The organism is Flavobacterium fluviatile, assembly GCF_010645065.1.
Lineage (GTDB): Bacteria > Bacteroidota > Bacteroidia > Flavobacteriales > Flavobacteriaceae > Flavobacterium > Flavobacterium fluviatile.
Map to the genome: position 1 here is coordinate 1 of NZ_JAADZW010000028.1, position 41,063 is coordinate 41,063.

General features: G+C 34.2%; 39 protein-coding genes, 3 tRNA genes, 1 rRNA gene and 1 pseudogene. 25 read left to right on the top strand and 19 right to left on the bottom strand.

What is annotated here, in order from left to right:
- Positions 1-223 precede the first annotated feature (223 nt).
- The 4 genes from rrf (at position 224) to pafA (ending at position 2,478) form a co-directional block, all read left to right on the top strand.
- Positions 224-333, top strand: a 5S ribosomal RNA gene (gene rrf, locus GXM17_RS18985).
- Positions 334-378: 45 nt separating this feature from the next.
- Positions 379-451, top strand: a tRNA-Phe gene (locus tag GXM17_RS18990).
- 6 nt (positions 452-457) lie between these two features.
- Positions 458-543: transfer RNA gene (locus GXM17_RS18995), tRNA-Leu, on the top strand.
- 318 nt (positions 544-861) lie between these two features.
- Entirely contained in the window at positions 862-2,478 is a 1,617-nt protein-coding gene (gene pafA, locus GXM17_RS19000; RefSeq protein WP_163401124.1) for an alkaline phosphatase PafA, read from the top strand.
- Between the two features lie 115 nt (positions 2,479-2,593).
- Here pafA and ald read toward each other — a convergent pair whose 3' ends face one another.
- Positions 2,594-3,709 carry an alanine dehydrogenase gene (ald, locus tag GXM17_RS19005; protein WP_163401125.1) on the bottom strand — a complete coding sequence of 372 codons (1,116 nt, stop codon included), beginning with the start codon at positions 3,707-3,709 and terminating at the stop codon, positions 2,594-2,596.
- Between the two features lie 198 nt (positions 3,710-3,907).
- On the opposite strand from ald, the gene GXM17_RS19010 reads away from it, so the two are divergent.
- Positions 3,908-4,366, top strand: a complete 459-nt coding sequence (locus GXM17_RS19010; protein WP_163401126.1) for an Lrp/AsnC family transcriptional regulator — start codon at positions 3,908-3,910, stop codon at positions 4,364-4,366.
- Between the two features lie 98 nt (positions 4,367-4,464).
- Here GXM17_RS19010 and GXM17_RS19015 read toward each other — a convergent pair whose 3' ends face one another.
- Positions 4,465-5,865, bottom strand: a complete 1,401-nt coding sequence (locus tag GXM17_RS19015; RefSeq protein ID WP_163401127.1) for a Do family serine endopeptidase — start codon at positions 5,863-5,865, stop codon at positions 4,465-4,467.
- Between the two features lie 137 nt (positions 5,866-6,002).
- Between GXM17_RS19015 and dapF the strand changes: the two genes are divergently transcribed.
- The 5 genes from dapF (at position 6,003) to GXM17_RS19040 (ending at position 10,060) form a co-directional block, all read left to right on the top strand.
- Complete coding sequence (gene dapF, locus GXM17_RS19020; protein ID WP_163401128.1) at positions 6,003-6,785, top strand: diaminopimelate epimerase; 783 nt, start codon at positions 6,003-6,005, stop codon at positions 6,783-6,785.
- A gap of 24 nt (positions 6,786-6,809) precedes the next feature.
- Positions 6,810-7,343, top strand: a complete 534-nt coding sequence (locus GXM17_RS19025; protein WP_163401129.1) for a GNAT family N-acetyltransferase — start codon at positions 6,810-6,812, stop codon at positions 7,341-7,343.
- 10 nt (positions 7,344-7,353) lie between these two features.
- Entirely contained in the window at positions 7,354-8,394 is a 1,041-nt protein-coding gene (mltG, locus tag GXM17_RS19030; RefSeq protein WP_163401130.1) for an endolytic transglycosylase MltG, read from the top strand.
- Between the two features lie 2 nt (positions 8,395-8,396).
- Positions 8,397-9,314 carry a DUF2279 domain-containing protein gene (locus tag GXM17_RS19035; protein ID WP_163401131.1) on the top strand — a complete coding sequence of 306 codons (918 nt, stop codon included), beginning with the start codon at positions 8,397-8,399 and terminating at the stop codon, positions 9,312-9,314.
- A gap of 98 nt (positions 9,315-9,412) precedes the next feature.
- A complete protein-coding gene (locus tag GXM17_RS19040; protein WP_163401132.1) occupies positions 9,413-10,060 on the top strand; it encodes a peptidoglycan-binding protein LysM in 648 nt (215 codons plus the stop codon).
- 48 nt (positions 10,061-10,108) lie between these two features.
- Here the strand turns inward: GXM17_RS19040 and scpA are convergent, their stop codons facing one another.
- From scpA to dnaA, 9 genes are all read right to left on the bottom strand, one after another.
- A complete protein-coding gene (gene scpA, locus GXM17_RS19045) occupies positions 10,109-12,247 on the bottom strand; it encodes a methylmalonyl-CoA mutase (protein ID WP_163401133.1) in 2,139 nt (712 codons plus the stop codon).
- 234 nt (positions 12,248-12,481) lie between these two features.
- On the bottom strand, positions 12,482-13,852 hold the full coding sequence (locus tag GXM17_RS19050; RefSeq protein WP_163401134.1) for a methylmalonyl-CoA mutase subunit beta: 1,371 nt from the start codon (positions 13,850-13,852) through the stop codon (positions 12,482-12,484).
- Between the two features lie 15 nt (positions 13,853-13,867).
- A complete protein-coding gene (locus GXM17_RS19055; RefSeq protein WP_163401135.1) occupies positions 13,868-14,194 on the bottom strand; it encodes an FtsB family cell division protein in 327 nt (108 codons plus the stop codon).
- Positions 14,195-14,315: 121 nt separating this feature from the next.
- A complete protein-coding gene (udk, locus tag GXM17_RS19060) occupies positions 14,316-14,924 on the bottom strand; it encodes a uridine kinase (RefSeq protein ID WP_163401136.1) in 609 nt (202 codons plus the stop codon).
- A gap of 254 nt (positions 14,925-15,178) precedes the next feature.
- Entirely contained in the window at positions 15,179-16,060 is an 882-nt protein-coding gene (locus GXM17_RS19065; RefSeq protein WP_163401137.1) for an SDR family oxidoreductase, read from the bottom strand.
- Positions 16,061-16,135: 75 nt separating this feature from the next.
- Entirely contained in the window at positions 16,136-17,263 is a 1,128-nt protein-coding gene (locus GXM17_RS19070; RefSeq protein ID WP_163401138.1) for a methionine aminotransferase, read from the bottom strand.
- Positions 17,264-17,318: 55 nt separating this feature from the next.
- Complete coding sequence (locus GXM17_RS19075; RefSeq protein ID WP_163401139.1) at positions 17,319-18,032, bottom strand: SAM-dependent methyltransferase; 714 nt, start codon at positions 18,030-18,032, stop codon at positions 17,319-17,321.
- A 70-nt stretch (positions 18,033-18,102) separates the two neighbouring features.
- Positions 18,103-18,570 (bottom strand): low molecular weight protein-tyrosine-phosphatase, encoded by a 468-nt coding sequence (locus GXM17_RS19080; protein ID WP_163401140.1) that lies wholly within the window; start codon positions 18,568-18,570, stop codon positions 18,103-18,105.
- 9 nt (positions 18,571-18,579) lie between these two features.
- Positions 18,580-20,007, bottom strand: coding sequence for a chromosomal replication initiator protein DnaA (dnaA, locus tag GXM17_RS19085; RefSeq protein ID WP_007809948.1), 1,428 nt, complete (start codon positions 20,005-20,007; stop codon positions 18,580-18,582).
- Between the two features lie 186 nt (positions 20,008-20,193).
- Between dnaA and GXM17_RS19090 the strand changes: the two genes are divergently transcribed.
- On the top strand, positions 20,194-20,598 hold the full coding sequence (locus GXM17_RS19090) for an acyl-CoA thioesterase (RefSeq protein WP_163401141.1): 405 nt from the start codon (positions 20,194-20,196) through the stop codon (positions 20,596-20,598).
- A 31-nt stretch (positions 20,599-20,629) separates the two neighbouring features.
- On the opposite strand, the gene GXM17_RS19095 is transcribed toward GXM17_RS19090, so the two are convergent.
- From GXM17_RS19095 to ribD, 3 genes are read right to left on the bottom strand one after another with little or no spacing between them, the layout of a single operon-like run.
- A complete protein-coding gene (locus GXM17_RS19095) occupies positions 20,630-21,262 on the bottom strand; it encodes an IMPACT family protein (RefSeq protein ID WP_163401142.1) in 633 nt (210 codons plus the stop codon).
- Between the two features lie 9 nt (positions 21,263-21,271).
- Complete coding sequence (locus tag GXM17_RS19100; RefSeq protein WP_163401143.1) at positions 21,272-21,874, bottom strand: HAD family hydrolase; 603 nt, start codon at positions 21,872-21,874, stop codon at positions 21,272-21,274.
- Positions 21,867-22,916: a bifunctional diaminohydroxyphosphoribosylaminopyrimidine deaminase/5-amino-6-(5-phosphoribosylamino)uracil reductase RibD gene (gene ribD, locus GXM17_RS19105; RefSeq protein ID WP_163401161.1), complete on the bottom strand. Its 1,050-nt coding sequence runs from the start codon at positions 22,914-22,916 to the stop codon at positions 21,867-21,869. Before ribD ends, GXM17_RS19100 begins: the two co-directional genes overlap by 8 nt.
- A 107-nt stretch (positions 22,917-23,023) precedes the next feature.
- On the opposite strand from ribD, the gene GXM17_RS19110 reads away from it, so the two are divergent.
- Both GXM17_RS19110 and prmC read left to right on the top strand, forming a co-directional pair.
- On the top strand, positions 23,024-23,509 hold the full coding sequence (locus GXM17_RS19110) for a GNAT family N-acetyltransferase (protein WP_163401144.1): 486 nt from the start codon (positions 23,024-23,026) through the stop codon (positions 23,507-23,509).
- Between the two features lie 84 nt (positions 23,510-23,593).
- A complete protein-coding gene (gene prmC / locus GXM17_RS19115; protein WP_163401145.1) occupies positions 23,594-24,448 on the top strand; it encodes a peptide chain release factor N(5)-glutamine methyltransferase in 855 nt (284 codons plus the stop codon).
- Between the two features lie 56 nt (positions 24,449-24,504).
- Here the strand turns inward: prmC and GXM17_RS19120 are convergent.
- A pseudogene (locus GXM17_RS19120) lies at positions 24,505-24,817 on the bottom strand (GIY-YIG nuclease family protein).
- An 88-nt stretch (positions 24,818-24,905) separates the two neighbouring features.
- A complete protein-coding gene (locus tag GXM17_RS19125; protein ID WP_163401146.1) occupies positions 24,906-26,150 on the bottom strand; it encodes an ABC transporter permease in 1,245 nt (414 codons plus the stop codon).
- Between the two features lie 774 nt (positions 26,151-26,924).
- Here GXM17_RS19125 and hisS point away from each other — a divergent pair.
- The 11 genes from hisS to GXM17_RS19180 all read left to right on the top strand — a co-directional run bounded on the left by hisS (position 26,925) and on the right by GXM17_RS19180 (position 36,932).
- Entirely contained in the window at positions 26,925-28,211 is a 1,287-nt protein-coding gene (hisS, locus tag GXM17_RS19130) for a histidine--tRNA ligase (protein ID WP_341872915.1), read from the top strand.
- A 119-nt stretch (positions 28,212-28,330) separates the two neighbouring features.
- Positions 28,331-28,401, top strand: a tRNA-Trp gene (locus GXM17_RS19135).
- 353 nt (positions 28,402-28,754) lie between these two features.
- Entirely contained in the window at positions 28,755-29,333 is a 579-nt protein-coding gene (locus tag GXM17_RS19140) for a nucleotide exchange factor GrpE (RefSeq protein ID WP_163401148.1), read from the top strand.
- A gap of 69 nt (positions 29,334-29,402) precedes the next feature.
- Positions 29,403-30,512, top strand: a complete 1,110-nt coding sequence (gene dnaJ / locus GXM17_RS19145; protein ID WP_163401149.1) for a molecular chaperone DnaJ — start codon at positions 29,403-29,405, stop codon at positions 30,510-30,512.
- 152 nt (positions 30,513-30,664) lie between these two features.
- The gene (locus tag GXM17_RS19150) at positions 30,665-31,585 is read left to right on the top strand and encodes an ABC transporter ATP-binding protein (RefSeq protein WP_163401150.1); all 921 of its coding nucleotides are present in this window, start codon (positions 30,665-30,667) and stop codon (positions 31,583-31,585) included.
- Between the two features lie 111 nt (positions 31,586-31,696).
- Positions 31,697-33,001: an ABC transporter permease gene (locus GXM17_RS19155; RefSeq protein WP_163401151.1), complete on the top strand. Its 1,305-nt coding sequence runs from the start codon at positions 31,697-31,699 to the stop codon at positions 32,999-33,001.
- Positions 33,002-33,109: 108 nt separating this feature from the next.
- The gene (locus GXM17_RS19160; RefSeq protein ID WP_163401152.1) at positions 33,110-34,273 is read left to right on the top strand and encodes a sigma-54-dependent transcriptional regulator; all 1,164 of its coding nucleotides are present in this window, start codon (positions 33,110-33,112) and stop codon (positions 34,271-34,273) included.
- Between the two features lie 26 nt (positions 34,274-34,299).
- On the top strand, positions 34,300-34,962 hold the full coding sequence (locus tag GXM17_RS19165) for a DEAD/DEAH box helicase (RefSeq protein ID WP_163401153.1): 663 nt from the start codon (positions 34,300-34,302) through the stop codon (positions 34,960-34,962).
- Positions 34,963-35,082: 120 nt separating this feature from the next.
- Positions 35,083-35,793 carry an alpha/beta hydrolase gene (locus GXM17_RS19170; protein WP_244307442.1) on the top strand — a complete coding sequence of 237 codons (711 nt, stop codon included), beginning with the start codon at positions 35,083-35,085 and terminating at the stop codon, positions 35,791-35,793.
- 32 nt (positions 35,794-35,825) lie between these two features.
- Positions 35,826-36,044 carry a putative signal transducing protein gene (locus GXM17_RS19175; protein WP_163401155.1) on the top strand — a complete coding sequence of 73 codons (219 nt, stop codon included), beginning with the start codon at positions 35,826-35,828 and terminating at the stop codon, positions 36,042-36,044.
- A 96-nt stretch (positions 36,045-36,140) separates the two neighbouring features.
- Complete coding sequence (locus GXM17_RS19180) at positions 36,141-36,932, top strand: Cof-type HAD-IIB family hydrolase (protein ID WP_244307443.1); 792 nt, start codon at positions 36,141-36,143, stop codon at positions 36,930-36,932.
- Positions 36,933-37,010: 78 nt separating this feature from the next.
- On the opposite strand, the gene GXM17_RS19185 is transcribed toward GXM17_RS19180, so the two are convergent.
- Entirely contained in the window at positions 37,011-37,535 is a 525-nt protein-coding gene (locus GXM17_RS19185) for a hypothetical protein (protein WP_163401157.1), read from the bottom strand.
- A gap of 488 nt (positions 37,536-38,023) precedes the next feature.
- Here GXM17_RS19185 and mtaB point away from each other — a divergent pair, with 488 nt between their 5' ends.
- Entirely contained in the window at positions 38,024-39,358 is a 1,335-nt protein-coding gene (gene mtaB / locus GXM17_RS19190) for a tRNA (N(6)-L-threonylcarbamoyladenosine(37)-C(2))-methylthiotransferase MtaB (protein WP_163401158.1), read from the top strand.
- Between the two features lie 79 nt (positions 39,359-39,437).
- Here mtaB and GXM17_RS19195 read toward each other — a convergent pair whose 3' ends face one another.
- Positions 39,438-39,947: a hypothetical protein gene (locus tag GXM17_RS19195; protein WP_163401159.1), complete on the bottom strand. Its 510-nt coding sequence runs from the start codon at positions 39,945-39,947 to the stop codon at positions 39,438-39,440.
- Between the two features lie 89 nt (positions 39,948-40,036).
- Entirely contained in the window at positions 40,037-40,753 is a 717-nt protein-coding gene (locus GXM17_RS19200; RefSeq protein ID WP_163401160.1) for a 3-ketoacyl-ACP reductase, read from the bottom strand.
- Positions 40,754-41,063: the final 310 nt, after the last annotated feature.

The following is a 41,063-nucleotide window of genomic DNA, read 5'->3' on the forward strand; positions in this document are numbered from 1 at the left end:
CGAGTAGTACTAATAATCCGTAAGCTTATGTACACCCTTTTCCTCCCGTCCACAAGACGGGAGGAGAGAACTTTCTAGATCCTTACAGGATGACAGATACAATTTATATTCTTTATCTCAGTATGTTAAAATATTGGCTCGTCGAGCAGTAACTAGTAAAAAGTAACTAGTAAATGGTCTAAGGACTAATTGCTAAGCACTAAGTACTAATTACTAACAACCTTAAGGTGGTTATTGCGGCGGGGCTCACCTCTTCCCATTCCGAACAGAGAAGTTAAGCCCGCCTGCGCAGATGGTACTGCAGTCTTGTGGGAGAGTATGTCGTCGCCTTTCTTTGAAACCCTATTCCAAGTGAATAGGGTTTTTTGTTTTAAGTGAGGTACCTTAGCTCAGATGGTAGAGCAATGGACTGAAAATCCATGTGTCCCTGGTTCGATCCCTGGAGGTACCACAGCATGCTCGGATGGTGAAATTGGTAGACACGCTGGACTTAAAATCCAGTGGACAGCAATGTCCGTGCGGGTTCAAGTCCCGCTCTGAGTACTAAAGGCGCAATTGCTTAAATAAGTAATTGCGCTTTTTTTATTGACAGCATGAGCTGTTTAATCCCAATTCTATGGTCTATCCCAAAGCCGCGTTAGGGATGGAAGCGGCATCCTTTTGCGGCTGGCGTCTTCTCTTTTTACCCAAAACTTTCTGCCGCAAAAGATACAGCGGACAGCCCGCCCCCTAAGGGAAACGCCATAATTCTTTTTATGCTTCTTGTTAAATTATAGTAAACTTTGATTTTAAATATGAATTTAGAGCACCCTTTTTGATCTCTAATCTGTATTTTTGTTTTTTTTAATTTATAAGTTTACTATGAAAAAAAGTATTGTATTGTTAATGCAGTTTGTTATTTTAAACATAACAGCTCAACAACGTCCGAAGCTAATTGTAGGAATTGTAATTGATCAGATGAAAATGGAATATTTATATCGATTTTCAGATGATTTTTCTACAAATGGATTCAAAAGATTAATGAATAATGGATATACATTTCAAAATATGCATTATAATTATGTGCCTACCTATACAGCTCCGGGGCATGCATCAATTTATACAGGTACTACACCTTCAACTCATGGGATTGTGGGTAATGAGTGGTTTAGCAGGAATCTTGGGAAGCAAATATATTGTACAGATGACAATTCGGTAAAAACACTTGGTGACGGAACTGCAGAAGAAGGAGAAATGTCTCCAAAAAACTTACAAAGTACTACTATAACTGACGAAGTTAGAATGGCTACAAATTTTGAGGGGAAAGTGATTGGAATGAGCCTTAAGGACCGGGGCGCAATTTTGCCAGCAGGACATTTTGCTAATTGGGCATTTTGGTACAGCAAAACGGGATCTTTTATTTCAAGTACTTTTTATGGAGAAAAATTGCCCGAATGGGTCTCAGAATTTAATAATGAGAAAAATTATTTGAAATATATTAATAAGGGTTGGGATTTATACAAACCTGCCTCAATTTACAATGAAAGTCTTCCGGATGATAATCCTTATGAAGGGAAATTGTATGGCAGTTCTGCACCTGTTTTTCCATACGATTTGAAGACGATGTATGAAAAAAATGATGCAGGAATATTGAGATCTACCCCTTTCGGAAATGATTTATTAGCTGATTTTGCAAAAAAAGCCATTGAAAAAGAAGAGTTGGGAAAAGACAATATTACTGATTTTTTAACTGTTAGTTTTTCTTCTACAGATTACGTTGGTCATTTATTAGGTCCACGTTCGATGGAACTTCAGGATACTTATTTGAGATTAGACCAGACAATAGCCGACTTTTTAAGTTATCTGGATAAAACAGTGGGTAAAGACAATTATTTACTTTTTTTAACAGCCGATCATGCCGGTGCTGAAAATGTTACTTTTTTGAAAGACCGCAAATATGATGTTGATAACTATCCGTCAAAAGATTTTAGGAAGAGTTTACAGGATTTCTCAGTGAAAAAGTTTGGAGTTGATTTACTTTTGAATTATTCAAATTTTAATATTTTTTTTAATAAAGAAGTTATTAAGGATAAAGGTTTGGATTTAGTTAAAGTAAAACAAGCATTTAAAGAGTTTTTGATTTCACTTCCTCAGGTTAAAAAAGTATATACGGAAGAAGAGATTTTGGCTAATTGTGGAAATGATTATTATCTGGATTTTGTTGCCAAAGGATATGATGTTACTCAGGATGGTGATATGGTTTTAATAGGCAAACCAGGCGTTATTGAATATTTGCCAACTGGTACTTCACACGGAACGGCTTATATATATGATACTCACGTACCAGCAATCTTTTATGGATGGCATATTAAAAAAGGTGAATCTTATGATAAAAAAGCGATTACTGAAATTGCACCAACCATTTCTCAAAAAATAAAAGTTACTTTTCCTAATGGAACAGAAGCAAAAGTACTGCAGGAAGTGTTGGATGAAAAGTAATATCTTAGTGTTATTAACCTGTCTTTGAGGCAGGTTTTTTTATGTAAAAAAAATGCTTTTCTGTTGTTGAAAAGCATTTTAAGAGTGAGTCAGTAAGCACGTTTTATAGTAATAACTATTCTGTTAATACTATTTCTTCATTGAAAGGAAGATTCCATGCCTCGGCAACTCCTTTATAAAGTATTTTTCCATTGGAAATGTTTAGTCCTTTTTTTAACTCTTCATTTTCGTTACAAGCTTTTTCCCAGCCTTTGTTTGCTAATTGCAAAGCATATGGCAAAGTAGCATTCGTTAAAGCTAAAGTAGATGTATAAGGAACTGCTCCAGGCATATTAGCCACACAATAATGAACAATATCATCAATAATAAAAGTTGGATTTTCGTGTGTTGTTGGAGTACAGGTTTCTATACAACCACCCTGATCTACAGCAACATCAACTACTACAGTTCCGGGACGCATTAATTTAAGCATGTCTCTTGTTATCAAGTGTGGTGCTTTTGCTCCGGGAATTAAAACTGCTCCCACAATTAAGTCAGCATCTTTAATAGCTCTTGTGATATTATAATGGTTTGACATTTCAGTATTTACATTTGCAGGCATAATATCGTCTAATTGACGCAAACGAGGCAAACTTAAATCCATTATAGTAACCTGAGCACCTAAACCAGCAGCCATTTTTGCAGCCTGAGTTCCCACAATTCCGCCTCCTAATACTAATACTTTAGCAGGCGGCACACCTGGAACACCTCCTAAAAGAATTCCTCTTCCTTTTAATGGTTTTTCAAGATATTTTGCTCCTTGCTGAATCGCCATACGACCTGCCACTTCTGACATTGGAACTAATAAAGGCAAGCTTCGGTCTGTTTTTTCTACAGTTTCATAAGCTAAACACACAGCGCCTTTTTCGAGCATTGCGTGAGTTAATTCTTCTGAAGAGGCAAAGTGAAAATATGTAAAAAGCAATTGATCTTTTTTAATTAAAGGATATTCAGAGGCGATTGGCTCTTTTACTTTGATAATCATTTCTGCAATCGCATAAACCTCTTCAATAGAAGACAACATAGCTGCACCTGCATGTGCATATTCATCATCGCTGAAACCGCTTCCTAAACCGGCAGTAGACTGAACGTAAATTGTATGCCCGTGTTTTTTCATTTCAGAAACACCAGCGGGGGTCAAAGCTACCCGGTTTTCATTATTCTTAATTTCTTTTGGAACACCTATTATCATAATGTTATGTATTTTGTTTTTTTATGAAGTTATGTTACAAATGTATTAATAGAGAATATATTAATGATTATTCAGTCTTAAATAAGAAAATATTATTTTATTTTATACTTTTACAGAAAAATATTCTAAATTAATTCCCTTTTTTCCTTAAAAGAGAAAAAATGACTGATTTGATTTAATTACAGAAAATGTTATTGTATGGCTTTAGATGAAATTGATAAAAAAATCCTACGTCTTTTACAGGTGAATGCTCATTATACGCTAAAAGACATTGCAAACAAAATAAATTTGTCTTTAACACCGGTTCATGATCGAGTTAAACGCCTTGAAAAAGAAGGTGTTATAGAGAAGTATGTTTCAATTTTAAATAAGAAAAAACTAGGAAATAATCTAACTGTTTATTGTCAGGTAACTTTAACAAAACAGACATATGATACTTCTGAAGGTTTTAACCAGTCGATTTTAAATATGCCTGAAGTTGTAGAATGCAATTATGTTTCTGGAAATTTTGATTATATGCTTAAAATTATAATTCCGGACATGGAAAGCTATCATTATTTTCACCAGAAGAAATTATCAGTTTTGCCGGAAGTATCCTTAATTAATACTGTTTTTGTGATTTCTGAAGTAAAGAGTACAACGGTACTTCCTATTTAAAAATTAGTTTCTTTTTTTTTGTAAAAGAAAAAGCCATCTAGATCATGATGGCTTTTAGCATTTGTTGTTGTAAGTTGAAAAAAAAGTAGTTATTTCAGTTAGATTATAATTCTAAAGATTTCTCCATTTCGATTGATCATTTCAATTCGGACACTTTGACCTTCGTCTTTTTTATTTAAAAGCTTAGAAACTGTTTCTACATTCGTTGCTTTGATATTATCAATGCTTAAAATTATATTGCCCTGGAGCTCATTTTGATATTGCAACAGGTTTTCATTTGTAATGTTTTTGATTTTAACACCATAATCAATTTTGAATTTCTTTTTGTCTAAGGCATCAATATTTTCCAGTTCAATTCCTTTGAATTCTGTACTAAAAAACTCATTTTTACTTAGCGTTACTGAGGCTGTTTTAGATTTTCCTTCTCTGATATAAGTTACCTGTACAACATCATTAGGTCTTTTGGTATTGATATATCCGGAAAGATCTGCAAATGTCGAAATGTTTTGATTGTCTAATTTTACAATAATATCTCCTTTTGTAAGTCCGGCCTTTTGTGCTCCGGATTTAGGAGTAACTTTATTGATATAAAATCCCTGCGTTTCAGAAATACCTAATTCTTTAGAAGCATTACTGTTTAATTCGCCTCCTTCTACACCCAATATTCCTCTTTGTACATTCCCAAATTCCATTATATCTTCGACAATTTTGCGGGCATTGTTTGATGGAACTGCAAAAGAATATCCAACATAAGATCCGGTCATGGAAGAAATCATAGTATTAATCCCTATTAATTCTCCTCGGGTATTAACTAATGCCCCACCACTATTTCCAGGATTTACTGCGGCATCCGTCTGAATGAAGGATTGTATTCCGCTGGTGTCTAAATTTCTTGCTTTCGCCGAAACAATCCCTGCTGTAACAGTTGAAGTCAAGTTATAGGGATTTCCAACGGCCAAAACCCATTCTCCAACTTTTACACTGTCAGAATTTGCAAAAGCAGTGTAGGGCAACTTTTCGCTAGCATCAATTTTCAATAAAGCAATATCCATTTTGGAGTCTGTACCAATTAATTTTGCTTTGTATGACTTTTTATTGTTTAATGTAATTTCTATTTCGGTTGCATCCTTAATAACATGATTGTTGGTTACAATATAGCCGTCTTCAGAAATAATGACTCCCGATCCGGTTCCAACCTGTTCTTGTTGCTGTTGTCCTCCATAGCCATAGAAAAACTCCAGCATAGGATTGCTTACTGTTCTTCTTGAAACATTTTTGACGTGAACAACAGTATGAATTGTTTTATCAGCAGCTTCAGTAAAATCTACTGCCTCAGCAGCAAGACCGACATTTCTGCCAAATGAATGAGGGGCAAGAGTAACAACAGGATTTTCTCTTCCCAATAAAGAATTGCTGCCGTCAAATAATAATTTGTAAGCACCAAGAGTAGTAGCACCACTCAACAATGCCACTAAAAATAAGCTTGAAAATCTTTTCATAATTAGGATTTATGTTTAAGTTACTAACGTAAAATTAAATCAAAAATTTATTTTGAAAAACGGTTTAACGCTCTTTAACATTGATTAACATTTCATTAATTAATAGTTCGTACTTTTGTAGTTCTAACAACTAAAAAATGCAAATAGAATTTTATAAATATCAGGGTACCGGAAACGATTTTGTAATGATTGATAACCGTTCAGAATTTTTTCCCAAAAAGGATGTAAGACTTATTGAGCGATTATGCGACAGACGTTTCGGAATTGGTGCTGACGGCCTTATTTTATTGGAAAATGATGCTGAAACAGATTTCAGAATGGTATATTATAACTCTGATGGAAACGAAAGTTCGATGTGTGGCAACGGTGGGCGTTGTCTAGTGGCCTTTGCTAATCAATTAGGTGTGATCGAAAATAAAACCACATTTATAGCTACAGACGGTTTGCATCATGCAACTGTAAATAATGATTCAATTGTTTCATTGCAGATGATTGATGTGGATGAAGTTCAAAAGAAAGATTCCTATACTTTTTTGAATACCGGCTCGCCTCATCATGTACAAATTGTTGATGATCTGGAACATTATAATGTAAAAGAAAACGGAGCAGCCATTCGCTATGGAGAATTGTACGGACAAAAAGGAAGCAACATCAATTTTGTCAAAAAAATAAACGATTCTGAATTTTCACTTCGTACTTATGAAAGAGGTGTTGAAGATGAAACCTTAGCCTGTGGCACTGGTGCTACAGCTGTAGCAATCGCCATGAATGCAACAGGACAAACAGATAAAACTTCGATTGATATAAATGTTGAAGGAGGAAAATTAGCCGTTTCTTTTGATAAGTTAGGAGAACATTTTACGAATGTTTTTTTAATTGGTCCTGCACAATTTGTGTTTAAGGGAACAATAGAGATTTAATATTCAGTAAATCTACAGTCAATAATGATAACTCTTAAAGGCGAAAATATTTACCTGCGTGCATTAGAACCTAATGATTTGGAGTTTGTGTATGTAATGGAAAACGACCAGAATATTTGGGAAGTCAGCAATACAAACACACCTTATAGCCGTTATTTAATCCGGCAATATCTTGAAAACGCCCATCAGGACATTTATGAGGCGAAACAATTGCGCCTGGCTATTTGTCTGGATCAAGATTTTCCGGCGATTGGACTGATTGATTTATTTGATTTTGATCCTAAAAACAACAGGGCAGGAGTAGGTATTGTAATTCAAAATAAGGAAAACAGAAATCAAAATATTGGTTCTGAGGCTGTAGAGTTGTTAATTAAATATGCTTTTTACAATTTAAATCTGCATCAATTATATGCAAATATTGGTGTAGGAAATGTAGCAAGTATAGCTCTTTTTACTAAATTTGGCTTTGAACAAACAGGAATAAAAAAAGATTGGATTTTGCTAAATGGACACTATGAGGACGAGGCAATTTTTCAGTTAATTAACAAACAAATTTAAATTTTAGACTTTGAAATTAAAAAAGATTATCACAATAGTTGCCGTAGTTGTTATTTCAGTTTTAATGATTTACGGATTTATTCTAATTAGCAAAATTTTTAGTGCCAATACAAAATTTGAAGAAAAAGAGCTTTACGTATATGTTCCCACTGATGCTACTTATGCAGATGTTAAAAAAATACTAGAGCCCTATATTAAGAATTTCGACAACTTTGAGATGGTTGCCAACAAACGCAGCTATACTGAAAATGTAAAATCTGGTCGTTTTTTACTAAAAAAAGATATGAACAATATTGATTTGGTTCGTGCAATGCGATCTAATGTTCCGGTTAAGCTGGCTTTTAACAATCAGGAGCGATTAGAGAATTTTGCCGGAAGAATTGGTTCTCAAATAGAAGCTGATAGTTTATCACTTTTGAAAGCTATTAAAGATTCTGTTTTCCTGAGGCAAAATGGTTTTAATGAGCAGAATGTTTTCGCTATGTTTATTCCGAATACTTATGAAGTATATTGGAATACTTCGGCAGTGAAATTCCGTGATAAAATGATTAAGGAATACCATAACTTTTGGACTTCAGAAAGAATTGAAAAAGCAAAAAAACAAGGTTTAACGCCTGTTCAGGCTACAATTTTAGCTTCTATTGTACATAAAGAATCAGTTAAAAAGGATGAAAGACCTCGTATCGCCGGAGTTTATCTAAACAGATTACGTTTAGAAATGCCTTTACAAGCAGATCCAACAGTGATATATGCCTTAAAATTGCGTGACAATAATTTTGATCAGGTTATAAAAAGGGTTTTTTATAATGACTTGATTATGAGATCTCCTTACAACACTTATGTGAATATCGGACTTCCTCCGGGACCAATTGCAATGCCTGATATTACGGCTGTTGAAGCGGTTTTAAATCCTGAAAAACACGATTATATTTATTTTTGTGCCAGTACAGATCGTTTTGGTTATCATGAATTTGCTTCAAGTTATGAACAGCACACCATTAATGCAAAAAAATATTCAGACTGGATTGCCGGTCAGGGCGTAACAAGATAACTTTGAGTTTTAAAATTTCCTTCTTATTATCGATTTTGTTTTTGGGTTTTCAATCTGCGGAAGCCCAGAATAAAATCGATAATTTTTTTAAGCCTTCAGATACTTTAAATAAAAAGAGACAAAATACAGTTATTATAACCGAAGTCGCTTTGGCTTCGGCAACTTTAATTGGATTAAATCAGATTTGGTATGCCGATTATCCAAGATCTAATTTTCATTTTATAAATGATAATGATGAATGGCTTCAAATGGATAAAGTTGGGCATTTTTATTCAGCATATCAATTAGGAAGATTTGGTGCTGAAGCACTGAACTGGAGTGGTGCGAGTAAAAAGCATCAGTTAATTTACGGGGCTGGTATAGGGTTTGCATTTCTCACTGCTGTTGAAGTTTTAGACGGATATTCTGCAGAATGGGGTGCATCACCAGCTGATATATTTGCTAATGCTACCGGAACTGCTTTATATGTTTCACAGGAATTGCTTTGGAAAGAACAGCGAATCAAGCCTAAATTTTCCTTTCATACTACTCGATATGCAAATCAAAATCCGGATAAGCTCGGAAAATCGCTGAATGAGCAGATTTTAAAAGATTATAACGGACAAACTTATTGGCTTTCTGTAAACCTGCATTCTTTTGCTAAAGAAACAAAAATTCCGAAATGGCTAAATGTAGCTTTTGGATATGGAGGAGAATCGATGTTATCCGGAAATCATAATACTGAATTTCCTGATTTTGGCCAAAACCCAGATAATTTTCGTCAGATTTATCTTAGTTTTGATTTAGATTTAGCTAAAATTAATATAAAATCACACTTTTTTAAAACACTTTTTTCTGTTTTAAACACAATAAAAATTCCGGCTCCAACTCTCGAATATACCGCCAATAAAGGGTTTAAAGGATATTTGATCTATTTTTAAAATTGCTAATTTGTTGATTATCAGTATTTTTTTTAATTCATTACCTTTGCGCCGTAGAAATTTCAAAAAGGTGACAGCGTTTTGAAGAAAAACAATTTATGATAAAGAAATGGTATTATTACAGTAGTTTAATCATTATTATTACATTTTTAACTTTGGGTTTTAAACCCTTTAATCTGGAAACCAAACCCTGGTTTTATGCAGAAAAAACAGATGGATCAGCATACATATTTCCATCTCAGGACAAGGATGACTATCCTTCCTCAACCAATTTAAAAACTCCCTTTACCGGAAAACGTCTTATTGGCTTTAAAGAAGCAGTAGCTTTTAAAGAATCCCAGGGAAAATACCGAAAAGTAAATTCCATTGGTTACATGGGAAAATACCAATTTGGTTCTAAGACTTTGAGAGCTGTAGGTGTTCACAACGACAAAGCTTTTTTGAAAGATCCTGCTTTACAGGAAAAAGCATTTATTGCATTATTGTCAAAAAACAAATGGATTCTGCGCAGAGAAATCGAAAAGTATGAAGGAAAGATTATTAATGGGATTGAGATCACCGAATCCGGAATTTTAGCAGCAGCCCATTTAGGAGGCGCAGGTTCAGTAAAAAACTTTTTTAAAAACAAAGGAAACAGGCGTTTTAGGGATGCTTACGGCACTTCATTAAGAAGTTATATGAAAGCCTTTGGAGGTTATGACCTGTCTTATATTGAAGCAGATAGTAACGCAACAATTAACGATTAAAAGTTACGTCAAAAATGAAATCCCGAATAATCGGGATTTTTTATGTTTTTAATCAATTAGAATTTCAAGAATTTTGATAGCGGCTTCACTTATTTTAGTTCCAGGACCAAAAATTGCAACTACACCCGCATCAAACAAGTATTGATAATCCTGTGCCGGAATTACACCTCCGACAATTACCATAATGTCATCCCTGCCAAGTGTCTTAAGTTCGTCAATCACTTGTGGAACCAATGTTTTATGACCTGCAGCCAGTGATGAAATGCCTAAAACATGAACGTCATTTTCAACAGCCTGTTTTGCCGCTTCTGAAGGAGTTTGAAATAAAGGGCCAATATCAACATCAAAGCCTGCATCAGCATAGCCAGTTGCTACTACTTTTGCACCACGGTCATGCCCATCCTGTCCCATTTTAGCAATCATGATTCTAGGACGCCTTCCTTCCTGCTTCGCAAAAGCATTAGCAAGCTGCTTTGCTTTTTCAAAATTTTCGTCGTTTTTAATTGCTGCACTATACACGCCACTAACAGATTTAATTTGTGCTTTGAACCTGCCAAAAACACTTTCGAGAGCATTACTGATTTCACCTAAAGTAGCTCTGTTTCTCGCAGCTTCAATAGAAATTTCCAGTAAATTTCCCTGACCGGTTTTAGCACAATGAATTAATTTTTCGAGTGATTGGTTTACTTTTTCCGTATTTCGGGTTGTTTTTATTTTTTCAAGCCTTTCAATTTGCTGCCTTCGGACAGTTTGATTGTCAATGTCTAAAATATTTAAAGGATCTTCTTTTTCTAATTTAAATTTATTTACACCTACAATAATATCCTGTCCGCTGTCTATTCTCGCTTGTTTTCTTGCAGCTGCCTCTTCAATTCTAAGTTTTGGGACTCCGGTTTCAATGGCTTTCGTCATGCCTCCTAATGCTTCTACTTCTTCAATAAGTTTCCAGGTTTTCTCTACCATTTCATTGGTAAGGCTTTCCACATAATAACTTCCTGCCCACGGATCTACCGTTTTGGTAATTTTGGTTTCTTCCTGTAAAAAAATCTGCGTGTTGCGTGCAATCCTTGCAGAAAAGTCCGTTGGCAAAGCAATTGCTTCATCCAGCGCATTAGTATGTAATGATTGGGTTCCTCCAAAAGCAGCTGCTGCGGCTTCTATGCAAGTTCGGGTTACATTGTTAAAAGGATCCTGTTGCGTCAAACTCCAGCCGCTTGTCTGGCAGTGTGTTCTTAAAATTAATGATTTATCACTTTTTGGATTAAACTGTTTTACCAGTTTTGCCCAAATCATTCTTCCGGCTCTCATTTTGGCAATTTCCATAAAATGGTTCATGCCAATAGCCCAGAAAAATGATAGTCTTGGGGCAAATTCATCAATGGTCATGCCCGTTGATAATCCGGTTCTGATATATTCCAGCCCATCTGCCAGTGTATAAGCCAGCTCGATATGAGCCGTTGCGCCCCCTTCCTGCATGTGATATCCGGAAATGGAAATAGAATTGAATTTTGGCATTTTTTTGCTAGTGAATTCAAAAATATCGGCAATAATTTTCATCGAAGGTCTGGGCGGATAGATGTAGGTATTCCGAACCATAAACTCTTTTAAAATGTCGTTTTGTATGGTGCCAGAAAGTTTTTCAGTTGCAACTCCCTGTTCTTCTGCAGCAACGATATAAAAAGCCATGATAGGTAAAACAGCGCCATTCATGGTCATGGATACCGACATTTCATCTAATGGAATCTGGTCAAAAAGTACTTTCATGTCTTCAACAGAGTCAATAGCAACACCAGCTTTTCCAACATCTCCCATAACTCTTTCATGATCCGAGTCGTAGCCGCGATGTGTTGGCAAATCAAATGCGACAGATAGGCCTTTTTGGCCGGATGCTAAATTTCGTCTGTAAAAAGCATTGCTTTCTTCTGCAGTCGAAAATCCTGCATATTGTCTGATAGTCCATGGTTTTTGTACATACATAGTTGTATACGGACCTCGCAGATATGGTGTAAAACCTGCCCCAAAATCTAAAAAGTCTAATTCCTCAATATCTTTTTCAGAATAACTTTTTTTGATTTGGATTCCTTCTGCTGTGGTAAATGTATCAGTTAAAGATTCTGACTCATGCAATGGTTCGCCTGATTCTTCACTGTTAACTTTTAATTTAATATGTTTAAAGTCTTTTCTCAAGGTGTAAAGTAAAGTTTAAAATAGGTTTAATTCACTATTCCATGATGTATGAAAAATAGATTTTATTACAATGCAATTTTCATAAATCGAATAATGTATAGCATATGGAAAAGTTTTAAAGAATATGATTCTTACATTGTCATATTTTTATTTGAAATAAAAATGGATCTTTTTTAATTACGGCTCTTATTGCTTCCATAATTATTTAATTTTATCAATATGAGTTGTTAGGAATTAGTCTTTTTCAAGTTCTAAACGTTCTTGTTCCAATTTCTCTGCTAATCTTTTTTCAATTATCGGTGTAATTAATGTTTTTCTCGGTTTTATTTTTACAAAAGGAAACAGTTCCAAATCATGTTTCATTTTATCTTCAGGGTTTGGATATTTATTGGTGCCTAATAAAACTTCTTTTTGAGCATCGAATAATTCCTGTTCTTTATTGGCGCTTTCCTGAATTTTCTTTTTGATGGTCCCGTCATTCAAAAGTTTCAAAAAACCTCCGTTGGCTTCAATATCTTTAAATAGAGCAAGACTTTTTTCGGCAAGCTGAATGGTTAAGCTCTCAATATAATAACTGCCATCAGCAGGGTTGTCCACTTTGTCGAAGTAACTTTCGTGTTTTAAAATCAGTAATTGATTTCTGGCAAGACGGTCGCCAAATTCATTGTCTTTATGATACAAGGAATCATAAGGCAAATTGGCAACTGCATCAGCGCCTCCTAATATTGCCGACATGCATTCTGTGGTGGTCCGAAGCATGTTGACGTTATAATCGTAAATCGTTTTATTGCGTTTCGTTGGTGTAACCAGTAAATGACATTCTAAATCAGGATTGTATTCGGCAGCAATCAAATTGAAAAGCATTTTCAGGGCACGGAGTTTTGCAATTTCAAAGAAATAATTCGTTCCTGTAGAAATATGAAAAACAATGGGTTTTGTTGTGTTTGGAAAACGATTCAAATATTCATTTGCGTGTGCCAGGCTATAAGCGATTTGCTGAGTGATATTGGCTCCGGCATTTTGGTACAATCCTAAATCGACGCTCAATAAAGAAAGATTTGTCGTTGCTTTCGAAATATTTTCAAGAGTTTCAAAGTTGTTTTTGTCAGATGTCACAAACCAGTTTCCTTCTCTGGCTAAATGACCAATTGGATCAAAATTGCAATAAAAAATCGCTTTTTTTTGAATAGAAATAGTATCCAGTTTTTTTACGAAATCGATTGAAATGAAATTTAAATTAAAGTAAACGATTCGGTTTTCTAAAGGAAGATTTTCTAATAATTCTTGAACATCGATTGTTTCGTTTTGAATTGTAAAGCGTAAACTTTCAGCTCCTCTTTCAAGAGTGTTTAAAGCTCTTTGTATCGATTTTTCAATATCGTAAACGAAAATGTTCTGGCAGATTTTAAAATTTGAAGCCTGTGTTTTTACCGAAGCAGTTTTGAAATCTTCTTCGTAATGATAAAATGGCTTTACCTGTATGTCTTCAGGAGAATTCCAGATTACGTTTTTGTTGTAATCGGCCCCATCCAGTTCAAACTGAATTTTTTGTTTCCACTGTTTGGATGAAATCGGACTAAAATCGTCGAATAGGGTAGTAGCCATTGGGTGTTTTTCTAGTTATTCTTTTTCCTGAATCGTGTCGCCTTCAAATTTGATAATGTATATGTCTTCGCTGTCTTTTTTCATGAAGTACTTCTCGCGGGCATATTTTTCTATCTGTTCAGGATTTTTGAGTTGTTTGATTTGTTCCTGATCTTTTTTTATTTCTTCCTGATAATAGGTTTTATTGTCTTCAAGCTCATGAATCTGATTGTTTAAAAACCGGTGGTCGAAATAGGAATAATTGTCTAAAAACAGCATCCATACTATAAAAAAAAGCAAAACCCAAACATATTTATTGCTTAAGAATTTGAACCAGGATTTATCTTTGTACGGATTTTTCATTTGAGTTTTATCTTTTAGCCCCGATAGAGCCGATATCCTTTTTATGTTTTTCTGCCATAAAAAGATAAAGGCGAAAGCGGGAACAGCTCCTTATTTTTATGGAATAAATTTACAATAAAAATTATGAAATTCGCTGATTAATTACGGCACGAACTACATCAATTGCTACGGTATTGTATTTGTCATTCGGAATTATAATATCAGCAAATGCTTTTGAGGGCTCGATAAATTGCTCATGCATAGGTTTTAAGGTGTTTTGATAGCGTGTCAAAACCTCGTCGATATCGCGTCCTCGTTCAGAAATATCTCTTTTTAAACGACGGACTAATCTTTCATCTGAATCGGCATGAACATAAATTTTAATATCAAAAAGCTCTCGTAATTCGGGATTTGTTAAAATCAGGATACCTTCAACAATCATTACTTTTCTTGGATGTGTTGTAACGGTGTCGTCAGTTCTGTTGTGCTGAATAAAAGAATAAACCGGCTGATCAATCGTTTCACCAGCCTTTAAAGCTTTGAGATGTTTTTCTAATAACTCAAAATCAATAGATCTTGGATGATCAAAATTGATTAAGGCCCTTTCATCATAAGACAAATTATGGGTTTCTTTATAGTACGAATCCTGAGAAATTACACCTACTTCTGTGTGCGGTAATTCGTTCATAATTTGGTGTACTACAGTTGTTTTTCCACTTCCTGTTCCCCCTGCAATTCCGATAATGAGCATAAAATTTGATGTTATAATTTGTTTGGCAAAAATAATAATTAAACTGAATGGCTAAACATTTAAACTATAAAACAGAACGATTTTAAACCATATAAGTTATATAAGTTCATTTAAAAACGCCGCACAAAACTTATAATCTCTTATATGACTTATATGGTTTAAAAACAAAAAAAATCCCGAAAGTAAAACCTTCGGGATTTGGTGCAATCAGTATAGTTTTAATAAAATATTCTGAATTTAGTAAGCACTTGTAATTATTTATTCTTTTTTGCTTTTATCATCATTTCAAGCTGATCCCAGAGCTCTTCGGGAATTGCTTCTAATAAGTTAAATTGTCCTGAGCCTTTCAGCCATTCACCACCGTCAATTGTAATAACTTCTCCGTTTACATAAGCTGAAAAATCTGAGACCAAATAGGCAGCCAGATTTGCCAGCTCCTGATGATCGCCAACACGTTTTAAAGGTACTTTTTTGGCCATATCAAATTTCTCTGCCAAATCTCCCGGTAACAATCTGTCCCATGCGCCCTTAGTCGGGAAAGGTCCAGGTGCAATCGCATTAGAACGGATTCCGTATTTTGCCCATTCTACAGCCAGACTTCTGGTCATAGCCAAAACTCCTGCTTTTGCTGTAGCACTTGGCACAACATAAGCAGATCCTGTCCAGGCATAAGTGGTTACAATATTCAAAATCGTTGCAGCTGTTTGTTTGCTGTCAATCCAGTGTTTTCCAAAAGCCAAAGTACAGTTTTTGGAGCCTTTTAGTACGATATCTATAACGGTATCAAATGCATTGGCAGATAAGCGTTCGGTTGGAGAAATAAAATTTCCGGCTGCGTTATTTAAAAGAACATCTACTTTTCCAAAAGTTTTTAGAACTTCCTGAAGCATATTCTCAACTTCTTCATAATGGCGAACATCACACTGAAGCGGTAAACATTTTCCACCGGTTTCATTTTCTAATTCGGTAGCAGTGGTTTTTAGCTTTTCTAAATCCCTGGAAGTAATCGCTACCTGAGCTCCTAATTCTAAAAAATATTTGGTCATTGCTTTTCCTAAGCCGCTTCCGCCGCCTGTAACTACAATGACTTTTCCTTTTAAAGCATCGTCTCGTAACATTTTATCTTTATAGCTCATACTTTTTTTATTTTGCAAAATTAATTAATTTAAATAGGATGCATGCATAATATTGTTATAAATTTTTGAAAAACTTTATATTAGGCATATTTTTTTTGCTGCTGATTCGAGTGTGAAGTTGTCTTTCGCGAAACAAAAACGTATTAATTTTTGATCTTTATGATCCGAATAGAAGGTTGATATTGGAATTGCGGCTACACCATGATCTGTGATGAGTTTTTTACAGAAAGTAACATCATCGTCATTTGAAATTGAAGCATAGGAGACAACCTGAAAATAAGTCCCTTCGCATGGATTTAGCTCAAATCGGCTGTTTTGAAGCAGTTTTTGAAAATAATCCCGTTTTTCCTGATAGAATTTTCCAAGTAAATTAACATCGGCAACATCTAAATATTCACTTATTGCAACTTGAGAAATGCTGTTAACGCTAAAAACCAAAAACTGATGTACTTTTTTGATTTCCTTCATCAAATGCTCGGGAGCAATAGTGTATCCAATTTTCCATCCGGTAATATGAAATGATTTTCCGAAAGAAGAAACCATGACACATCGGTCTAAAATAAAGCTTTTGGTATGTGCTGAGATATGTTTTTCCTCGAAAGTGATGTATTCATAAACTTCATCGGATAAAATAATTATGTCAGGATATTTTTCAAGAAGATTTTTTAGTTGAACAAAGTCTGCTTCAGTTAGAATTTTACCTGTTGGATTATGCGGATTATTTATAATCATCATTCTGCTTTTTGCAGAACAGGCTTTTGCTATCGTTTCCCAATTTGGAGTATAATCATCATTTAGCGCTACCCGCACAGGTTTGGCTTTGCAAAGTAAAACTGGCGATTCATAAGAATCGTAGCTTGGATCCAGAATAATGACTTCATCGTTTTCTTTTACTAAAGCCAGAATGGTTGTAAAAATTCCCTGAGTTGCTCCAGTGGTAACCAGAAGTTCTGTATCAGGATTTATAATCCTGTTATACGAACTCAGAACTAATTTTGCAATCTTATTCATTAATGGCGGATAGCCAGCCATTGGTGTGTATTGGTGTACATTTTCCTTTGCCAGTCTCGCTATGATGTCTGTCAGTCTTTCATCTACAGGGAAATTTGGGAATCCCTGAGAAAGATTTATTGCATTATATTCGGCAGCCATTTTTGACATTACCGTAAAGATGCTTGTGGTGACGTTTGGGAGTTTACTCATGGTAAAGTTTGATTGAAAAAAAACTTATGAGTTACAAGATAAGATAATTTTATCATTACATTTTATGAATAATAAAAATCGCAGGCCGTTTATCAAGATCAATTTTTAATTTTTTCCACTCAGAAATTTTCATGGTTTTAATAAATTCTGTTGGTAAAGTAATATCAGCTGCTATACAAAGATGAGTTGCAGGACTTAAAATCTGCAAAAGATCTTCAATTAATTTGTTGTTTCTGTAAGGAGTTTCTATAAATAACTGTGATTGATTTTTGTCATAAGATAATTTCTCAAAATGACGAATTGCCGATTTTTTTTCGTCTTTATCAATGGGTAAATAACCATTAAATGTAAAACTCTGACCATTCATTCCGGAAGCCATCATAGCTAATAGGATAGAAGAAGGGCCAACCAGAGGAACAACCTGAATCCCTTTTTCATGTGCCAGTTTTACGATAGCAGCACCTGGATCAGCAACTCCGGGACAGCCCGCTTCGCTCATTAAACCCATGTTTTTTCCTTCTAATAAAGGCTTTATAAAGTCTAAATGTTCGCTCGTTTCAGTTCGTTTGTTAAGTGTAAAAAGAACTAGTTCCGATTGTTTTTTCTCCGGTAAAACTGCTTTTATGGATTTACGAGCTGTTTTTTCGTTTTCAACAATATAATAATCTATAAGTTCAATACTTCTTTTTACAGTTTGCGGTAAAACATCCATTGGGTCACTTTCGCCCATAGTAGTTGGGATTAAATATAATTTTCCTGGAAGTTTCATATGTTTGGTATAGATTATAAAATGAAATACTTTTTCAATTATTGATTATATCAGGTAATTGAAAAAGTAATTAAGAATGTTTTTCGATAAGTTTTTTAGCGATTATTTCGGCGACTTCATCCAGCATTTGATAGACATTGTCAAATCCGTTAACGGCTCCGTAATAAGGATCGGGAACGTCAACATTTTCATCCGGAAATAATTCATTTAAAATCAGTTTGACTTTGCTCTTATGTTCAGGGGTTTTGGCAAGGTGTATGATATCTCTGTAATTCGAATTATCCATCACGTAGATATAATCAAATTCATCAAAATCAGAAGTTTTGAATTGTCTTCCTTTTTGGCCATCAATACACAAACCATTTTTTTGAGCAACAGCAATCGAACGTTTATCAGGCGCATGACCAACATGCCAGGAACCTGTTCCTGCAGAATCAACTATAAAATTTTCTTTTGGCAATTTGGACGCTAAAATACCTTCGGCTAAAGGTGATCTGCAGATGTTTCCCAAACAAACCATTAAGATTTTTACTGGCATGATGCGCGTTTATAGCGTTAATTTTTTGTTGATATCTTCGACAAATTTTTTGAATTGTTTGTCTGTGGAAACTAAGTTGTCAACAGTTTTACAAGCGTGTAATACCGTAGCGTGATCGCGATCTCCAATTTGAGAACCAATGTTCGCTAAAGAAGCTTTTGTGAATTTCTTTGCAAAGAACATAGCTAATTGTCTCGCCTGAACCACATGTCTTTTTCTTGTTTTTGACTGAAGGGTTTCAATATCCAACTGAAAATAATCAGACACGATTTTTTGTATATAATCAATAGAGATTTCTCTCTTTACATTCTTAACAAATTTCTCTACAACGCTTTTAGCTAACTCAATTGTTACCTCTTTTTTATTGAAAGAAGACTGAGCAATTAATGAAATAATAGCCCCTTCGAGTTCCCTGACATTAGTTTTGATGTTACGGGCAACGTATTCAATAATGTCTTCCGGCATTTCGACACCGTCACGATACAAAATATTTTTTAATATCGAAATACGGGTTTCATAATCCGGCTGATGCAGTTCTGCAGACAATCCCCATTTGAAACGGGACAATAAACGCTGTTCGATATCCTGCATGTCAACAGGAGCTTTGTCTGAAGTTAAAATTACCTGTTTTCCGTTTTGGTGTAAGTAATTGAAAATATGGAAAAATACATCCTGAGTTCCTGATTTCCCGGACAAAAACTGAACGTCGTCAATAATTAGAACGTCGATTAACTGATAAAAGTGAATAAAATCATTGCGATTGTTCTTTTTTACAGAATCAATATATTGTTGCGTGAAAATTTCGGCAGAAATATATAAAACCGTCTTTTCAGGGTATTTGTCTTTTACTTCAACACCAATAGCATGTGCAAGGTGTGTTTTTCCTAAACCAACCCCTCCAAAAATCAATAACGGGTTAAATGAGGTTCCTCCAGGTTTGTTGGCAACTGCCATACCTGCAGAACGTGCAAGACGGTTTGAATCTCCTTCCAGAAAATTATCAAAACTGTAGTTTGCATTTAACTGAGACTCAATTTTTAAATTTCTGATTCCGGGAATTACAAACGGATTTTTAAGTTCAGGATTTAAGTTTTTAAACGGTGCATCAACCTCTTGCGGTTTCATTGGAACTCTATTGGAACTAGGCAACTGTTCGGTAAACGGTTGTTTATTTCCATAAGTGTTCTCCATTTTGATTTTATAGAGTAACTTTGCATTTTTTCCCAGTTCTTTGGTAAGCGCAACTTTCAATAATTTTACGTAATGTTCTTCGAGCCATTCGTAGAAAAATTTACTTGGAACCTGAATATATAACGCATTGTCGGTTAGCTCAACTGATTTGATTGGTTCAAACCAGGTTTTGTATGCCTGATCTTGAATATTGTCTTTTATAAAGGACAAACAGTTTTCCCATACCGATTGAGCAGTTTTAGTCATAAATTCAGATAAATTTTTATATTATTGATAAAGATTCTCCTAACAAAAGGGAGCAATTTTATTCCGTATTTCGGGATAACAAATATGTGAACAAATTTCTGTAAAAAAAAATATTTTGCTCTCTAATTTTATAAAATAATGTCGTAAGGAGGCTTTTGAAAATTAATTTTTTTTAATATATAAATAATGAAAAATCATCAAACTCAGGTACGTGTTCGTTACTCTGAAACGGATCAAATGGGGGTCGTATATCATGGAAATTATGTGCCGTATTTTGAGATAGGTCGTGTTGAATGGCTTAGAAATAAAGGGATTTCATATAAAAGCATGGAAGAAAGCGGAATTGGATTACCTATTGTTTCGATGCAGATCAATTACAAAAAATCCGCTCGGTATGATGAGCTTTTGACAATTCATACTACTTTCAAAAGTCAGTCTTCAGTCAAGATTGAATTTGACTGTGCAATCTATAATGAGGAGAATGAGTTATTAACAACTGCCGTGTTTATTTTAGTTTTTATTTCGTTAAAAACAGGCCGCCCAACTGCTCCACCGGATTATATTTTAGAATTATTTAAAACGCTTGAATAATTGTTAAAATGACATGTGTTTTTATGTCAATTTACATAATTTTAATATCGATTTCAAACATTAAATCAAAAGTGCTGAATATCGATTCAGCATTTTTTTTTCGTGTTTTGGTAATGATTTTGCCAATTGGAAGACCGGAAGTTTCATCAATTTCCATTTCCTGAGAATTTATTTCAAGCTTTTTCTCCTTAATTACCCGCATGACCCTGTTCATGTTTTTATAATCAAAAGAAATTAAAAAGTGTACATCAATAGTTTTTTCGATAATTTCTGAAGCTTCAAGTGTCATTTGCGCTGTAGTTTTATAAGCAGCTATTAATCCGCCAACACCTAATTTTATTCCTCCAAAAATTCGAACGACAACTACCAGAACGTTGGTTAAACCGAAAGATTGTATTTGTCCGTAAATTGGTGCTCCGGCTGTGTTGTTAGGTTCTCCGTCATCATTTGCCCGATAAGAAATTTTGGGAGCAGTACCAATTTGGTACGCATAACAATAATGTACGGCATGCGGATGCAGCTTTTTTAAGCTTTCAATAATAGGTTTCACCCCGTCTTCATTTTCAATGGGAAAAGCATAGCCGAAGAATTTGCTTCCTTTTTCCTTAAAAAGCACTTCTTCAGATTCAAAAGCTATGGTTTGATACGTGTCGTTGTATTCCAAAAGTGAATTCTAAAGTATTTGTTTTTCAAATAAATCCACAACATCTTCCTTGCCGACTTGTAAATTCCATACATGAAGGCCTAAGGCGGCAGCGGCATCTGTATTTTCCTTTTTGTCATCAATAAACAAAGTTCGTTTTGGTGATAATTCGTGTTTGTTGATAATATACTGGTAAGCTTCCGGATTTGGTTTTCTTTTTCCTATTTCAAATGAAAAATACACTTTTTCAAAACATTGATAAAAATCCCTGTAAAATGATATGCCGCTTTTGTTTTCGAAAGTTTCAATGTGAATTGAATCGGTGTTGCTTAATAGAAATAAGCGATATTTTTTTGAAAGCATTTGCAGGAATTCTAATCTGTATAAAGGGAAATCTGCCAGAACGGCATTCCAGGCTTCCAGAATTTCTTCAATTGTAGCATTTGGGAGCTGTTCCTGAAAACCTGCTAAAAAATCATCATGCGAAATATCTCCGGTTTCAAACAGCAGATTCAACCGGTCAAATTCTGAATTCCATTCGGTCATTCCTAACTTCTGTAATCCTGAAATAGTGGCTTCTTTATTTAAATTGATAAAAATGTCTCCAAAGTCAAAAATTATTGTATCAATCATGATTTCTAACGTATATTAATTCGTCGTTCTGAATGTAAGTTTTGGTTGTATTTTTCTTTTGGATAACCGGGGCTTCTATTCCTTTGTCAAAAGTGGTCTTTCCTGTAAAAATACGAGCTTCATCCCAAATATCCTGGTCGATGAAAGCCTGTAAAGTTTTTGAACCGCCTTCTATAATAACCGACTGGATCTGATTTTGATACAAAACAGCCAAAATTTGCGGTATAATAGTTTGATTAAAATCTATTACTATAAAGGTAGTGTTTTCTGTTGAAAGATTGGTTTCAGATTTGGTGAAAACCAGGGTTTTAGTGCTGTTGTCAAAAATAAAGCTGTCTTTTGGAATTCGGTTGTTTTGGTCCAAAATTATTCTCAAAGGATTGTTTCCTGACCAGTCTCTGGTGTTTAATTTTGGATTATCATCAATTACAGTTTGTGTACCCACTAAGATTGCCTGTTCTTCACTTCTCCATTTATGAACCAATTGTCTGGAGTAAGGATTAGTTATCCAGACAGGATGGCGTTCCTCATCAGATTGTTTTTCGGGTGCCAGAAAACCATCCTGAGTTTTAGCCCATTTTAAGATGATGTAAGGCCGCTTTTTGTTGTGAAAAGTAAAAAATCGCTTATTGAGTTCGTAACATTCATTTTCTAAAACACCAACAGTTACATTAGAACCGGATTCTATTATTTTTTTTATTCCCTTTCCCGCAACTTTTTCGTTTGGATCAACAGTGCCTACAACTACGTTCGGTATTTTATGTTCAATAATTAAATCACAGCAGGGAGGTGTTTTTCCAAAATGGCTGCAAGGTTCTAAACTCACATAAATGGTAGCGTTTTTTAATAGCGATTGGTCTTTTACAGACCGAATTGCATTGACTTCAGCGTGAGGTTCTCCGGCTTTTTTGTGCCAGCCTTCACCAATAATTTTGTTTTCGTAAACAATGACGCTTCCTACCATTGGATTTGGATAAGTGGTTCCAAAGCCATTTTGGGCCAGTTCAATGCAGCGTTTTATGTATTGTTCATGTTTATTCACACTGCAAAAGTAGTCATTTTTGAGTTTGAATCGAATGTTAATAGCTGAGTTGTGACACAATAGAAAAAGTATGTTTATTTTTGTGGAAGGCATAATGAATTTTAAAAATGGAAAACTGGACTATCAGAGAAATTAAAAAAGAAGACAATCAGGCGGTTGCCCAATTAATAAGGTCGGTTTTTGACGAAATGAAAATTCCGAAAACAGGAACAGCTTATGAAGATCCGTATTTGGATTTTATGTTTGAAGAATATAATAAGCCCCGGTCAATTTATTTTGTGGTCGAAAGTGAAGATGAAATTGCTGGTTGTTGCGGAATTGCACCTTTAGAAAATAGCGATTCGAACATTTGCGAATTGCAAAAGATGTATTTTTTGCCAAAAACGCGCGGATTGGGTATTGGAAGTAAAATGATGGAAAAGTGTTTAGAGCAGGCAAAAAGCTTTGGTTTTGAAAAATGTTATATAGAAACAATGCCTTTTATGCATGCAGCCCAAAAATTATACAAAAAATCTGGGTTTGTATATTTAGATGCTCCATTGGGATGTACAGGGCACAATTCCTGTCCGGTCTGGATGTTGAAAATATTGTAAAATACAATAGTAACAAATTTTATTTTACAATACTTATTTGTAGAATGCAGTTAAATTTACCAAAAAAAAAGCTTAAAATCCCAAATGAAAATCAAACAATACAGAACTCAATTTATCAAAGAACTTTCTTCATGGTATGATGCATATGAAGCAGAGAGTTTTTTTTATCTGATATTGGAAAATAAACATAAACTCAGGAAAATAGATCTGGCACTAAATCACGAATTAGCCTTTTCTTACGCTGATTTAGCAGTCTGGGATGCTTTTTTAAATGATTTAAAGAAAGAAGTTCCGATTCAGTATTTGCTGGGAAAAACGAGTTTTTACGGTTTGGATTTTGAAGTAAATGAAAATGTTTTGATTCCGAGACCTGAAACCGAAGAATTAGTCGAGTGGATAATTAATGAAAATAAGATCACTGACAAAACTAAAAAGTTAAAAATTCTGGATATCGGAACCGGAAGCGGCTGCATTGCGATTTCGCTGGCAAAAAATCTGCCAAATGCAGAAGTTTATGCTATGGACGTTTCGAAGAAAGCTATCGAAATGGCAAAAAGAAATGCAGGATATAACAATGTAAAAATAACTTTTATACTTAAGAGTGTGTTAGAATTAGAAATGCTGAAATCTAATTTTGATATAATTGTTTCAAATCCGCCCTATGTCCGCCATTTAGAAAAGCAGGAAATTAGGAAGAATGTTTTGGATTATGAACCTCACCTGGCACTTTTTGTAGATGATAATAATGCGTTGGTTTTTTATAGAAAAATTGCTGAATTAGCTCAGAAAAACCTTTTGCAGAAAGGACAATTGTATTTTGAAATCAATCAGTATTTAGGAAAGGAAATGACTGAATTACTGGAGAAAATGAATTTTAAAAACATTGAATTACGAAAAGATATTTATGATAATGATCGTATGATGAAGGGGGAAATTTAATTATATGTGATTCTGTAAAAGGATTTACGCTCAGTCTGTCATTCCGTAGGAATCTATTATTCAAAATGGGAATTCCAAAATTCTAAATTTGGGTTTATTTCTTTTATTAAATTAAGTTTTTTTTTCTCTTGAAATATTTTTGATTTCTTTTTCTCTTTCAATTGCTTATTGAATCCAGCTAAACTTTTCAAAATAAATTAAAAAGTGTGAGTTGTATTTTGCAGTAAAACTATTGGGATTTAGTTTGCTCTTATGTTGATATAAGCGCAATTTTAAATTATTGGTCACGCCTGTATATAAAACGGTTCTGTTTTTATTGGTTAGAATGTAAACATAAAAAGTATAGATTCCTTCTGTGTATTCAATCATTAGTTTTTAATCAAATAAGAATGAGATTCCTACGGAATGACAAACTGTGTGCGAAAATTTTAAAGAGAAAATCTGGAATTCTATAGATTTACTCATAACGCAAGGCCTCGATAGGGTCTAATTTAGAAGCTTTAATTGCGGGATATAAACCGGAAACTATAGCAACAGCAAAGCTGGTTCCGAATGCGGCAAAAATCGCCATCCACGGAATTACAAATGCAAAATTCATTATTCCTGCAAATCCGGCGCCAACCAGAATTCCTAATACGATTCCGACTAAACCGCCAATTTGTCCAATCAATAAAGTTTCGATAAAAAACTGTACAGAAATAGTGGCTTTTGTTGCTCCCAAAGCTTTGCGGACACCTATTTCGCGAGTACGTTCGGTAACCGAAACTATCATAATATTCATTAAAGCAATTGAGGAACCTAAAATAGTAATAATGCTTATGATCCATGCTGCCCAGCCTAAATATTGTGTAATTCCTAAGATTCTGTTGATTAAATCGTCACTTCGTCCAATACCAAAATTATTATCACGAACAGGACTTAGTTTACGGACCCTACGCATGCTGCTGGTGGCATTGTCAACGGCTTCATCTAAAAGTTCTTTTTTCGAAACCATAACGCTTATAGTATAATTGATGTTTGGAGCTGTGAATAAAGAGCGTGCTACCTGAATCGGAATCAGAACACGTAAATCCTGACTGTTTCCAAAAGTTGATCCTTTTTCTTTTAAAACGCCAATAACTTTAAAACGCGCACCTCTTATTGAAATAATTTTATCTATTGGATTGACATCCTTTAGTAAGCCTTTTTCGAAATCGGAACCTACAACACAGGAATACGTATTGTTGTCAATATCAAACTGATTAAAGCTTCGGCCCAAATTGATTTCTAAACCTGAGTTTCCTATGAAATGTTCATCAACGCCAACGATAGTGATTTCCGGATCTGTTTTTTGGTCTAAATATTTGACTTCGGCTTTTGAAGTCGCGGTAAACGAAAGTGAAGTTTCCGTAAAAGGGTATTTGTATTTGTTTTTGAAGGCAACCGCTTCGGGATATGAAATAATCGGGTTTACGATTTCACGTTCATTTCCGCCACGGTTTTTAACGGTGTTTTCGTACTGATTGATATTGAAAGTATTCGCTCCCATGGATGCAAAATTGGTAGAAACAGTGTTTTCAAGTGCTGTTACAACAGTCAAAATTCCAACTAAAGCTGTAATTCCGATAGCGATAATCAATACAGTAAGTATGGTTCGCAGCAATTGTGTTTTGATGGAACCAAAAGCAATTCGGATATTTTCTTTAAATAATTTTAGCATCATGACCAATTTGTCACGAAAATACGGTTTTTGTTACAAGTTTGTTTTCGAAGCTGTATTATTTATTTTAAAAAGTAAGATATTTGCAGGCGATTTTAAATTAAGTCGAAAGTTGGAAAGTCATAAAGCCTTAAAGGCGAAGTGTGAAAAATCAACAATCAAAAAATATATAAAAAATTCATTTTAAAGGTTTTGTATTTTAGTTTCAAAGAAATCTAAAATCTAAATCAGAAATCTAAAATAAAAAAGATGGCTTCAAAACCAAGTATTCCAAAAGGAACAAGAGATTTTTCGCCTGCAGAGGTGTCAAAACGACAATATATTATTCAGACAATAAAAACAAATTTTGAGAAATTTGGCTTTCATCCGATAGAAACTCCTTCGTTTGAAAATTCAGATACCTTAATGGGAAAATATGGAGAAGAAGGAGATCGTCTGATTTTTAAAATATTAAATTCAGGAGATTATTTTGGTGAACATAAGATAGTAATTACTAGTTTCCTTAAAGGAATTTTCAATTCTGCTGTAACCATATTATCAGATAAAATTAACGAAAACAAAAAAAATGATTTTCTAAATGATATAAGATCAAAATTTGATAATGAAATAAATGAAGAAAAACTTTTTAAGGTATATGAAGATACCCTTGATAAAGCTTATGAAGATGTTTTGAATGAGTTTATTTCAGAAGATTACATTGATGAATTGATAAATAAAATTAATGTTTTAAAGTCTGAAAATAAAATACAAAATTTTTATAGTGATGATTTTAGAGAAATGATTTTGGATGAAATAAAAACTTTTAAAGAGAGTAAAGTATTAAATCGAAAAATTTATAATGCGTTAGTTGACTGTGAAAGTTGTGATGTATTAAAAAATGAAATAATTAAAGATTTTGTTGATAGAAGAGTTTATAGGGTTTTAGGGATTTATTTTCATAGACTGGAGAGTAAAAAAATTACAAGTTTTATATCAGAAAAAGCTTTACGATATGATTTGACGGTTCCATTTGCTAGATATGTTGTCCAAAATCAAAATGATATTGTTTTTCCTTTTAAAAGATATCAGATTCAGCCAGTTTGGAGAGCTGATAAACCACAGAAAGGCCGTTTTAGAGAATTCTTTCAATGTGATGCCGATGTTGTAGGTTCAAAGTCATTATGGCAGGAAGTAGAGTTGGTACAATTATACGATACCGTTTTTACTTCTTTAGGATTAGAAGGTGTAACGATTAAAATTAACAACAGAAAAATTTTATCCGGGATTGCTGAGGTAATTGGCGCTTCTGATAAGTTAATCGATTTTACAGTTGCTTTAGATAAGCTTGATAAAATTGGTGAAGATGGGGTAAAAAAAGAAATGATTGAAAAAGGAATTTCTGAGGAAGCATTGACAAAGGTACAGCCCCTGTTCAGTTTTTCAGGAACTTTTGCAGATAAAATTGCGCAGCTTTCAGAATTGTTAACTTCATCTGAAGAAGGAATGAAAGGAGTTGAAGAACTTAAATTTATCTGCGACAATGTTGCAGTTTTAGGTCTTTCGACCGCGATTTTAGATTTAGATGTGACTTTGGCACGTGGATTAAATTATTACACAGGTGCTATTTTTGAAGTAGCAGCCCCAAAAACAGTTTCTATAGGTTCCATAGGCGGCGGCGGAAGATACGACGATCTGACCGGTATTTTCGGTTTGAAAAACATGAGCGGGGTTGGGATTTCTTTTGGATTAGACCGGATTTATCTCGTTTTGGAAGAATTAAAATTATTCCCTGAAACGGTTGCAGCAACTTCAAAAGCCTTGTTTATTAATTATGGAAATGCTGAGGCTTTATATGCTTCTCAGGCGATTCAGAAATTGAGAAAAGAAAATATAAAAGTAGAGTTGTATCCTGATAATGTAAAAGTAGGGAAACAATTTCAATATGCAGACAAACGTCTGATTCCGTTTGCAGTAATTGCAGGAGATCAGGAAATCGCTTCGAATTTGTATGCACTTAAAAATTTAGTGACAGGTGAGCAGGTTTCTGTTGATTTTGAAGGATTGAAAAATGCCTTGCTAGCTTAAAAGACTGTACTAAAGGTTTTTGTCTGGTATTGTCAGATTTAAAGTTTTTTCTTTTTAAATCTCTGTGTAAAATAGTTGCCGGAGAAGAAAAAATACTTTTATTTTGCCGACCTTAAGTTACGGGCGTAGTTCAAGGGTAGAATAGCGGTCTCCAAAACCGTTGATGGGGGTTCGAATCCCTCCGCCCGTGCAAAAAAAAATCAAATAATAGAAAGTTACTATTTACTAAAGACTTTTAGAGAGTTAAAGATAAAAAAAAAGCTTCGTCAATCAGGCGAAGCTTTTTTTAATATAAGGTAAACTTGAATTAATAATTTATATAAGCCGAGGCTAACCCTTAAATTCAAACTTTGATAGGTTGTGATTTTGATTTGGTTTCAGGCTCAAATATACAACAAACGAAAACGTAATAGTCTTAAAATTATACTAAATTTTTCTTTAAAAAAATTATAGATTTAAAAAGTTATAAGTTTTCAAAAATGACAATTTGACATTTTAGAAGATTTGGCAGTACTTTTGCAATCCAACAGAAAGAAATAAAAAATGAAGTTTAAAAATATTTTTAAAAATAAAAGTAACATGACTACGGAAAATACAGAATTCGATCAGGAATTAGATGATGCAACGATAGAGAATAACGCTAATGGAGAGCAATTAATTGTTGAAGAATTAAGTGTTGAGGAGCAGTTAGCTCAGGACTTGGCTAAAGAAAAAGATAAGTTTTTGAGATTATTTGCTGAATTTGAAAATTACAAAAAAAGAACTTCAAAAGAACGTATTGATCTGTTCAAAACTGCCAATCAGGAAGTTTTACTGGCGATGCTGCCTGTTTTGGATGATTTTGACAGAGCTGCTGTAGAAATCAACAAATCTGAAGATGAGAACCTTAAAAAGGGTGTAGAACTGATTCATGAAAAACTAAAAAGTACTTTAGTTGGAAAAGGATTAGAGCAGGTTGAAATTCAGGCTGGAGACGCCTTTAATGCAGATACTGCAGAGGCAATTACCCAAATCCCTGCGCCATCTGATAAACTAAAAGGAAAAATTGTTGATGTTATTGAAAAAGGATACAAATTAGGAGACAAAATCATTCGTTTCCCTAAAGTTGTTGTAGGAAACTAAAAATACAAAGAAGATTCTAAAAATTAGTTTTTAAATTGGAATTTGTAGTATTGGAATTTAACCTGAATTATGAAAAAAGATTTTTACGAAATACTGGGCATTTCAAAAAATGCTGATGCTGCCGAAATTAAAAAAGCATATCGAAAAAGTGCTTTAAAGTATCATCCCGATAAAAACCCGGGTGACAAAGAGGCAGAAGAAAACTTTAAACTTGCGGCAGAAGCTTATGAAGTTTTGAGTGATCCTCAGAAAAAAGCGAAGTATGACCAATACGGGCATCAGGCATTTGATGGTTCCGGCGGATTTGGAGGTGGTCACGGCGGTATGAATATGGATGATATTTTCAGCCAGTTTGGTGATATTTTTGGAGGTGGATTTGGCGGTTTCGGAGGCGGAGGCGGTGGTCCTCGTCGTGCGAAAGGAAGCAATCTTCGAATTAAAGTGAAACTGACTTTAGAAGAAATCGCAAATGGAGTTGAGAAGAAAGTAAAAGTAAAACGTAAGGTTCAGGCAAAAGGTGTAACTTACAAAACCTGCTCGACTTGTAACGGGCAAGGTCAGGTGATGCGTGTAACGAACACTATATTAGGCAGAATGCAATCTGCATCTACTTGTCCTACATGTGGTGGTTCCGGACAGATTCTTGATAAAAGACCTTCTGAAGCGGATGCTCAGGGAATGGTTCAGGAAGACGAAACAGTATCCATCAAAATTCCTGCAGGTGTAACCGACGGAATGCAGCTGAAAGTTTCAAACAAAGGAAACGATGCTCCCGGAAACAGCATTCCAGGAGATTTAATTGTTGCAATTGAAGAAGTTGAGCACGAATTCTTAAAACGTGAAGGCGAAAACGTTCATTACGATTTATATATCAGTTTTCCTGAAGCAGTTTTGGGAGTTTCAAAAGATATTGAGGCAATCAACGGAAAAGTTCGTATTAAACTGGAAGAAGGAATCCAGTCCGGGAAAATCTTAAGATTAAAAGGAAAGGGTATCCCAAGCTTAAACGGCTACGGTAATGGAGATTTATTAGTTCATGTAAACGTATGGACGCCAAAAACCCTGAACAAAGAACAAAAACAGTTCTTTGAAAATGCTTTAAATAATGAACATTTTGTTCCTAATCCTGAAAAATCAGAGAAATCATTTTTTGAAAAAGTGAAAGATATGTTTTCGTAATCTGAACTTTTTACAATGTTTATATAGTAAACCCATTTCGTAAAGGCGGAATGGGTTTTTTACTTAATAGTTCGCAGATTCATCCTGAATTATTTACTTTTACAGACGCAAAGCCACAATAGTCAAATTGACGCAGAAAATCTAAAAACCGCATGAGCAACTTACTCGAAGTACATAAAGTCGTAAAAAAATACGGTGACTATGTCGCGCTTAACGAAGTTTCATTAAATGTGCCCAAAGGCAGTATTTACGGATTATTAGGCCCAAATGGAGCCGGAAAAACTTCCCTTATTCGAATCATCAATCAAATTACATTGCCGGATAGTGGCGAAGTAATTTTGGATGGCGAAAGATTGCAGCCAAAACATGTGCAGACGATTGGCTATCTTCCGGAAGAAAGAGGGCTGTACAGTTCAATGAAAGTTGGCGAACAGTGCTTGTATCTCGCACAAATGAAAGGTCTCTCTAAGGATGAAGCCAAAAAACAACTTGATTATTGGTTCGACCGATTAGGAATTCAGGGCTGGTGGAACAAAAAAATCCAGGAACTTTCTAAAGGAATGGCGCAGAAAATCCAGTTTGTAGTTTGTGTTTTGCATAAACCAAAATTGCTGATTTTAGATGAGCCGTTCTCAGGATTTGATCCGGTAAATGCAAATGTTATTAAAGATGAAATCCTGGCATTGAAAGAACAAGGTTCAACCATTATTTTTTCAACGCACAGAATGGAAAGCGTTGAAGAACTTTGTGAAAATATTGCTTTAATACACAAATCAAATAAATTGATTGAAGGGAAAGTTGCTGATGTAAAACGCCAGTTTAGAACCAATAGTTTTGAAGTTGGAATCCTGACCAATAATGTGGAAGGCCTGATGTATGATATTACTCAGAAATTTACCGTTTCACCTGCTAATTTTAAATCTTTAAATGAAGATTTGAAATTAAATATCCAGATTGGAAATGCTTCTCCGAATGAATTATTGCATGTTCTGACACAGCGTGGTCAGGTAACGCATTTTGTAGAGAAAATCCCGAGTGTCAATGATATTTTTATTCAGACAGTAACTTCCTAGGTATTTGATCGTTAGACTACTTAGATTTCTAGAGTAAATTTAAGAGGTCAAAATATAATCTATAAGTCTAAAACGTCTAAGAAAGTCTGAAAATCTAATTAATCTAAAAAAATGAGTATAATTTCATTAATTATAAAAAGAGAATTTATCGCAAAAGTCCGTAATAAGTCTTTTGTTGTTATGACTTTTTTGAGTCCGTTATTATTTGTAGCAGTTGCCGGTTTTATTGGTTATCTGAGTTCAATGAAGGCGGAAACAAAACAAATTGGGATCCATGATGAGACAGGTCTATTTGCAGGTGATTTCGTAAAACAAAATAAAAAAGACTCAGAATTCCACTATCTGGATTTATCTAATATTGATGTAAAATTTTTAAAAGACAGTATTGTAAAGGAAAATCTGGATGGTCTGATCGTAATTCCAAAAGAAGATTTAGAAAATAAAACAGAATATATTTCCAACAACAGTCCAAGTATCAATTTTATTGAAAATACACAAGATATTATTGCCTCAAAAATCACAAAACTGAATTTGGAAAAAGCCCAACTGGATACCTTGGCCATTCAAAAAGCACAGGCAAATATTAATATTCATTTGGCTAAATCGTCAGGTGAAGAAAGTCTGAAAGGTTTGAACGAAATTAAAATTGCGATTGGAGGTGCTTTTGGTTATCTGATTATGATGTTTATCATCATCTATGGAAACATGGTAATGCGAAGCGTAATCGAAGAAAAGACAAACCGAATTATTGAAATTATCATTTCATCTGTAAAACCATTTCAGTTGATGATCGGGAAAATTGTAGGGACTTCACTTGCGGGATTATTACAATTTACGATATGGGCTATCATTGGATTGGGACTGATGTTTGCAGCTTCGGGTTTTTTTGGTGTAAATGTGGGACCAACAGCTAAAATACCACCTGAATTAATGCAATCTGCACAGCATGAACTTTCAGGCACAGCTCAAATGTATATAACAGAATTATGGAATTTACCTATTGCCGGCATTATAATTGGTTTTATAGTATATTTTATTGGAGGTTATTTTCTGTATAGTTCATTTTATGCAGCCATTGGAGCAGCAGTAGATAATCAGACTGATTCACAGCAATTTTTGTTGCCCATCATCATGCCGCTTATTTTGAGCGTTTATATTGGATTTTTCACAGTTGTAAATGATCCTCACGGAACTGTTGCGGTAATTTTTTCAATGATTCCGCTTACTTCGCCAATTGTTATGTTAATGCGTATTCCGTTTGGTGTGCCCTGGTGGCAAATAGCAATTTCGGTATTATTATTGTTTGCTACATTTTTCCTTGTTGTATGGTTCGCTGCAAAAATCTACCGTGTAGGTATTTTAATGTATGGCAAAAAACCAACATGGAAAGAATTGTATAAATGGCTAAAATATTAATTTTAAAGATGCTAAGGTTCTAAGGTGCTGAGATGCTAAGTTTTTTTAGTATCTTATAAAAAAAACTCAGAACCTTAGTAACTTAGAATCTTAGAACCTAAAAATAAAATGAGTAGGATACTAATTATAGAAGACGAAGCGGCAATCAGAAGAGTTTTGGTGAAAATTTTATCAGAAGAAAATGATTCGTATCAGGTGGATGAAGCTGAAGATGGTGTTGCCGGACTTGAAAAAATAAAAAACAACGACTACGATTTGGTTTTGTGCGATATCAAAATGCCAAAAATGGACGGTGTTGAGGTTTTGGAAGAAGTAAAAAAGATAAAACCAGAAATTCCTATGGTCATGATTTCCGGTCACGGTGATATGGAAACTGCGATACAGACGATGCGTTTGGGGGCTTTTGATTATATCTCGAAGCCGCCGGATTTGAACCGTTTGCTGAATACTGTTCGGAATGCCCTCGATAAAAAACAATTAGTAGCTGAAAATAAAATTCTGAAGAAAAAAGTCAGCAAAAACTACGAAATGATTGGAGACAGCGAGTCTATTAATCATATAAAAGTTATGATTGATAAAGTAGCTCCAACAGAAGCAAGAGTTTTAATTACCGGGCCAAACGGAACGGGTAAAGAATTGGTAGCGCATCAGTTACATGAAAAAAGTGAGCGCTCTGGTTTTCCTTTAATTGAAGTAAATTGTGCAGCTATTCCAAGTGAATTGATCGAAAGTGAATTGTTCGGACACGTAAAAGGTGCGTTTACATCGGCAGTAAAAGATCGTGCCGGAAAGTTTGAAGCAGCAGATAAAGGAACCATTTTTCTGGATGAGATTGGAGACATGAGTCTTTCGGCTCAGGCCAAAGTTTTGCGCGCATTACAAGAAAGTATGATTACAAGGGTTGGTGCAGATAAAGACATTAAAGTTGATGTTCGTGTTGTTGCCGCAACTAATAAAGACTTGAAAACAGAAATTGCAGAGGGCCGTTTTCGTGAAGATTTATACCATCGTCTGGCAGTAATTTTAATAAAAGTGCCGCCACTTAATGAAAGACGTGATGATATTCCGGCCCTGATTTCGCATTTTGCAGAAAAAATTGCTTCGGAACAAGGAAACGCTGTGAAGGTATTTTCAGCACAAGCCATAAAATTATTACAGGAATACGACTGGACAGGCAATATTCGTGAACTTCGAAATGTAGTTGAAAGACTGATTATTTTAGGTAGCAACGAAATTTCTGAAACGGATGTGAAAATGTTTGCAAGCAAGTAAATGCTTCGCGCTTAAAGCTCAAAAAGATGAAACTAAAAAAAATAAACGAAAAGTTACAGGATGGTTTAATTGAAAATGGTTTGACAGAAGCAAATGCCTTGCAGATGGAAACTTTTTCTACAATTAAAAGCGGAGCTGATGCCATTATTGTTTCTCCAAAAGGAAGTGGAAAAACAACTACAATAGTTTTAAATGTGATTCAGCAATTGGCAGGAAAAGCCGAAGAATCACCACGTGCTCTCATCATTGTTGAAGATAAAGAAAAGGTTTTGGCAATGGAAGAACTTTTCGCGAAATACGGAAAATATACCAATCTTGAAGTGTATGGTGTTCATGATAAAGGAGACATGGATTACGATAAAAACTATGTTTCTACCGGAATCGATGTTTTAATAGGAACTCCAACGAAACTGAGTGATATGTTTTCGACTGCGGGATATAATGTAAATCGTTTAAGAATGTTTATTCTGGATGATGCAGATCCTATTTTGAAATTGCGTCACGAAACTAAGATTATGCGTATTTCAAACAGTATTGCTAAAACACAACGTTTAATTTTTACTGAAAACCTGACAGAACGGATCGAAATCCTGGCTGATAAAATGCTGTTGGAGCCTTATTTCTTCGATATGGATGAGGAAGGGGAAGAGGAACTAGATGAAGAAGAGGATCAAATAGAAGAAGAATAGAGATTTACGATATCTATGGAAATAATAAAAACACTTAAATTTTTAATGATTGTACTTTTGGCTTTTTTCGTTGTAATTTATTTAATTATTGTTTCTTACATATATTTTAATCAGACAGGAATGATTTTTCAAAATGCTGCTCTTCCTAAAGAGTATCAGTTTGAATATAAGAGTGAATTTGAAGAGTTAAATATTAAGTCTTTTGACGGTGTAAATCTTCATGGATTATTATTTAAGGCGGAGCATTCTAAAGGTTTGGTTTTTTATCTTCATGGAAATGCCGGTACACTTGAAACCTGGGGAAATATTTCTAAAATTTATACTTCATTAGGATATGATATTTTTATTTTGGATTACCGGAGTTTTGGAAAAAGTGAAGGCGAGATACTAAATGAAGATCAATTAAATAAGGATGTCGCAACGGTTTATAAAGCAATGAAGCAAAGATATTCAGAAGATAAAATTATCATTACAGGTTATTCCATCGGCTCAGGTTTAGCTGCAATTTTAGCTTCAGAAAACAAATCAAAAGCCTTAATTCTGCAATCTCCTTATTATAGTTTTGCAGAATTATCAGGCAGTAGAGTTCCGTTTTTTCCTGATTTCATGAAGAAATTTCACTTAGAAACTTTTAGATATTTACCAAAAGTAAAAGCGCCGGTTTATATTTTTCACGGAACAGACGATCAATTAATTTCTTTTGATAATTCTGTTCGGCTAAAGAACATTTTAAAATCAAAAGCCAATTTTTATCCTTTGAAAAATCAGGGTCATGTGGGTGTAAATGAGAATGATAATTTTCAAAATCAGCTAAAAATAATTTTACAATAAAGAATAAAAAATAATAATAAAAATAAAATGTCATGGGATTAATGAAAGCGTTTTCAGGAAGCGAAGTATTAGCAATTGCTTTGCAGGAAAGATTAGAAGCAGCTGGTGTAGAAACGGTAAAAAAAGACAATATCCAATCCGCAAGATTAGCCGGATTTGGGCAAACCGATTTAGCTGTTGAAATTTTTATTGAGGAAACCGATTTTGCAAAGGCAAATCCGGTTATCGAGGAATTTAGAATGAGTATTTAAATAGTTTTTTAGTCCCTGGTTCTTAGTCCTCAGCAACTAAGTGCAAAATAAGACTGGGGACTAAGGACTAAGAACTAAGAAAAAATGCAATACAAAATGTTAGTACTCGACATGGATGATACCTTGTTGACAGATGATCATAAAATTTCGGACTTAAATAAAAAAGTACTTCTTGAAGCGCAGGCAAAAGGCGTTTATGTGGTTTTGGCTTCCGGACGTCCAACATCTGCGATGACAGCTTTCGCTAAAGAATTGGAGTTAGATTTAAACGACTCCTATATTATTTCGTTTAATGGGGCTGTAATCAGTACGGTGAAAGACGATCTTATCTTATTTGAACAATGTTTAACACCCGAACAAATTCATGAATTATACGATTACAGTATAAAAATGAAAACGCATATTATCACCTATCTCAACGGTGAGATTGTAAGTGAAACCGATTCTGAGTATATTGAAATAGAAAAAGACATTACCGGATTGCCACATAACAAAGTTTCTGATTTTAAAGCAGCAGTTACAAAGCCGGCTGTAAAATGTATTTTGCTGGAAGAGCCTTCGTATTTGAAAGAAGTTGAGAAAGACCTAAAGACTGCAATGCCACACCTGAGTGTTGCTATGTCAAAACCATTCTTCCTGGAAGCAGCACAATTCGGAATTGATAAAGCAGCAAGTATAAAAATATTGGCAGAGAAATTAAACATCCATCAAAGCGAAATTATTGCTGTCGGAAATGCTGGAAATGATCTCACTATGATTGAATATGCCGGTTTAGGGGTTTGGGTTGATAATGTAACTCCGGAGTTGCGTGATAAGGCAAATGTAATTGTGGCATCAAATAATGATGATGGTGTTGCTGAAGTTGTTCAGCGTTATATATTGGTCTGATTATAGCAATTTTAAGCAATAAAAAAATCCGAAATTTAATCTTTAAATTTCGGATTTATATTTTATAAATTCCCTGAATTATTTTTTCGCTACAGAAACAAAATATTTATTTCCGTCACCCATAGTTAATTTTACGCGCTCATCACAAAGATCGATCGCAAAATTCTCGCTTTCATAACAGCTGCAGGTTGTGTTTTTGTCTTTAGACATTTCAGTTTTACAGTTGTTATTTTTGAATGTTGCCAATTGCGGAGTGTATAAACTTACCAAATCAGTAGAGGCAGTAACAAGCGAAATAATACTTGCCGAATTGGTATTGGTAATTCTGTAAACGATTCTGTCAGTATAATTAACTTCATTGACAACCACTTTTCTGATATAAGTATAAGCAGTAGATCCATCTCCCGGTTCTTTTACTTCAAATTTAAATCCGACAGCACGAATTGCAATGTCAAATTTTTGTTGAGAGTTAAAACTGGCCCACGTAGTAAGTGTGCTGATTGTTGGAAACGGATTTAAATTTGCAGCAGGGGTGTTTGTTTGTGCCTGTGCACTAAAAATAGTTAAGAACATTAAGCAGATTGTGGGGAAAAATGCTTTCATATAGTTTTATAAGTTTAAAATTTGCCTACTCTAATTTGGTTTTCGGCTTTCCCATTGTTTTCAATTTGAAATTTTAAAACGCTTTATATGCAATAAAATTATATTAAGTTTTTAATTTTCTTTTGTCAAATTTCTTTGGTGTGAATTTAAGTTTAAAATTTACTTCAGCAAAGAAAAATGTAAGAAATTTTTAATTTTATAATTAATTTTGTGTATTTAGTCGGATTTATTTGCTTTTTGTCGATTTTTTCTTTCAATTTTTAATTTCCTCCATCTTTAATCCTGACTTCGGAAATAGCATCCGTTTGAACGTAACTAATTTTTATTCTGTCTCTTAATTTAGATAAATAAATACTTGTCTGATTCAACATGTTGATTTATAATCTATTATTGATTTTCTTTTAAAGAAATTTGTGTGTAAATTTGCAAACCCTTCAATTGAAGATGTAAATATAATAATCTTACTACTTAAAACGTAGTGTATTCCTATGGAAAATAGAAAAAAAGTTGCTTTTTATACGCTTGGATGCAAACTGAATTTTTCAGAAACATCAACAATTGCCAGAAATTTTAATGATGAAGGTTTTGACAGAGTAGATTTTGAAGAAGTTGCAGATATATATGTTATTAATACCTGTTCTGTAACAGAAAATGCCGACAAGCAATTTAAGCAGGTAGTAAAAAAAGCAATGAAACTTAATGATAAGGCTTTTGTTGCTGCTGTAGGATGTTATGCCCAATTGAAACCGGAGGAATTAGCAGCGGTAGATGGTGTCGATTTAGTTCTGGGAGCAACTGAAAAATTTAAAATTACCGATTATATTCATGACCTGAGCAAAAACGATATGGGTGAGGTTCATTCATGTGAAATTGCTGAAGCTGATTTTTATGTTGGCAGTTATTCAATTGGTGACAGAACCCGCGCTTTTTTGAAGGTTCAGGATGGCTGTGATTATAAATGTACCTATTGTACAATTCCGTTAGCCCGCGGAATTTCAAGAAGTGACGCTCTGGAAAATGTTTTAAAAAATGCCAAAGAAATTTCTGCTCAGGACATTAAAGAAATCGTTTTAACAGGAGTAAATATAGGGGATTACGGAAAAGGGGAGTTCGGGAACAAAAAACACGAGCACACTTTCTTAGACTTAGTGCAGGCTTTGGATAAAGTGGAAGGAATCGAGCGTTTACGAATTTCATCAATCGAGCCTAATTTACTGAAAAATGAAACAATTGAGTTCGTTTCAAAAAGCCGCACTTTTGTACCGCATTTTCATATTCCTTTGCAATCCGGAAGTAACGATATTTTGAAATTAATGAAACGCCGCTATTTGCGTGAAGTTTATACAGACCGTGTAAATAAAATTCGTGAAGTAATGCCGCATGCCTGTATTGGTGTTGATGTTATTGTGGGTTTTCCGGGCGAAACAGACGAACATTTCTTAGAAACATATCATTTTCTGAGTGAAATGGATATTTCGTACTTACACGTTTTTACTTATTCTGAAAGAGATAATACCGAAGCTGCTGATATGCCGGGTATTGTTCCTGCTAATATAAGAGCAAAACGAAGTAAAATGCTCCGGGGCTTATCTGTTAAAAAACGCCGTGCTTTTTATGAAAGCCAGTTAGGAACCAACAGAACTGTTTTGTTTGAAGGTGAAAATAAAGAAGGCTATATTCATGGTTTTACAGAAAACTATGTAAAAGTAAAAACACCGTGGAATCCGGAATTGGTTAATACTTTGCATGAAATTAATTTAACTAAAATTGATGAAGACGGAAGCGTTCGTCTGGAGTTTTTAAACAAAATGGCAGAAGTATAGTTTTAAAGATAGCTGCATTGACAAAAAATATTAAAGCCCTTTCATTTTTTTGAAGGGCTTTATTGTTTTATATGAATTCCTATTTGTTGTTTTCTTCCGAAACCAATTTTAACGAATTGATATAATCTGAATCAAATTCAATAACTCTTATTTTTTCAGGGTTAAAACTGAGTTCACCGCCAAAGGAACCTCTGATATCAAGGAAGTCAATTGTCAGTATTTCTTCGTTCACTTCAATAAGTTTGCCTAAATAAACCGATTTAGGAGATTTTTTTACAATCTGAAAAATACCATATTTGTTGCTGATGTAATTCAGAATTGTACTAAGATCCTTAATCGGAATAATGTCTTCGGCGTTTGTTTTTAAACCTTTCAGTCGGATCACCTTTTCGTTGAAAGCCAGTTCTTCATCTCTTTCGATTGCTTCGATATTTTTGTTTTTTAATATCACAAAACCATCAAGTATAAAATCGACTGGATTGTTTTTAAGTAAAATCCAGTCATCTGAGTAATCAATTAAAAAACCGGTAAAGATTTCTTTTTTATCTGTAAATGCAATTGAAACCAATTGTCTTAAATATTGCTCCATTAGAATTCATTTAAAAATTTCAATAGTGAAATTCCAAATACCAAAATACATAATTGGAATTTGTGATTTCAAATATTGTGATATTGTGTTTAAGGATTAGTGGACCAGATGCTGCTGTTTTTGATAAATACCCTTCGGTTTAGCTTGAGTTGTGCAATTATAAGTTCTGCAAGATCTTCTGACTGCATTACTTTTTCGGGATTGCCATCAGTAAGGTTTAAATCTTTTGCCATATCAGTAGCAACCGTACTTGGTGTTAAAGCAGTAACTCGAATATTGTGTTTTCTAAGTTCCTGCATCAGAGAGTCTGTTAAACCAAGAACGGCAAATTTAGAGGCACTATAGGCACTCGTTAAGGCATTTCCGTTTAATCCGGCTGTTGACGAAATATTAATGATGTCACCTGTTTGTCTTTCAATCATGTTAGGCAGAACAGCACGGGTGGTGTAATAAGTTCCCATTAAGTTCACCTGAATAATTTTCTCCCATTCGGCAGGTTCTAATTCCAGAAATTTTCCAAAAGAAGCAATTCCTGCATTATTGATTAAAATATCAATGGTTTTAAATTCTGCTAAAGCTTTTTCTACTGCTGTATTTACGGAATTAATGTCTGCAACATCTGCAGTTAGTGCTAATGACTTAACTCCGAAGTTTTCAATTTTTACTGCTAATTGTTCAACGTCTAACTGTGTTCTTGACAGTAAAATTACGTTTACACCCTCTTTTGCCAGGGCAATTGCAATAGCTTTTCCAATTCCTTTACCGGCTCCTGTAATCAGGGCATTTTTATTTTTTAAGTTTGTCATGAGTGTCGTTTTTTAGAAATGCAAAGGCATCTGTTCAGTACTACAAAAATACAGTTTTTGCTTACCAAAAAGATGCTTTTTTATTTTCTTAATCTAAGTTTAACAGCTTTTATTTATTCTGTTTTTTTACATTTAGCAGATTTTTTTAGAAGCTATTTACTTCGTCAGTTCGCTATCGCTCGTGCAATGTCATTAAGTTAACGTCAGTTCGAGTGATTTTTAATCATAATGCTATAGCTTTATTATTAAAAATTGTATCGAGAAGCTTTCTAATACTAAGGTTCTCGATACATTTTCTTTAAAAAAGCTA

Excerpts from the sequence above, each read along its gene's own strand:
- pafA (WP_163401124.1), top strand. The coding sequence starts at position 862 with ATGAAAAAAAGTATTGTATTGTTAATGCAGTTTGTTATTTTAAACATA.
- ald (WP_163401125.1), bottom strand. The coding sequence starts at position 3,709 with ATGATAATAGGTGTTCCAAAAGAAATTAAGAATAATGAAAACCGGGTA.
- GXM17_RS19010 (WP_163401126.1), top strand. The coding sequence starts at position 3,908 with ATGGCTTTAGATGAAATTGATAAAAAAATCCTACGTCTTTTACAGGTG.
- GXM17_RS19015 (WP_163401127.1), bottom strand. The coding sequence starts at position 5,865 with ATGAAAAGATTTTCAAGCTTATTTTTAGTGGCATTGTTGAGTGGTGCT.
- dapF (WP_163401128.1), top strand. The coding sequence starts at position 6,003 with ATGCAAATAGAATTTTATAAATATCAGGGTACCGGAAACGATTTTGTA.
- GXM17_RS19025 (WP_163401129.1), top strand. The coding sequence starts at position 6,810 with ATGATAACTCTTAAAGGCGAAAATATTTACCTGCGTGCATTAGAACCT.
- GXM17_RS19040 (WP_163401132.1), top strand. The coding sequence starts at position 9,413 with ATGATAAAGAAATGGTATTATTACAGTAGTTTAATCATTATTATTACA.
- GXM17_RS19050 (WP_163401134.1), bottom strand. The coding sequence starts at position 13,852 with ATGGCTACTACCCTATTCGACGATTTTAGTCCGATTTCATCCAAACAG.
- GXM17_RS19055 (WP_163401135.1), bottom strand. The coding sequence starts at position 14,194 with ATGAAAAATCCGTACAAAGATAAATCCTGGTTCAAATTCTTAAGCAAT.
- udk (WP_163401136.1), bottom strand. The coding sequence starts at position 14,924 with ATGCTCATTATCGGAATTGCAGGGGGAACAGGAAGTGGAAAAACAACT.
- GXM17_RS19065 (WP_163401137.1), bottom strand. The coding sequence starts at position 16,060 with ATGAGCTATAAAGATAAAATGTTACGAGACGATGCTTTAAAAGGAAAA.
- GXM17_RS19070 (WP_163401138.1), bottom strand. The coding sequence starts at position 17,263 with ATGAGTAAACTCCCAAACGTCACCACAAGCATCTTTACGGTAATGTCA.
- GXM17_RS19075 (WP_163401139.1), bottom strand. The coding sequence starts at position 18,032 with ATGAAACTTCCAGGAAAATTATATTTAATCCCAACTACTATGGGCGAA.
- GXM17_RS19080 (WP_163401140.1), bottom strand. The coding sequence starts at position 18,570 with ATGCCAGTAAAAATCTTAATGGTTTGTTTGGGAAACATCTGCAGATCA.
- dnaA (WP_007809948.1), bottom strand. The coding sequence starts at position 20,007 with ATGACTAAAACTGCTCAATCGGTATGGGAAAACTGTTTGTCCTTTATA.
- GXM17_RS19090 (WP_163401141.1), top strand. The coding sequence starts at position 20,194 with ATGAAAAATCATCAAACTCAGGTACGTGTTCGTTACTCTGAAACGGAT.
- GXM17_RS19100 (WP_163401143.1), bottom strand. The coding sequence starts at position 21,874 with ATGATTGATACAATAATTTTTGACTTTGGAGACATTTTTATCAATTTA.
- GXM17_RS19110 (WP_163401144.1), top strand. The coding sequence starts at position 23,024 with ATGGAAAACTGGACTATCAGAGAAATTAAAAAAGAAGACAATCAGGCG.
- prmC (WP_163401145.1), top strand. The coding sequence starts at position 23,594 with ATGAAAATCAAACAATACAGAACTCAATTTATCAAAGAACTTTCTTCA.
- GXM17_RS19125 (WP_163401146.1), bottom strand. The coding sequence starts at position 26,150 with ATGATGCTAAAATTATTTAAAGAAAATATCCGAATTGCTTTTGGTTCC.
- hisS (WP_341872915.1), top strand. The coding sequence starts at position 26,925 with ATGATTTTGGATGAAATAAAAACTTTTAAAGAGAGTAAAGTATTAAAT.
- GXM17_RS19140 (WP_163401148.1), top strand. The coding sequence starts at position 28,755 with ATGAAGTTTAAAAATATTTTTAAAAATAAAAGTAACATGACTACGGAA.
- dnaJ (WP_163401149.1), top strand. The coding sequence starts at position 29,403 with ATGAAAAAAGATTTTTACGAAATACTGGGCATTTCAAAAAATGCTGAT.
- GXM17_RS19150 (WP_163401150.1), top strand. The coding sequence starts at position 30,665 with ATGAGCAACTTACTCGAAGTACATAAAGTCGTAAAAAAATACGGTGAC.
- GXM17_RS19155 (WP_163401151.1), top strand. The coding sequence starts at position 31,697 with ATGAGTATAATTTCATTAATTATAAAAAGAGAATTTATCGCAAAAGTC.
- GXM17_RS19160 (WP_163401152.1), top strand. The coding sequence starts at position 33,110 with ATGAGTAGGATACTAATTATAGAAGACGAAGCGGCAATCAGAAGAGTT.
- GXM17_RS19165 (WP_163401153.1), top strand. The coding sequence starts at position 34,300 with ATGAAACTAAAAAAAATAAACGAAAAGTTACAGGATGGTTTAATTGAA.
- GXM17_RS19170 (WP_244307442.1), top strand. The coding sequence starts at position 35,083 with ATGATTTTTCAAAATGCTGCTCTTCCTAAAGAGTATCAGTTTGAATAT.
- GXM17_RS19175 (WP_163401155.1), top strand. The coding sequence starts at position 35,826 with ATGGGATTAATGAAAGCGTTTTCAGGAAGCGAAGTATTAGCAATTGCT.
- GXM17_RS19180 (WP_244307443.1), top strand. The coding sequence starts at position 36,141 with ATGTTAGTACTCGACATGGATGATACCTTGTTGACAGATGATCATAAA.
- GXM17_RS19185 (WP_163401157.1), bottom strand. The coding sequence starts at position 37,535 with ATGAAAGCATTTTTCCCCACAATCTGCTTAATGTTCTTAACTATTTTT.
- mtaB (WP_163401158.1), top strand. The coding sequence starts at position 38,024 with ATGGAAAATAGAAAAAAAGTTGCTTTTTATACGCTTGGATGCAAACTG.
- GXM17_RS19195 (WP_163401159.1), bottom strand. The coding sequence starts at position 39,947 with ATGGAGCAATATTTAAGACAATTGGTTTCAATTGCATTTACAGATAAA.
- GXM17_RS19200 (WP_163401160.1), bottom strand. The coding sequence starts at position 40,753 with ATGACAAACTTAAAAAATAAAAATGCCCTGATTACAGGAGCCGGTAAA.